Annotated in this window: 39 protein-coding genes, 1 tRNA gene and 1 pseudogene; 25 read left to right on the top strand and 16 right to left on the bottom strand. The window is 44.7% G+C overall.

Translation table 11 applies throughout. The annotated features are described in order from the left end of the window. Positions 1-597 precede the first annotated feature (597 nt). Positions 598-1,512 carry an alpha/beta fold hydrolase gene (locus QUA10_RS20220; protein WP_333084301.1) on the bottom strand — a complete coding sequence of 305 codons (915 nt, stop codon included), beginning with the start codon at positions 1,510-1,512 and terminating at the stop codon, positions 598-600. A gap of 279 nt (positions 1,513-1,791) precedes the next feature. Here QUA10_RS20220 and speB point away from each other — a divergent pair, with 279 nt between their 5' ends. From speB to QUA10_RS20170, 10 genes are all read left to right on the top strand, one after another. After that, positions 1,792-2,721, top strand: coding sequence for an agmatinase (gene speB / locus QUA10_RS20215; RefSeq protein ID WP_333084302.1), 930 nt, complete (start codon positions 1,792-1,794; stop codon positions 2,719-2,721). Positions 2,722-2,854: 133 nt separating this feature from the next. Continuing rightward, positions 2,855-3,412, top strand: a complete 558-nt coding sequence (locus tag QUA10_RS20210) for a thioredoxin family protein (protein ID WP_333068721.1) — start codon at positions 2,855-2,857, stop codon at positions 3,410-3,412. 179 nt (positions 3,413-3,591) lie between these two features. Then, the gene (gene modA / locus QUA10_RS20205) at positions 3,592-4,398 is read left to right on the top strand and encodes a molybdate ABC transporter substrate-binding protein (protein WP_333084303.1); all 807 of its coding nucleotides are present in this window, start codon (positions 3,592-3,594) and stop codon (positions 4,396-4,398) included. Positions 4,399-4,468: 70 nt separating this feature from the next. Further along, positions 4,469-6,286 (top strand): molybdate ABC transporter permease subunit, encoded by a 1,818-nt coding sequence (modB, locus tag QUA10_RS20200; RefSeq protein ID WP_333084304.1) that lies wholly within the window; start codon positions 4,469-4,471, stop codon positions 6,284-6,286. 90 nt (positions 6,287-6,376) lie between these two features. Further along, a complete protein-coding gene (gene msrB, locus QUA10_RS20195; RefSeq protein WP_333084305.1) occupies positions 6,377-6,775 on the top strand; it encodes a peptide-methionine (R)-S-oxide reductase MsrB in 399 nt (132 codons plus the stop codon). A 131-nt stretch (positions 6,776-6,906) separates the two neighbouring features. Continuing rightward, complete coding sequence (pyrH, locus tag QUA10_RS20190) at positions 6,907-7,635, top strand: UMP kinase (RefSeq protein ID WP_333076369.1); 729 nt, start codon at positions 6,907-6,909, stop codon at positions 7,633-7,635. Beyond that, entirely contained in the window at positions 7,622-8,170 is a 549-nt protein-coding gene (frr, locus tag QUA10_RS20185; RefSeq protein WP_333034638.1) for a ribosome recycling factor, read from the top strand. The genes pyrH and frr overlap by 14 nt, the downstream gene beginning before the upstream one ends. A gap of 87 nt (positions 8,171-8,257) precedes the next feature. After that, positions 8,258-8,647, top strand: a complete 390-nt coding sequence (locus tag QUA10_RS20180; RefSeq protein ID WP_333084306.1) for a hypothetical protein — start codon at positions 8,258-8,260, stop codon at positions 8,645-8,647. Between the two features lie 191 nt (positions 8,648-8,838). Continuing rightward, positions 8,839-9,291 carry an NADAR family protein gene (locus QUA10_RS20175; protein ID WP_333084307.1) on the top strand — a complete coding sequence of 151 codons (453 nt, stop codon included), beginning with the start codon at positions 8,839-8,841 and terminating at the stop codon, positions 9,289-9,291. Positions 9,292-9,665: 374 nt separating this feature from the next. Next, the gene (locus QUA10_RS20170; protein ID WP_333084308.1) at positions 9,666-12,671 is read left to right on the top strand and encodes a GAF domain-containing protein; all 3,006 of its coding nucleotides are present in this window, start codon (positions 9,666-9,668) and stop codon (positions 12,669-12,671) included. Positions 12,672-12,743: 72 nt separating this feature from the next. On the opposite strand, the gene QUA10_RS20165 is transcribed toward QUA10_RS20170, so the two are convergent. The 7 genes and pseudogenes from QUA10_RS20165 to QUA10_RS20135 form a co-directional block, all read right to left on the bottom strand. Beyond that, positions 12,744-13,352 (bottom strand): DUF4276 family protein, encoded by a 609-nt coding sequence (locus QUA10_RS20165; protein WP_333084309.1) that lies wholly within the window; start codon positions 13,350-13,352, stop codon positions 12,744-12,746. After that, a complete protein-coding gene (locus tag QUA10_RS20160) occupies positions 13,349-14,497 on the bottom strand; it encodes an AAA family ATPase (protein WP_333084310.1) in 1,149 nt (382 codons plus the stop codon). The genes QUA10_RS20165 and QUA10_RS20160 overlap by 4 nt, the downstream gene beginning before the upstream one ends. Before the next feature lie 183 nt (positions 14,498-14,680). Beyond that, complete coding sequence (locus QUA10_RS20155; RefSeq protein ID WP_333084311.1) at positions 14,681-15,457, bottom strand: pentapeptide repeat-containing protein; 777 nt, start codon at positions 15,455-15,457, stop codon at positions 14,681-14,683. A gap of 243 nt (positions 15,458-15,700) precedes the next feature. Then, positions 15,701-16,423: pseudogene (locus tag QUA10_RS20150) on the bottom strand (RNA-guided endonuclease TnpB family protein); the annotation flags it as partial. A 93-nt stretch (positions 16,424-16,516) separates the two neighbouring features. Beyond that, complete coding sequence (locus QUA10_RS20145; RefSeq protein ID WP_333084312.1) at positions 16,517-16,765, bottom strand: hypothetical protein; 249 nt, start codon at positions 16,763-16,765, stop codon at positions 16,517-16,519. 158 nt (positions 16,766-16,923) lie between these two features. Continuing rightward, the gene (locus QUA10_RS20140; protein WP_333084313.1) at positions 16,924-17,568 is read right to left on the bottom strand and encodes a pentapeptide repeat-containing protein; all 645 of its coding nucleotides are present in this window, start codon (positions 17,566-17,568) and stop codon (positions 16,924-16,926) included. Positions 17,569-17,604: 36 nt separating this feature from the next. Continuing rightward, entirely contained in the window at positions 17,605-17,739 is a 135-nt protein-coding gene (locus QUA10_RS20135) for a hypothetical protein (RefSeq protein ID WP_333086349.1), read from the bottom strand. A gap of 911 nt (positions 17,740-18,650) precedes the next feature. Between QUA10_RS20135 and QUA10_RS20130 the strand changes: the two genes are divergently transcribed. Beyond that, positions 18,651-19,088 carry a helix-turn-helix domain-containing protein gene (locus QUA10_RS20130; RefSeq protein WP_333084315.1) on the top strand — a complete coding sequence of 146 codons (438 nt, stop codon included), beginning with the start codon at positions 18,651-18,653 and terminating at the stop codon, positions 19,086-19,088. Between the two features lie 296 nt (positions 19,089-19,384). Here the strand turns inward: QUA10_RS20130 and QUA10_RS20125 are convergent, their stop codons facing one another. Then, a complete protein-coding gene (locus QUA10_RS20125; protein WP_333084317.1) occupies positions 19,385-19,741 on the bottom strand; it encodes a metal-sensitive transcriptional regulator in 357 nt (118 codons plus the stop codon). 179 nt (positions 19,742-19,920) lie between these two features. Here QUA10_RS20125 and QUA10_RS20120 point away from each other — a divergent pair, with 179 nt between their 5' ends. Together QUA10_RS20120 and QUA10_RS20115 are read left to right on the top strand one after the other, a co-directional pair. Beyond that, positions 19,921-21,162: an HhoA/HhoB/HtrA family serine endopeptidase gene (locus QUA10_RS20120; protein WP_333084319.1), complete on the top strand. Its 1,242-nt coding sequence runs from the start codon at positions 19,921-19,923 to the stop codon at positions 21,160-21,162. A 233-nt stretch (positions 21,163-21,395) separates the two neighbouring features. Then, positions 21,396-22,046 (top strand): RNA ligase family protein, encoded by a 651-nt coding sequence (locus QUA10_RS20115; RefSeq protein WP_333084321.1) that lies wholly within the window; start codon positions 21,396-21,398, stop codon positions 22,044-22,046. Between the two features lie 126 nt (positions 22,047-22,172). Here QUA10_RS20115 and QUA10_RS20110 read toward each other — a convergent pair whose 3' ends face one another. The 6 genes from QUA10_RS20110 to QUA10_RS20085 all read right to left on the bottom strand — a co-directional run bounded on the left by QUA10_RS20110 (position 22,173) and on the right by QUA10_RS20085 (position 34,223). Then, positions 22,173-27,431 (bottom strand): hypothetical protein, encoded by a 5,259-nt coding sequence (locus QUA10_RS20110; RefSeq protein WP_333084322.1) that lies wholly within the window; start codon positions 27,429-27,431, stop codon positions 22,173-22,175. A 207-nt stretch (positions 27,432-27,638) separates the two neighbouring features. Next, positions 27,639-28,001, bottom strand: a complete 363-nt coding sequence (locus QUA10_RS20105) for a type II toxin-antitoxin system PemK/MazF family toxin (protein ID WP_333084323.1) — start codon at positions 27,999-28,001, stop codon at positions 27,639-27,641. Then, positions 27,956-28,186 carry a ribbon-helix-helix domain-containing protein gene (locus QUA10_RS20100; protein WP_333084324.1) on the bottom strand — a complete coding sequence of 77 codons (231 nt, stop codon included), beginning with the start codon at positions 28,184-28,186 and terminating at the stop codon, positions 27,956-27,958. The genes QUA10_RS20105 and QUA10_RS20100 overlap by 46 nt, the downstream gene beginning before the upstream one ends. Before the next feature lie 107 nt (positions 28,187-28,293). Continuing rightward, positions 28,294-29,487, bottom strand: coding sequence for a glutathione S-transferase family protein (locus QUA10_RS20095; RefSeq protein ID WP_333084326.1), 1,194 nt, complete (start codon positions 29,485-29,487; stop codon positions 28,294-28,296). Positions 29,488-29,722: 235 nt separating this feature from the next. Then, positions 29,723-30,604 carry a tetratricopeptide repeat protein gene (locus QUA10_RS20090; protein WP_445243596.1) on the bottom strand — a complete coding sequence of 294 codons (882 nt, stop codon included), beginning with the start codon at positions 30,602-30,604 and terminating at the stop codon, positions 29,723-29,725. A gap of 352 nt (positions 30,605-30,956) precedes the next feature. Continuing rightward, positions 30,957-34,223: an ATP-binding protein gene (locus tag QUA10_RS20085; protein ID WP_333084330.1), complete on the bottom strand. Its 3,267-nt coding sequence runs from the start codon at positions 34,221-34,223 to the stop codon at positions 30,957-30,959. 396 nt (positions 34,224-34,619) lie between these two features. On the opposite strand from QUA10_RS20085, the gene QUA10_RS20080 reads away from it, so the two are divergent. The 8 genes from QUA10_RS20080 to QUA10_RS20045 all read left to right on the top strand — a co-directional run bounded on the left by QUA10_RS20080 (position 34,620) and on the right by QUA10_RS20045 (position 41,698). Continuing rightward, positions 34,620-35,552, top strand: a complete 933-nt coding sequence (locus QUA10_RS20080; protein WP_333084331.1) for a circadian clock protein KaiA — start codon at positions 34,620-34,622, stop codon at positions 35,550-35,552. A 188-nt stretch (positions 35,553-35,740) separates the two neighbouring features. Next, on the top strand, positions 35,741-36,055 hold the full coding sequence (gene kaiB, locus QUA10_RS20075) for a circadian clock protein KaiB (RefSeq protein ID WP_006632119.1): 315 nt from the start codon (positions 35,741-35,743) through the stop codon (positions 36,053-36,055). Positions 36,056-36,400: 345 nt separating this feature from the next. After that, entirely contained in the window at positions 36,401-37,963 is a 1,563-nt protein-coding gene (gene kaiC, locus QUA10_RS20070) for a circadian clock protein KaiC (protein ID WP_333068315.1), read from the top strand. Between the two features lie 190 nt (positions 37,964-38,153). After that, a complete protein-coding gene (locus tag QUA10_RS20065; RefSeq protein WP_333084332.1) occupies positions 38,154-38,438 on the top strand; it encodes a hypothetical protein in 285 nt (94 codons plus the stop codon). Then, positions 38,377-38,712 (top strand): EAL domain-containing protein, encoded by a 336-nt coding sequence (locus tag QUA10_RS20060; protein WP_333086350.1) that lies wholly within the window; start codon positions 38,377-38,379, stop codon positions 38,710-38,712. Before QUA10_RS20065 ends, QUA10_RS20060 begins: the two co-directional genes overlap by 62 nt. A gap of 312 nt (positions 38,713-39,024) precedes the next feature. After that, complete coding sequence (locus QUA10_RS20055) at positions 39,025-39,840, top strand: alpha/beta hydrolase (protein WP_333084333.1); 816 nt, start codon at positions 39,025-39,027, stop codon at positions 39,838-39,840. A 5-nt stretch (positions 39,841-39,845) separates the two neighbouring features. After that, positions 39,846-41,462, top strand: a complete 1,617-nt coding sequence (locus QUA10_RS20050) for a diguanylate cyclase domain-containing protein (RefSeq protein WP_333084334.1) — start codon at positions 39,846-39,848, stop codon at positions 41,460-41,462. Between the two features lie 71 nt (positions 41,463-41,533). Then, positions 41,534-41,698: a hypothetical protein gene (locus QUA10_RS20045; RefSeq protein WP_333084335.1), complete on the top strand. Its 165-nt coding sequence runs from the start codon at positions 41,534-41,536 to the stop codon at positions 41,696-41,698. A gap of 66 nt (positions 41,699-41,764) precedes the next feature. Here QUA10_RS20045 and QUA10_RS20040 read toward each other — a convergent pair. Then, positions 41,765-41,837: transfer RNA gene (locus tag QUA10_RS20040), tRNA-Arg, on the bottom strand. A 369-nt stretch (positions 41,838-42,206) separates the two neighbouring features. Between QUA10_RS20040 and QUA10_RS20035 the strand changes: the two genes are divergently transcribed. The 4 genes from QUA10_RS20035 to QUA10_RS20020 all read left to right on the top strand — a co-directional run bounded on the left by QUA10_RS20035 (position 42,207) and on the right by QUA10_RS20020 (position 49,626). After that, positions 42,207-45,074: an ATP-binding protein gene (locus QUA10_RS20035; RefSeq protein WP_333084336.1), complete on the top strand. Its 2,868-nt coding sequence runs from the start codon at positions 42,207-42,209 to the stop codon at positions 45,072-45,074. After that, complete coding sequence (locus QUA10_RS20030) at positions 45,067-46,503, top strand: response regulator (protein WP_333084337.1); 1,437 nt, start codon at positions 45,067-45,069, stop codon at positions 46,501-46,503. Before QUA10_RS20035 ends, QUA10_RS20030 begins: the two co-directional genes overlap by 8 nt. Positions 46,504-46,627: 124 nt before the next feature. Further along, the gene (locus QUA10_RS20025) at positions 46,628-47,023 is read left to right on the top strand and encodes a response regulator (RefSeq protein WP_333084338.1); all 396 of its coding nucleotides are present in this window, start codon (positions 46,628-46,630) and stop codon (positions 47,021-47,023) included. After that, on the top strand, positions 47,020-49,626 hold the full coding sequence (locus QUA10_RS20020; protein WP_333084339.1) for a PAS domain S-box protein: 2,607 nt from the start codon (positions 47,020-47,022) through the stop codon (positions 49,624-49,626). Before QUA10_RS20025 ends, QUA10_RS20020 begins: the two co-directional genes overlap by 4 nt. Positions 49,627-49,727 lie beyond the last annotated feature (101 nt).

Genomic DNA, 49,727 nt, shown 5'->3' with positions numbered 1-49,727 from the left:
CTCATCTTTTTTCACAGTTTTACTAGCTTTTTCATTTTCGCCCTTTTTTCATATATTTGCAAACGTGAGATGCACCCCTAGATTGTCTAAGTTTTCTACTGTCATGTCAGATGCTTTCTGCATGGGCTGCTGAATTCTGATTTGAGCGTTCATCGCGATCGCAAGTTTATGCTATTCTTGGTGATGATTGACTATGGTTGCCATCGCAATTAACGCATTTTCGTCATCAATCAGGTAACAGTGAGGTAATAAACTTGGTTTGTGACCATCGCAATTTTAACCTACATCAGATTTAACTCACGCCCTCACGTCTATTATCAGGAATGCTTAACTAGGTGATGCGAGCGTGACCGCAATAATTGAGTATTTTTACTCACTATTGTCTGGGATGATTCACTTTTACCCTCTCAATCCGCGTATGTGCCAGTTGGGGGTGCGGAATGTGGGGTGTAATATCACTTCCGGCTGCACTCCTTATAATACTGAGGACACGGCACTGCCGTGTCCTAATTTCTTCTTCCTACTTCTTCCTTCGTGTTCTTCGCGTCTGGGCGGTTCAATCAAACCAATTCTTCCCGCACCAAAGGAGCAAATGCACTAATTTTCTGCAATTACCGATCGCTCTTTAATCCAATCGAGTAAAATAGGATTGACCAATTCCGGCGCTTCATCCTGTGGGCAGTGTCCCACTCCCTCCAAAGGAATAAACTTTTCAACAGCCGGAAACTTTGCCAATTCTCGCCCCAATGCGATCGGCTCCCAAGGGTCATCTGTCCCCCACAAAATCAAAGCCGGACAGCTCAAACGCGGCAACAAATCCTCCGGTAGCGGGCCTTGAGAATAACTGATAAATGCTACAAATACTTCCACTGCGCCGCTGTCTTTGGCAGGTTCCAGCAGCATATTTACCAGTTCGTCGCTGACAGCTTCAGGACGGCGATATGCTTGCAAAAGCACTTTTTTTACTGTTTTTGGCGTTGCTAATTGTTTAAAAAATAGTTGACTTATCCACTTGATATTTAAAACTTTTTGTGCAATTGGCGCTCCAAAACTGCGATACCAAGGCAATTCGGCGCGTTTGCGATCGTGCAGCAACCGCAGGGAACAATTGAGTAAAATTAGGCCAGAAGCAATATCGGGAAAATCCACAGCGGCTTGCATAATTGCCACACAGCCGATCGAATTTCCCACCAAAAAAGCCGGCCCGCCCGCAACTTCCCGACAAAAATCAGCAATTAGCTGTCCCCAAGTTTCAAAAGTATAGTCAATCTCAAGTTTGGGCGCGGGTTTAGCAGAACCGCCAAAACCGATGAGGTCGATCGCATAACAGCGGCAATCAGCAGCCAGCGCCGGCAAATTCTTGCGCCAGTGACCCCAAGACGCACCAAAACCGTGGACAAACACCACCGCAGGCCCCTGGGAACCCGCAGCCTGGTAGCAAATGGGAAAGCCTTTCCACAGCCAAGTTTGAGGTGCAACAGCAGTTGACGAAGTGGGAGTAGAAGATGTCATGCGATTTTAGATTTTAGATTTTAGATGAATGCAAGGCTGCAAAGAACTCAAGTCATTACTACAAACCGTATCGCAATTCGAGGCAACCACGGGGAGATGGCTCCCACTGCATAAATCCTCAGCCTTCCTTCCCTCTCCCCTCTTCCCTCTTCCTTCTTCCCTCTTCCCTCTTCCTTCTTCCTTCTTCCTTCTTCCTTCTTCCTTCTGACTTTGCAGTTAGAGCCGATATTATGTCACGATTAAACCTGCTGACTTCTTTGCTGTATTAAAATTTCCCTTATGCCAACGATCATTTCCACTGCTGTCGTACCGTTTCTGGGGTCGGAAATCGTACCAGACTACGACACCGCCAAAGTAGTTATCTTACCAATTCCCTACGAAGCTACCACCACTTACCGCCGGGGGTGCGAAAACGGGCCCGCTAAACTTCTAGAAGCTTCTCATCAACTCGAGTGCTACGACGAAGAATTGGATTCCGAAGTTTGCTACGATGTCGGAATTTATACACAAGAGCCGATCGCCGATACCCGCAACAGGCAACCAGTTTCATCCTCAGAAATGCTGCGAGTCACCCAAGCTGCAGTGCATCAGCTAGTTACCGAAAATAAATTTGTCATCTCCCTCGGAGGCGAACACAGCATCACTGCCGGCGTTGTCGAAGGTTATCGCCAAGCATACCCGGATGAACCTTTCACAGTCGTGCAAATCGACGCCCACGGAGACTTGCGGCACGAATACGAAGGCTCGATCCACAACCACGCCTGCGTGATGCGGCGTATTGTCGATATGGGCTTACCGACACTGCAAATCGGGATTCGCGCTATCTGCAAGGAAGAAGCCGACTTGATTAAAGCAAAACAGCTAAACGTGATTCGAGCTAGGGAAATCGCTACTCAACCGGATTGGGCCGATCGGGCAATTGCCAGCATAACAACTAAGCGAGTATTTTTGACGATCGACTTAGACGGCATCGATCCGACTTTAATTCCAGGGGTGGGAACACCAGAACCGGGCGGGTTAAATTGGTATTCCCTCACCGCATTTTTGCGCCGCGTCTTCGAGTCCTACGAAGTAATCGGGTGTGACATTATGGAATTAGCACCTATTGTAGATTCTGTAGTCTCAGAATTTACCGCCGCCAAATTAGCATACAAACTTATTGGATACCAAGCTCTGGCTCAAGGTTGGCTAAAGCCAGGCGAGGAATAAATCGCGAAGTACGAATCACAATAGGCTGTTGGCAAGGCTAGAATTAAGCTAAAGCCAAACAACAGCCAATTTTATTCGTGCTGACAGTTTCATCTTTCATGCTGGCAAATACTCCTCTTCACCTCCTGAAAACATGAGTTTACTAATCGATACAACGGGTACTCCCATTAACGGCTACGCTCCCGATTTTGAACTGCCGGGAGTTGACGAAGAAGTTCATCATTTAGCTCGATATTTAGAAAAATTTCGGGCGATCGCGGTGATATTTATGTGCAATCATTGCCCTTACGTGCAGTTGTATCTCAATCGTATGAAAGAACTTCAAGCAGATTTTCAAGATCGAGATGTTACTTTAATCGGGATTAATGCTAATGATGCAAATCAATATCCCGACGACAGTTTTGAGAACATGAAAATTTTTGCCGCCAACAATCAACTCAACTTCCCGTACATCCGAGATGTTGCTCAAGATGTGGCTGAAAGTTTTGGGGCTTCTAAAACCCCGGAGGTTTTTTTGTTAGACCAAGACGGCAAACTGCGCTATAAAGGTTTAATTGACGACAACGCTGACGATCCGGCGGCGGTGCAGGTTTCTTATCTGCGGAGTGCGATCGACCAATTGCTCAACAGTCAACCCGTTGAGCCTTCAACTACAGAGGCGATAGGCTGTTCCGTCAAATGGCGAGCATAGGCAGATTTAAAATTAACGTTCCGGCAGTAATTATTAACTGGTTCCCTGGCTGTGCCTGGGAACCTATTTCCAGAGGCTTGGCCTCGTTAAAGACTGGAGGCAAATTGGAGGTACAGCCTCCGAATCTGGTTTACCAGGCTCTGCCTGGTAAGGAGTAAAAAGATTCAAAACAATTTTCTGTGAACTTACAAAGTAGACGTATTCCCAACTTAATTCTCGCAGTCGCCTTCATGCTAGCACTGCTGATTAGTTGGAACTTATTTAATAACTTTTCTTCAGTCGATACGCCGCAGCGCACCTCATTAAACGTATCCGCTGCTATCAGTCTATCGAAACCTTTAGAGGAAATCAAAGCTGTTTATCAAAGCAGTAATCCGAATTTTACTATTACTTATAATTTTGGTGGTTCCGGTGCTCTAGAACAGCAAATTCAGCAAGGCGCCCCGGTAGATGTATTTTTCAGCGCCGCTACAAAACAAATGAACGATTTGCAGCAATCTAACCTGCTAATTAACGACACGCGCCGCAATTTGCTGACAAATCGCCTAGTTTTGATTACTCCCAAAAACGGTGGTGCTTTGAGCGATTTCACACAGTTGACAGATGCCAGAATCAAGAAAATTGCGATCGGCGAACCGAAAAGCGTACCTGTGGGCCAATACGCTCAGGAAATGCTAACTAAGCTTGGATTGTGGCAGCAAATCCAGCCAAAATTAGTGCTAGGAAATAACGTCCGCCAAGTGCTGACATTCGTCGAAAGCGGTAACGTTGATGCTGGTATAGTTTACACGACTGACGCCACAGCCTCCGACAAAGTAACTGTGCGGGTAACGGCTTCTGAAAATTTACACTCGCCCATTGTTTATCCGCTGGCAGTTATTAAAAACAGCCGCAATCCCGCTGCGGCAAAAGCGTTTGTTGACTTTTTGGCGGGCGATCAAGCTAAAATAGTATTTCAGAAATACGGATTTGGCCTAGTTCGATAACTAACTAATTATGGATTTTTTACCGCTGATGAAAGCAGATAAGCGTTGATTAACGCGGATGTATTTATAGATGGAATTTGATATTTCTCCGCTCTGGATATCTCTAAAATCCTCCGCTATTGCGACATTTATCACCTTTTTCCTGGGAATGGCGGCCGCTCGGTGGATGCTTTCTACTCGCATCAGAGGTAAAGCTTTGATTGAAGGCATTTTAATTTCTCCCTTAGTTTTGCCACCGACAGTAGTGGGATTTTTGCTGCTGCTGCTGTTTGGGAGAAATGGGGCGATCGGGCAATTTTTGCTACAATTCGACTTAACTATAATTTTCACTTGGCAAGCCGCCGCCATTACTGCCACAGTTGTCTCATTTCCCCTCATGTACAAAACTGCTTTGGGAGCTTTTGAGCAAATTGATGCCAATCTTCTCAATGCTGCTCGCACTTTGGGAGCATCGGAGTGGCAAGTCTTTTGGCGGATTATGTTGCCGCTAGCATGGCCGGGAATTTTAGCAGGAACTATTCTCGCATTTGCTCGCGCTTTGGGTGAATTCGGCGCGACGTTGATGTTAGCGGGGAATATTCCCGGACAAACTCAAACTATCCCGATGGCAATTTATTTTGCTGTGGAAGCAGGGGATATGAGGCAAGCTGCTATTTGGGTTTTGATTATTCTGAGTATTTCTTTGAGCGTGCTAACTGCTGTTAATTTTTGGACTGATTTACAAAAGATATCGCCCAAACCGAATCCGAACCCAAGACTGCAATCAAATCTTCCTAAAGTCGCGTCTACTTTTACCACAAAATCCCCACAACAACCGAAAAGCGGACTTTGTTTAAGCATTTTTAAACCTCTTTCCAGCTTTGCCTTGGATGTCGGCTTCGATATCGGCCCGGAAGTGCTGGGAATTTTGGGCGCGTCGGGTTCCGGCAAAAGCATGACTCTGCGCTGCATCGCCGGTTTGGAAACTCCCAGGAGCGGTAAAATTGTAGTCAATGGCAGGGTTTTATTTGACTCGGCACAGGGTGTTAATGTAGCTTCTAAAGACCGCCGCATCGGTTTTTTGTTTCAAAACTATGCTTTATTTCCTCACCTGACTGTTGCTCAAAATATTGCGTTTGGCTTGCAGGATTTATCTGAAAGCGAACAAAAAATTCGGGTAAAAGAACAACTAATTTCGGTGCAAATGTCGGGACTGGAAAACCGCTACCCGCACGAACTTTCGGGGGGCCAACAGCAGCGGGTGGCTTTGGCGAGGGCGATCGCCCCTTCTCCCGAATTGCTGCTGTTAGACGAACCGTTTTCTGCTTTGGATACTCACTTACGCAGTCAACTTGAACGCGAGTTAATGCAGACTCTGGCTAATTATCGGGGCATTACTTTGTTTGTCAGCCACAATTTAGAGGAAGTTTACCGGGTGTGCAAAAATCTATTGGTGTTGGCAGAGGGAAAGCCGATCGCCTTTGATACAAAACAGAACATTTTCGATCGCCCTGGCAACTTCACTGTCGCCCAGTTGACGGGCTGCAAGAATTTCTCAGCAGCTAAACTGATCGCAGAAACTCTTGTGGAGGCGATCGACTGGGGCTGTACTCTGACTGTAGTCGAACCAATTCCCAAATCTCTAGTTTCTCTGGGAATTCGGGCTCATCAACTGATTTTTGTTAGCGGGTGCGATCGTGAAAATACTTTTGCTTGTTGGATCGCCTCGACTGTGGAAACTCCGCACCGGGTGACATTATATCTCAAATTGCACTCGCCTCCCAATGATTCCCAAGATTATCACTTGCAAGCCGAAGTTTTCAAGGAAAAGTGGAGGGCTATTAAGGACAATCCTTTTCCCTGGTATGTTCATTTCGAGCCAATTAGGTTAATATTAATGGAAGCCTGAGTTAACTAGCAATATACCGTTAACCGTCAACACTCAACAGTTAACAGTTAACACTCAACAGCTAAATACATCTTAACTAAACATCAAATCATGCCTGAAAAAGTTAAAAAAACCGACGCAGAATGGCAACAACAACTCACGCCAGAACAGTTTAAAGTCACCCGCAAAAAAGGAACGGAAAGAGCTTTTAGTGGCGAATATCACGACAACAAAAAACCAGGAACTTATAAGTGTATTTGCTGCGGCACTGAGCTATTTAAATCAGAAACCAAGTACGATTCCGGTACCGGTTGGCCGAGTTTCTACGCTCCAGTTAGCGAAGAAAATGTCAAGTGCGAGTCGGATAATACCTTGTTCATGCGCCGAACAGAGGTACTGTGCGCTGTTTGCGACGCTCATCTGGGTCACGTATTTAACGACGGCCCGAAACCTACCGGTCAGCGTTACTGCATGAATTCTGCTGCTCTTAATTTCGTCCCCAAGGATTAAATTTAGTCAACCGTTCTCAGTCAAGTGTTCTGGAACAGACTTTTGGGTCTGTTCCGGGCAATTGATGTTCAAAATGCACCCGTACTGCTATCTTATGGTGGAGGCAAAAAGAGTAAAAAAATAGTGGCGGCATGGGGATGGTATATCAGCGAGTTTTGCTGAAGCTCAGCGGTGAAGCGCTGATGGGCAGCTTGGGCTACGGCATCGATCCGATAGTCGTTCAGTCGATCGCCCAGGAAGTGGCCAAAGTCGTGTCCCAAGGCATTCAAATCGCGATTGTTGTCGGTGGTGGCAACATTTTTCGCGGGGTGAAAGCTGCTTCGGCAGGGATGGATCGGGCAACGGCTGATTATGTGGGCATGATTGCTACGGTGATGAATGCTATCACTTTGCAGGATGCCCTGGAACAAGCAGGAGTGCCAACGCGGGTGCAATCGGCGATCGCCATGCAAGAAGTAGCTGAACCCTACATCCGGCGGCGGGCAATTCGCCACCTCGAAAAAAAACGAGTAGTGATTTTTGGTGCCGGTTCTGGCAACCCTTTTTTTACTACTGATACTACAGCCGCTTTGCGGGCGGCTGAAATTGATGCAGAGGTGATTTTTAAAGCTACTAAGGTAGATGGGGTGTACGATTCCGACCCCCACCTCAACCCCAACGCGCGCAGGTATCAAACCCTCACCTATGCCCACGTCTTGAATCAAGATTTGCGGGTGATGGACAGTACGGCGATCGCCCTTTGCAAAGAAAATAATATTCCTATTATGGTATTTGACCTCTCGGTGTCGGGCAACATCTACCGAGCTGTAATGGGAGAATCTATTGGAACTCTTGTCGGAGGTTTTTGTGAAGTTAGCTGACGCAGAAGATCATATGCAAAAGGCGGTTGAGGCTACTCAACGGTCTTTTAATACTATTCGGACGGGACGGGCCAACGCCTCTCTCCTCGATCGAGTCATGGTAGACTACTACGGCTCTCCAACTCCGATCAAATCCCTTGCCAACATCGGCACCCCGGATGCGACTACGATCACTATTCAACCGTTCGATCGCACAGCGCTCAACTCGATCGAAAAAGCAATTTCCCTGTCCGATGTAGGACTCGTTCCCAACAACGACGGTTCAGTTATTCGCTTGAACATTCCGCCGCTGACGAGCGACAGACGCCAAGAATTTGTCAAAATGGCCGGGAAGTTTGCTGAAGAAGGTAAAGTTGCAATTCGCAATATCCGCCGTGATGCCGTTGACTCGATTCGCAAGCAGGAAAAAAGCAGCGATATCTCTAAAGATGAATCCCGCGACTTGCAAGATAAAATTCAAAAGCTGACGGACAAGTACATTGGCAAAATAGAAGAAGTTCTGGCAGCGAAAGAGAAAGATATCACGACTGTTTAGGGAATCGGAAATTTGGCAGGGGGAATAGGAATAGTTTTGAGATTGCCGAGATCCGGCCGCGAACAACGAGCAGACGCTTAATGATTTGTGAGTTGTGAGTTAAAAACTCAAGATTTAACACTCATTAACTTACCAATTCCTCCTGTCCCATTACCAATCACCCATTACCAGTTGTCCGGTGAAGGAATTCGTCCTGCCATTGTTAGCGGATTTAAGGCTGCTGAGGCGATCGATCGAGCTCTAGGAGGTGCCGAGGACGCTAAGGAGCCGTCCACTCAATCGATCGCCCAAGAATGGAACACTCATATGATTTGGGCCAGTCGCTTGGCTAGAGCATTCTATCAGTTTACAGGAGCTGCTTACAGAGCGGGGGTCAAATTGCCGATGACTACTCAGTTGATGAGCAAAATTTTGTGTGGCGAACTGCGTTATGCCGATATCGCTAACCGCCCTCTTAAAAAGCTGATGCCGTTTTAGAACGAAGGAAGTTCGGCAACCGATTTAACGCATGGATTTTGAGGGAAGAAAGAAGAGAGAATCTTCTTAAATCCCAATTCCTTATTCTCAATTCCTCATTTTCAAAAGCGGTAAGGTGCGCCCCTAAGCACCCTAGATAATTGGATTTCGCGTAAATCCTGTAAAATTTAAAATCTAAAATCTAAAATCAAATGATAATTTATTTTTATAAAGTAGAGGAGCCTTACGGCTGCTTTTCTAATTTTTCACTACACGACATTTCTCTGCACGGTCAATATTGGTTGACTGTGGAACATTACTATCAAGCCCAAAAATTTGTCAGCACAGATAAAAGATTAGTAGCGGCGATTCAAGCCGTAGCAACTCCTCAAGAAGCCGCTAAATTAGGTCGCGATCCCAAGCACCGGATTCGTGCTGATTGGGAAGCAGTGAAAATTCCCATTATGCGCGAAGCAGTTTTAACTAAGTTTCTCACTCATACAGACATTCAAGCTATTCTTCTTGCCACAGGGGATCGAGTGATTGTCGAGGATTCGCCAACGGATTACTACTGGGGGTGTGGCTGCGACAGAACCGGTCAAAATCATTTGGGTAAAATTCTGATGAGCGTGCGCCAAGAAATTAGTCAGGGCCAGGGGCGCTGAGAGAAAATCAAATTCTTTCGTTAATTATCATTATATGAAGTTCTACAACAAATGTCAAGTTATCCTAACAATGAAGAATTTTCATAATGAAAGTTTAAGATTGCGAGAAATTTATAAGAGCATTAAAATAATAATAATTATTATTTGCTTAACTCGCTCTGCCTGTTGAAGGCAAGGATTAAACTGGCGCCATCGCAGATTTTCCTTACGCCAGTGCGCCAGAGGCGATACACCGTCGTCTGTCTACGTTGCGCTAGCCATTAATTGTACAGATCGGTTGAGTCAAAAACTCAGGGTGAGGCATTTGAGTTGGCTCGCGACCACAGCACCTCAAAACTTCTTATTATCATTGTATTAAGTACAAAAGGAGATTTATGCACCTCAGAGAAAATACGCAAGAATTACATTATAAACTAGATAGAGAAGTTTTGATACGGCGGATAACAGAACGCATCCGCCAATCTCTAGAATTAGAAGATATTTTAACCAGTACAGTAGCAGAAGTGCGGTCTTTTTTGAAAACAGATCGCATTATGATTTACAGGTTTAGTGCTGACGGCAGCGGAGAAGTTGTTGCTGAGTCAATTAATAACAACCATCTCCCTTCCTTGAAAGGGCTGCACTTTCCAGCAGACGACATTCCCGCCAGCGCCAGGGAGATGTATGTCACTTTGCGCCAGCGGACAATAATAGATGTTAACTCAGGGACGATCGTTCTGAGTCCCCTCGATGCTGCAGACACCGGTCAACCTTTAGTAAAGGAAGAGATGCACTACCGAGCGCTCGACCCTTGCCACACAGCTTACCTGATGGCAATGGGAGTGCAATCTTCCTTAGTCGTGCCGATTTTGCACCGCAGGATAGCGTCGGAAAACAGCAAAACAGATATCTGCGAGGCGGCCACGTGTCTGACTCGATACGAGCCAGGAAATAATCAAAAAATTCACATCGAACTGTGGGGACTTTTAGTGTCTCACCACTCCGCGCCTCTCAATATTTCACCAGCAGATTTAGAAGTAGTTCAGCTCGTATCAGATCAATTGTCTAGCGCTATAGCCCACGCACTTCTCCTCGAGCAAACCCGCTCTCAAGCGGCCCGCGAAGCTACCGTGAGCCGCATAGCAGCCCTGTTATATGGTCACGTAAATATTCAACTGCAACAGGGTTTAGAAGCCACCGTCACCGCTTTGGGCGGCAGCGGTGGCCGACTCTATCTCAACCCGCCGAAAATCAACGGTGAAAATTTATCCCCTCCCAAGATTGAAGGAGGATTGCCAACTGCCCCGGCCCACAGTGATGCTACCTTTGAACTGTTCACCACAGGAGAACAACCGACACTTCCCAACTGGGAAAAAGTTAAGGCGCTGGAAGCTCATCCCCTCTGGCAGGAATGGCTAACCAAAGGATTTAAAAATACTGAAGAAATTCCCAAAATTTCAATTTTTACTAACTGTCAATTCCCAGTTTTGATAATTACCGACTTATACAAAGAACCTCTATTTAGAGTTTTAGTTCCCGCTTTCCAATCTACTAAAATTAGGGGTTTGCTGGTAATTCCCCTCCACTACAAACAACAAGTAGTTGGCTGTTTGACCATTTTTCGCAATGCAATTGATACCGAAAAAATGTGGGCGGGGCGCTTTGACACCAGCGCTGCACAAACCCTTCCCAGACAATCCTTTGAAGTCTGGCGAGAAATAAAAAAAGGTCAGTCGCCCGAGTGGAAGTACGAGGAAATTGAGCAAGCTTTAGCTATAGGCAGCCAATTTTGTTCGGCCATTGGGCAGTACGTTCTTTATAAAGAAGTGCAAACCCTGAATGCCAACTTGGAGCGCCAAGTTCAAGAACGCACCGCCCAATTGCAACAATCCTTGGACTTTGCCAAAGTATTGACGCGAGTTAGAGACCAGATTCGCAGCACCTTAGATTTAAAAATAATACTGCAAACTATTGTGCGAGAAGTCAGAGTTTTGTTGGATACCGATCGCACGGTAATCTACCAATTTGCGGCCGACAAACAGGGCGAGGTAGTTGTCGAAGCTGTTTGCGGCGAGTGGCGATCCATTTTAGGTATCACATCTCCACAAGAATGCTTTCCCGAAGGCTCAGACTGCTTTTATCGAGCCGGACGGGTGCGAGCAATTAATGATATTTATACTGAGGATTTAACACCCTGTCACCGCGAATTTTTGGAAGAGTTGCAGGTGAGAGGAAGTTTAATTGTGCCAATGAAAGGCAAAGATTCCAAATTGTGGGGGTTGCTGATTGCCCATGAGTGTTCGGGACCGAGAGTTTGGCACACAGCAGAACAGGAATTGGTGCAACATTTAGCGGCTCAAGCTGCGATCGCCATTCACCAAGCAGAACTTTATCAAGAAAGTCTCAATGCAGCAACTGCCGATCGATTAAAAGCCGAACAGCTAGCTAAAACCCTCACAGAACTGCACAATACCCAAGCCCAACTGATTCAAACCGAAAAAATGTCCAGTCTCGGACAACTTCTGGCCGGAGTCGCCCACGAAATCAATAACCCCGTTAACTTTATCTACGGCAATCTGTCCCACGCCAGCGAATACACAAAAGATTTACTCTGCTTGGTGGAACTCTACCGCCAGCACTACCCAAATCCGAACCCAGAAATTAGCGAGTGTTCCGAAGCCATCGACATCGAATTTCTTGCCGAAGATTTGCCAAAAATTTTGGGTTCCATGACAGTCGGAGTTGAGCGCATCCGCCAGTTAGTTGTATCTTTGCGTAATTTTTCCAGGAGCGATCAAGCCGAGAAAAAAGCCGTTGACATTCACGAGGGCATCGACAGTACCCTGTTGATTTTGCAGCACAGGATCAAAGCCAATTCTGATCACAACACCGTAGAAATTATTAAAGAATATGGCAAGTTGCCCTTAGTAGAATGCTATGCCAGCTCGCTCAATCAGGTATTTATGAATCTGATCGGTAATTCCCTTGACGCCCTAGAAATGGGAAAAAAAGAGCGAGTTATGGATCTTCCCTTTAAAGCGGCAAGTGCAGCGGCAACGCATTTAAGCTCCCAAATACTGCCTATCGAGTCAGGAGATATACAGGCAACCACCGAGTGTTTGATTCCTGATTTCCCATCCCCTTGCATTCGGATTCGCACGGAATTAATCAATGAAAAAACGGTAGGAATTTGCATTGCAGACAATGGTCACGGCATCCCAAAAGAGTTAATCTCTCATATATTTAATCCGTTTTTTACTACTAAACCCGTAGGTCGGGGCACGGGTTTAGGACTGTCTATCAGTTACCAAATTGTAGTTGAGAAACACCAAGGCGTACTTAAGTGTGTTTCTGTACCCGGTCATGGTACAGAGTTCTGGATCGAGATTCCCCTGAATTAGGTAGAACAACCTAAAAAACTCACCACCCAGAGTCCCGACTTCTTTAATAAGTCGGGACTCTAACATCGGGCATCAAGAAATTATTTTCTCTTCATCGCAGAGAGAGATAATTCGATTCACAAAAGCTTTTAGCTCTGGACAAGCTTGAATCGCAATCATCAAATCGTTTTTTTTCAAAATAGCCTTTCCATCAATCACTTTGTTATAGTCTCTTCTGCATTGTCCCGAGCTAAAAATCTCCTTAATCCGATCGGAAGGTGGGTTTTGGTGATTCACAGTTTCAGGCAAACCCCTAGGAACAGAACGGTTGTGTTTCGCCAGCTTCTGGATAGTTGTCCAGTAGGGAAGAAGCCATGCTTCAAAATCATGTAATGCTGTGTGAGGATAGAAGTTTGGGTTTTTATCTACCCATGTCATCATTTTCTCTTTAGCATCATTGGCATCATTAAAGTCCTGCTTTCCGGTATAAACGTCTGTAAGTGCAATTACAGCATCATAGCCATCATTATCGAGGAGATTTTCAACAATACGCTTGAGTTTTTTTTCCTTGGGAATTCCACCATTTTGTGGTTTAAAGTCGAGTCTGGGCATTTTTTGCTCTAAACGACTTTCCAGAAACTCACGAAGCTTCTTTCTAAATGCCATTTCAGTAGCACCTTCAACCAAAATAGCAATTTTCATGGACGGCCACCCATCACATTCATTTCCCAAAGCTGGTCAAGACTATAATCTTCTAACCATTTATCCAAATTAAAAGTGTCACCCCACCTCATTTTTGCCTCCCCTTCTTCCAAATCGCAGACCAAAACCTCGCTTGGATCGAGAAATCTGATGAGTCTATCTGAGTGTGTGGCAACTATCAGTTGAGTGTGTTTTGAAGCTTCTCTCATTAGATAAACTAAGTGTCTTAAGAGTTCCGGGTGTAGGCTAACTTCTGGTTCATCTAGCAACGTAATAGTTGTTAAAGTTTGACTTTGAAGGAGCGTAACCAACCAGAGAAAACGCAGCGTTCCCTCTGATAACTCATGGATATAGAAAGGCTGAGAAAAATTTTGATCTTTCCAAGTCATAGACATAGTTCCTGCGGCAACCGGAGGAAAGTTTAATCGTTCGAAATCTGGAAACGCAGCAGAAATGATATTTTCAACCATTTCAAAACGGTCGGGATCGGTTTCCCGAAGGTCATAAAGACAGGAAACCAGGTTTTCACCGCTGGCCCCAGGCAACTTTGCAGGGCGCATTGCTTGAGGTAGACGGATGGGACTTTTCTCTGAAACATCGAGTGCTCCATAATATGTGCAAGAAGCAAGGCTCTTTCTCAGGCTCTCAGGTTCGCGATACATTTTAGGAACTTGAGAAAGGGATGTTTCAAGAGGATTATGCTCCCAATTCGGTCTCACAAATCCTCTGCTTTCTTCTTGAGAATATTTAATATCCAAACCTTGTGATTCAATATACTTGAATGGTTCAGCTCTGTTGAGATTTCTCTGCTGTGTTAAAGATTCATCTCTAACTTCATAAGATAAACCTTTACGTGACAATGTTAAGCTGTACTTCAAAGGTTGTTCCTTTGGCACTTGCATTGAAATCTCAATTTCAAGTTCTTGTACTTTACCTCTTGTCAAAATTTCATTCAAGCCGCCTTTAAGTTGCAATAAATTCTGTAAATTTCCACTTGCTGAAGCGGCTAGTATTGAAAGAACATCTAAAAAAGAAGTTTTTCCTGCTCCGTTTGCACCAATCATGACGATGAGATTTCTCATCTCAAGCTCAATATTTTGAAGACGCCGAAAACCCCTTACTGATATATTTTCAAATCTATTCATACTACTAACCATCATTACTATCAATAGTTAAACTAGCCTAGACAGATATATCCAGACTAGGCTAAGTATACCTGCCTGACAGACATTAGGGGTTTAGTAAAGCCAGATGGGTGTATGAAACGCTCTACATCGCTTGGGTTGGCGCAGCATGAAAAGTCGTTGGAGCAGGCCGTTCACAAGTCTTTAAGGCAAGATCAACTTCACCAGCACAGAACCGATCGAACCGAGGAGACTCATAAAGTCGCCCCGGCTGGAAGTGCGGGGTTCCGTAGGCTTTTGACGTGCAACAATGGCTTCGCCTAACTGCTTTGACAACTCCTGACCTTGGGGATTTCCTTGAGCTGCAAAGAGTTTGTTTGCTATTGCAGCGTCTTGAGTCGCGCCGGCGAAGTCTCCCAAGTCAGCGCGAGACATACTGCGCGCAAAATAAACGGCGGCTAAATCCGATTTCAGATTCAGCGCTTGATTGTAATAATCAATGGCGTTTCTGTAGTTTCCTGCTTGAGCTTCCAGCACTCCCAACCGGTAGAAGTCTTCAGCGGTGCCGATATTGGTTGGCATTCCTCTAACTCCGAGCAGTTGCGCGTTAGTTAAATTGACGCCTTGCAAATTGGCGTCGCTGAGATAGGCACTTCTCAAGTCAGCACCGCTGAGGTTGGCACCGCTGAGGTTAGCCCCTGTCAGGTTGACGCCAAACAGGCTGGTGCCGCTGAGGTTGGCACCGCTGAGATCAGCCCCGGTGAGGTTGGCTCGACTGAGGTTCGCCAACCTCAAGTCAGCACCTTTGAGATTGGCTCCGGTTAAGTTGGCTAAAACCAAGCCTGCACTGCTGAGGTCGCAGTTGGGGCACTGTCGGGTGGCTAGTAATTGTTGCGTGTGTTGGATGTTCTCGGCGGGTGCAGGAGCGATCGGGGCGATCGAGCTCAGCAGCGTTACAGCAGCGAGGATTCTGAGTTTCATTTTAACCGTCCAAAATCCAAAATATTAAATCTAAAATAGCTTTTCTCGAAGCAATTGAAAATCACCATAACACAAGTTTACCCAACAAATCTTTTGACTTGCCGTATGTAGGAGTTCTGTGCGCCATCAGCACCCTACATTGAAGTTCTCGGCCTTACCTTAGTGTCAAATAAAGATTTCGCTGCCCATAAATTAGGGTATTGACCCTCTCCTGACTAAAGCCGAGGGGATTCTAAGAAGATGTTACGAAACGGGATAAATCCGCGCTTCTTCACAATTTCTCTCTAGTTTCAGAAGATTAATCCTTCTTGGGGCAGTCAATGACCCCCTAGACACTCCGGCAAAGCCATTGTGCTTACTTTTTCTTCCGATATTTGCTGAACCATTCAAGTCACTGTTAACCAGATGTTCCTCTTTTGTCCGATACAATCCTCGTCGCTTAATTCGTTTACCAGAGAACTGGTAATTCTTAGGATTGTCGGCATTGTAAACAGGTACTTCATCACCATCGATAGCACTTGCCTTGCTGGTATACGACTCTTCCTGTTCGGTGTAAACGAATCCGTATCGCTCACACAGCGCTCTCAACTTAGAACGCAAAGAATAAAACGGGATTTGTACAAAGTTCTGGTTGTTGCACTTTCCGATGTTGATTTCCTGTTTGATTCCAGGATTATAACCAACAATCAGTTGTGCAATCTGGTTATCAATGCAGTGGTTGACTATAAACCGTGCTGCCTTGTTCAGGTAATCTCTCACCTGATTATTGCGCCTTGTCACCAGCTTTACTTGCTGGTTGGTAATACCTTTAATTCCCTGCTTATCCTTGATGGATTGCAGACAAGCATTGCGTTTGTTGTACCACTGGTTAATCGATTTAATTGGTTTGCCATCCACAAGGAAGGATGCCCCATTGGTATCAACACAAGCAGCAACGTTGTCTACTCCCAAATCAATGCTAATCGAACTACGGGGATTGACTTATACGGGTTCTGGTTCTACTTCGTTGATAAATTCAACCTCGAAGTATCGACCGTTGTATTTGGGGTGAATGCGAATCTATTTGAGGGATTCGTAGTCAATGCGGTCGGGAAAGTTGAGCCAGACTTCCCCAAACTGTTTCTTGAACTGATTGGACATGGGTATCAGAAACTTGCCGTCTTTGATGAGCAGTCTCGGTACTTTTGTCTTGTCCTTACGGGTAGACCACCCGCAAGGGATTATCAGCAAGAAGTAGCCGTCTTTTGGCAAGTAGTGAGGAAGCTTAACTCGCTGTTGGTAGCTTCCCTCACTACTTGCACTAATCAATCCGTAGAAGCTTTTGAATGTTCGGTCTACTACCTTGAGTGTCTGTTGACGTTTTTCTCCCTGGTCTAAAGACGCAGGGTTTCCAACGAGGATTTTCTATGAAAACCTCATTACCCTTTAGCCGCTGTTCTCGGCAACCATAAAAATTAACAAATAAATTAGTCGTGAATCGTGCCGTCGGGCATCGTTGTACCCTTAAGATATACTCCGCTCAGGTTAACTTTTGTAAGGTTTGCTCCCAACAGGTTTGCTCCGCTTAAGTCTGACGCACTTAAAATCGCTTCAGTCAAGTCTGCCCTAATTAGACTCGCCCCCATTAAGTCAGCTCCGCTAAGGTCTACTTTGCTCAAGTTTGCGCCAATTAAATCGCATTCTGTGAGCACCGCCCTACGCAAGTTTACTCCGTAAAGATTTACTCCGTGCAAGTCTGCACGGCTGAGTGTTGCCCGAGATATGTTGGCTCCAATTAAAGTTGCTTGGATCAGGGAAGCTCCGCTCAAGTCTGCTTTGCTGAGATTTGCGCCCATCAACTCAGCTCGATTCAGGTTAGCTTCAAGTAAAAGTGCTTCTGTGAGGTCTGCTCCACCTAAGTCTGCTTTGCTCAAGTTAATCTTGCACAAATTGGCTTTGCCAAAGTTGACTCTGTTGAGTTTGGCTTTGCTGAGATTGGCTCCAATCAGGTCGGCTTCATACAGATTGGCTCCAATCAATTCTGCTTCGTAGAGGTAGACCTCGTGCAGGTAGACCCCGCTAAAATTTCTTTCTCCTATTGCGTATAGCTTGAGCAGTTCGTCAACGTTCATTGTGGCTTCTCTACACCTTTTAAATGAAGAATACTGTCAGCAAGCTGGTTGCACCGGATGTTCTGCTATTTTAGATTCTGAAATATTCACACCCTGGGTGAAACTTCCCTGAATCTGCAAGGTTTGAGTATAAATTAGAGGGTTTGGTGAGGGTGAAGGACAAAGCTGCATTCTCTTTTCCCTTTGGTTAAACATTAACCTTTAAAAATTTTAACCACAAGTTTGATCGCACTTCCCAAAGATTCTAGGTGGAAAGTCCGATTGATCGAACCCATAACTTTTTGTGCATAGTTGAGTTCACTGAACATACGTGTGATATAGATCACTGACCGATGTTAGTAGTATCACATAGGATACCCCCTTTCGATCACAGCAGGCAGGAAAAAATAGCCGATACTCATACTGTAATACTGAAAAATTGACAATACCACCCTTGTCGTGTTTTACTCAAATGGCGATAAAGTCAGTAGTTTCACAGATACTTGCCCGCTTGCTGTGAAAGTCGGTTGCAACGTCACTCGCCGCTACCCACTCCGGGTGATGAGAGTGTTGATGTATCAAGATTTCTCACACAGCGAAAGCCAGAAATGCACTTCTGGGAGTAGGGGAATGTCTGTATAAAAATGCGATCGCTGGTGTACAGACATTCCTCTGTTTGCTAGCACCTAATGGCTAAAAATCGCTTATACGTTCGCAATAAATACCAATAAATACCAGGAAAACCATGATAAATGTTTAACAATAAGAGAATAAATGGTATTCCTTAAGAGTCACCTATTGTCGGTAATGTTACAGTCGATCCGTTCACTGCTATCACTATTAGCAATGACGCTTTTCCATCAAATACAAAAATGATCCAGAAACCTGGTTTTTGACCCACAAAAATCATGGCAACCTTGCTCCAGGTTAAAATAATCCGGTTTCTGAGCGTCTGACTGCCTCCAGGAAGGAAAAAGTTTAATGAGAACGATCGCTTTTGTATTGCTTCAGGGCAAACAAAAGGTCAGCATTTAGGATGGGAGCAGCTTTCGCTCCCTTGTCAAACAAAGGTATTGTAGAACGCGAATCGTGAGGTAATTGATATGGCTGGAGTATGTAAACTTAGCATCACAGAGACAAGTGAAGAGCTAAAAAACCTGTTAACTGAACAAAAAACGGCAAGCGGCTTTCAAAAAATTCAAGCACTTTACCTGTTCAAAATTTGTCATGTTAAGACAGTTAAAGAATTGGCAATGACTATTGGGGTAAATCGAATTACAGTGCAGCGGTGGCTGAGAAAGTACCGATCTGATGGACTAGAAGGACTCCTCGAAACAAAGCACAGCGGCGGCCGCAAGCCGGCCATTCCTCCGCTGGCACGCGCTAGTTTGGCAATGCGCCTCAGCGACCCCCATAAAGGCTTTAAAAGCTATGGAGAAATTCAAGAGTGGTTGCAGCAGGAATATAGCATCGAGGCTTCCTATAAAGCCGTTTACGCAACAGTCAGATACCAGCTAAAAGCTAAGCTGACGAAAGTCTAGACTGTTCATACCACGTCGGATTAAGCACCTATTATCTAATTATTTGCCGTCAGCTTTTGAAGATTTTGAGGAGTTGCGTCATCACGACAAACCGGACTAATTCTTTTTTAACAAAACTCGCTCTCATAAACTGCGGAGCATATAAATTGTATGTTGTGGCAATGGGGTGAAGGGGAGAAGATTTGATGCTTTTCCCGGGTTTGTGAAAGATGCTTAAAAAATTGGTTAGAAAGCATAACTTGCAAGTTTTGTCTAATTTGCAAGTTTTGTTATATGGATGGAAAAATTGACAGCGGCTAAGGCAAAAACCGATCCAAAGCCGCTTTCAATTCTTCGATTTCCGTATCGATATTACCTTCTTTAGCGGCTCGGGCAATGCACTCGGTTAAGTGTTCGTCAAGAATGATTCTCGCTACGCGATCGAGCGCGCCTCGCACCGCAGCAACTTGCACCAGAACTTCGGGACAGGGACGGTTTTCTTGAACCATTGTTTTAATGCCGCGGACGTGCCCCTCAATCCGAGACAAGCGATTTACCAGCCGTCGCATCGATTCTTCATCGTGATGGTGAGGGTGGACTGATTGATCGTCGTGATGGTGGTGGTGGGAATTTGAGGGCAAGGATTTGTCAGTAGAAGTATCAGATATAATCATTGGGGTTACGAGGGAAATTTTTAAAAGTTAGAATTCAGAATATGTTGAGTTCGTGCGGGCTCGTGACTCATGTATTGTAACTGTCTAAATACATTTAGGATCTTCATAATGGCAGATTATTGAGTCCGCACGATCGCACACCTTTACCAGACTAACCCAGACTAACAAAGATTGACGCTATGCGACTATTTAAGTTTTTTCGGCCTGCACCTCGAATCGGTGCTCGTTGGTTCGCCCTAATTTTAGGAATGACTATCGCCCTGAGTGCGTTAGCAATCAATGCTGCACCCGCTGCCGCTGATGGCAGCAATCCGCCCAACTTACAGTTCCAGAGTTTCCCACCCACCGCCGCGAATCCCCAACTGTTAGCGCTGCGGAGTCCTGAACTCCCAGGGGATACCGGCAGTTTTGTGACCGCCGCTGTCGATCGAGTCGGGCCGGCAGTTGTTCGCATTGATACCGAACGCACTGTCAGCCGCAACATCGATCCCTTAATGGAAGACCCCTTCTTCCGCAGGTTTTTGGGAGAAGATTTACGGAGCATGACCCCCAGACAAGAACGCTTACGCGGTCAAGGTTCCGGCTTCATCATTGACAAAAGCGGGATTGTTTTAACCAATGCTCACGTAGTTGACAAAGCCGATCGAGTTACTGTCACCTTAAACGACGGCAGGACATTTCCAGGAAAAGTGCAAGGTACTGACGAAGTAACAGATTTGGCTGTTGTCAAAATTAATACCAAGGAAGTTAACTTGCCCGTGGCAACGCTAGGAGATTCCGACGCGGTGAAAGTAGGAGATTGGGCGATCGCCGTGGGCAACCCCCTGGGATTTGACAACACCGTCACCTTGGGCATTATCAGCACCCTCAAACGATCCAGTGCAGCCGTCGGCATTCCCGACAAGCGGCTCGATTTCATTCAAACCGACGCCGCCATCAATCCCGGCAATTCCGGCGGCCCGCTGTTAAACAGCAGAGGAGAAGTGATTGGCATCAACACGGCGATTCGAGCTGATGCAATGGGTATAGGCTTTGCGATTCCGATCGACAAAGCCAAGGCCATCTACGCGCAGTTAGCCAAGGGAGAACAAGTCAGCCATCCGTTTTTGGGAATTCAGATGATTGCTTTGACTCCTGAAATGGCCAGAGAGAATAATTCTGACCCCAATGCTCCTTTAATTGTGCCGGAAGTGAAAGGGGTGTTAGTGATGCGAGTTGTGCCAAATACCCCTGCTGAGAAAGCAGGCCTTCGCAAAGGGGATGTGATAGTTCAAATAGACGGTGAGGGAGTGACTGAGGCCGAACAGTTGCAAAGTTTGGTGGACAACAGCACAATCGGTCAAATTCTGAAACTGAAAGTGCGGCGCGGTTCCCAGATTAAAGAAGTAGCCGTTCAAACTGCTCAATTGCAAGATTTTTAGAAGTGAAGGGGAACGGGGGAAACTGTTAAACACCACATAAAGTTTGTAGTGAGGATTTTCGTCAAATCTTAATATTTTTAGGTAAGCTGTTGTGCATTTAAATTGTATGTTGAGGACGGGTTCTCCTGCCCACATCACCAGAGTCAAAAATTATTTTACCGTGCAATTTAAATACACAGCTTAATAGCGACTAAAATCCTCACTACAAACGAGTTTTATTATTGGTGATTGATATGACACGAGTTCAACTTGCCTATCCCAAAATTCCCGATAGTAAAAATTGCCCTCATGAACAATGTATAGCTTTTGAGAAGTACGATGGCACTAATTTGCATTGGGTTTGGGAAGTTGAACTTGGTTGGTATGCTTTTGGTACGCGCCGCAGTAGATTTGATTTGGATGAGATGGGAATTGCAGAATTTAATGCTGCACATCCAGGTTTAGAAGAAGCACCTGAAATATTTAAAAGAGATTTTGCTAGTCCCTTAGAGTCTATATTTCGAGAGAACGAACAGTATCAATGCGCTGAAATTACTGTGTTTACAGAGTTTTTTGGTGCTAACTCGTTTGCGGGAATGCACCAAAAGGACGATCGCAAACAACTGGTGCTTTTTGATGTGGAAACTGAGGGCGGTATGGTTGTTCCCGATCGGTTTATTCAGGATTTTGGTAAATTAAATATTGCGCGAGTGATTTATCGCGGCAAACTGACGGGCAAGTTTATGGACGATCTTCGCAAGGGGAAATACGGTGTGGATGAAGGTGTTGTGTGCAAGGGAGGCAGCAATGCTAATAATCTGTGGATGGTGAAGATTAAGACTGATGCGTATATGCAGAGATTGCAGCAAGCTTTTAAGGATGATTGGGAAAATTACTGGGAGTAATATCAAATCTGAAGACTAAGTTTTTCCATGAATCGATCGAGTAGTGCGATCGCTAAAACCTCGTCTTTTGCTTGAGTACAATTAACCTTGTCGTTTTCTTCAACCTAATCTGGATCAATACTTGGTTCAATCAGAGCCATGTGCTAAGGAATTAGCTATCTCATCCCCTAGTCTTCTTGCGCCTAGCGCGTCAATTTCCTGTAACTGCCCCAACAAAGTCATCAGGTTACTAGGTCGAGGTTGTCTATCTATTATCCAACTGCGATCTGAATCCCAGAGATCAGCAAGAAGTTGAACTAAAAGTTCACTTTCGTCATTTCTACTACGGGGTAAGAGTTCGGGGTTTTGGATTAGCATTTTGAAAAGTAAACAGCGGAAGAGTCTATAATTCGTTGATTTGCCAACACGGTACAATTTTGTTCTCAACCACCAATCAGGAAGTAATACTTCTTGAAAACGCTCTAAAAACTCCATAAGCCATTGATCTGCTTGAGTTGCATACTTAAGATTTTCGTGAGACCATTGCCACAGTATGTCAATTAATTTTTGCCAGACATCTCTGGTTTTACCGAGGAATCGTAGATTTGACTCCGGCTGGTTTCTAAGGTAAAAAAGATATTCTCCAACTGTACAGGCTATGTGATTTCTAAATGAGTGGTCAATTAGATCCGAAGAATTGCCCTCAACAATGCAGTAACTCAAAGTATCTACAACATGACCTAAAACAATGCAATCTACCAGGTCAACATTTTTGATAACCTGGAGAATTACATTAATTCGTGTAGCAACTTCGCTAGAAGTTGATTTTACTATCGTATCTATTATTTGAGATTGAGCTGAATAAAGTTGTGTTTCTACAGAATCATCTCCATCCTCTTCTTGCTCTGCTTTGTTCTCTACATAAACTGTTGCCCTTTCGTGAAACAAAGCAAAAAGCACTTGTTCGCGTAATAAACTGATTAAATCGAGCTCTATCTCGCTATCTGGCTTTGCTTCTAGCACCGGAATCAAAGCTGCTGCTAAAAAATCCCAATCCAAGTAATTGTGTAAGCAGCGAGGTTGTTGCAGAGGTTGGATAAGTATTTCTGGAATCCATTGAAAAACATCACTTATAGAAATTCCTGAAATTTTTTTCTCTTCAAAATCCTTTTGCAAACTAGACCATGCCTCTTCAATTTGAGGCTCTTCTCGTTTGCTTATTTCTTCAGCATAGGGTACTGCATAAGTCAGGAAAAGGAGGCGGGCTATTCTGGGTACAATATTGATGAGTTCTTGGGTGAGAGGGTGAACAAGCCCATATTCTTTTATCCATGAACTCATAAAAGCAGATGTATTGCAATTGCGGACACCAATAAGGCAACGGAAAGCAGATGCTCGAAGTAAGGTTTCAGATTTGCATCTTCGCAGTAATTTAGGGGCTGCATGAGCGAGAAAAGCTTCAGCATCCATATTATAATTCTGACAACGACTGCCGTCATCTAAACTTATCGGTAGATTAGAAAAATCACTAGCATAATCAGTGATGTAGTTCTCCAGTTCTGGGTTGAGATTATCAACAGGAAACTCTAGAGTAACAGCAATGGTTGCCCAAATTGTATCGATAAAAGCTTTCTTTCCCAAGCCTTCTTGTAGAGAAGAAAGCTGTTCTTCACTGGTTAGAAGAGTAACAAACTCCCTATGTAGTTCTGGTGTCTTTTGCAACTCACCATCTACAATTTTTCGGCACATCATTACGATTTGGAAATGCGGAAGATTCCAAATTGCAGATTCGGCTTGAGCATCAACTTCAGGATCTTCAGGTAGAGTACCGACGAAGCCAAAGCTTCTAGTTCCATGTTCATCCTTTTCCGACAGCCAGTTGTTGCCTTCAAACCAAGCTCGGATTTTTAATGCACCATAGCGACTGACCTCTGGAATAAAATTAATTTGGTGATTATCCCAGTCTGCCAAAATCTGAGATGTTGCATCCAAAGGAATGTTTCCCTTTAGCCACATTGGGAGTGCTATCTCTAAAAGGGAAATTTTTCGGTGAGATAACTGATGAAATTCAGCTAACTCTTGAGATTCCTCGTTTGACAGTCGGCTCCATGCCTTCCCAAAATCGAATGCAAAATCTTGTCCCCGATCAATTAATTCAAACTCTAACCATACCCAAAGTTGTAATGACGACTGTAGAGGTAGTAAGGAACCTTTCAAAAGATTGGGATCGCATTTAGCCAGCGAAATGAGTACCCCAAGCATTGCAACAGTGTCAGCACGCTCAAAAATAATTGATATAGAACGTTCGAGTGCTGCTTTAGTCGGACGACTGTAGAGCCATCCCTCCAGCGTCATTAAGAAACAAGCGACAATATTTGGTGACTTACTATACTTGCGATGCCAGTACAAAGCATGACGACCACCTTTGAAGTCTTTTCTGTTCTCGCCAATAAGCAAAGTTACACCATCAATATCAGTTTTTGGCATACCCTCCAGTTTGTTTTTTACCCAGCGATGCTCATGCCAGTAATCTGTGGCTACCTTACAAAGGGTTGCAATAACATCAATGGCAAGAACTTCATTAATTTGTAAGAGAGACAGGAGCGGAATAAACTTGAATGTACAGACATCAATCTCGTCCGCTCCTTTTGTTCCAAGATAATTGGTTAACCTATGAGAGTTATTATCGAATTCATAACGATAACCTGGCGGTGAAATAGTTAGAGCTAAAAGTAATTCAGCACCGAGTTGTGGATTGATACGAACTACACAATTGAGATATATACCTCCTTGCTTAAGCATGAACTTGCGAAAGTTATTATTAACTTTTCCTGATGGCCCTTTTGGATGTGGAGGCTCAAGCACACCTACACCATCTCTAGTGAAAGAAAAAGAGGTTTCAGTTGGTTCTAATCTATTTGCTGGTGTAATCTCTCGTCCTGCTAAAACTCTCAAAAACCAGGCTGAACGTTCTGGAATAATCTTGAGCGCAAACACTATACAGGCAAAAGCATTTGATGAAAAATCACCTAAATAGTATTCTTTTTTATGGACAGGGGAAGGTAACGCTCCTTTCTCTCTTAGCTCGATTATCTGGTTTAGGTCTTCCCAACTGTCTACTCGCGCTTCTGGTTCAGAAGCGGGTGGATCAGGATCGGGCAGCAATATTCTTTGCAGCAAGTTAAGGACAAACTCTGCAACCTCAACCCGGAAAGAAAATTTTTCTGCAAATATTCCCCAGTTCAGCCAAGCCTCAGCCGCTCTGAAAACTAAACAAGATTCCTCGATTACAGTCTCTGGATTTTGAGATAAGAGCCATCGCCACACAGGTTCCCACAAATGCGCTTTTGGAATTCCCGTTATCTGCTCCTGTATGACCAGCCTTGTGCCTGCAGACGTAGATTCAGAGATTCTTGCAAAGGCTGGATTTGGAAAAGTTGCGATCGCTAGAAGACGAGAGATGAGATGCTTGATGAAAAAAGGAAGGTGTTCGCCGGAACAGCCTTGGAGAACTGAACTTGGCTGTCTGCTCAAGATCGCGCCATCGAGAAGTAAGTCAATAAGCTGTAAATGATTACCTTCCTTTGCCTCTTGAAGCAATTCCTGCCATGTTTCAGTCTCTTCTGATTCCATCGCAAGATACAAAGCAAACCAGCGTACTGGCTGAGACCAAAGAGGATTTCTCAGCTTCGTTGCAAGCTTACTGACATCTAGTTCGCGACGTTTCCCCAGAAGGTAGCGAAACCTTGCACAATCTCCTACAAAACGGTGTGTGACAGCTACTTTTTCCTCTGCAACTCGAAGACAGTCTCGCCGCACCAAGGTATCTAGAACTTTGGAATCAATCTCAGAGTCATAGAGAGACAGATCAGGAGTAAATTTATTGGCTAATGAAATGGCTGTCCTAATTAGCGCACGACCTTCTTCACTGCCATCGCGTCCATTGTTTACATGAAAGCGCCAGAACCAAGCAAGCAAATCTAGGTCATTTTTGAAGGCTGAAGCATCGATATCATCTCGCTGAACGCTACTAATCAGCCAGTCAAGAAGCTTAAGGTTTAAGGCAGGCCCAAACTGATCAGCGCGTTGAACAAGACTAGCAACTTCGCCTGGTAAAGTATTAGATGACTGAAGATCGTTTATAGGTAGTTGTGGAAGCTTAACAACATTTATAGAAATTTCTGCGCCAAGTCGAGCATCAATTTTGTCACGAACTCGGCGTTCAGCATCTAGATGCGCCACAAGAACGAAACGCACATCCGTTGATGTCTCGCTAGCCAAAGCATTTTGAAGAAGGTTAAGTACACAATCAAAGCTTTGATCATCGACATCACTCAGGTCATCTATGATGATGATGGGCTTCTCAATTACCTGAGCTGTTAAGAGTTCATCAATACGTCTTGTATCTCGGCTAGATGTAGAGTCTGGGGTTTCTGTGAAGGAAATAATGTCAGATGGATGGAGAAACAAGCGCGTATAATCTTGAAAGCTTGTTTGCATACCCAGCTTACAAAGTGCTGATTTTCCAGATCCCGATGACCCGATGAGAAGGGTTATCCGCTTCGTGAGTACAGATGCTTGTAGCTGTGAGAGTAAATCTGTCTTAGGTAGAGACAGACTGCCACCGAGTGTATGTCGAATAGCATGAAGTCGATAGCGGGATTGGCTGAATAATCTTGCCTGTGTTGCTCGCAACGCTTCCAAGCTTTTATCATGTATAAGTTCCCGCCATATAAGAGCGCTTATACGCTCAGGAGATAAGCCTGAACCAAGTTGAAGAAGATAGCCTAACCATCGCCCAATAGTTGTCTCCGTATCTTCATCCCGTAAAAGATTTTCTAACTCAGCCTTTAAGTCTAATCTTGGGTCAGCAACAAACTCATAGCTGACACAAGTTTTGAATGTATCAAGCCTTTGTGCTTGATCTCGTGTTAATGTAGGGTTCCATTCTTTAATAACTTTATTAGGATTCCTATTATCCTCAAACTTTCCAGAGATTTTGAACCGTAAGTGTTCTACCAACTCTGGTGTAAGTTCAGAAGCAAGATTGAAAATTTTCCAAAGTTCTTCAAGCGCTTCACGAATCGCCTTGCCTGAAAGAGTTCGTTTAACTTGTGTGAGGGTAACAACTTTACCTGATTCAGTAATGTCTGAAATGGCTTCTGCGAGAATTTTATGGGCTGTATTCGGGTCTTGGCGCTCGGCTTCTGAAGCTTCTTTCCATTGACGTACAATTTTCAGCAGTGTCAACAGGAATTGGTGATCGAATCCGCTCAAAGCCAGTAAACCACCCTCTGCTTGCTTAGGATAAAATTCCTCCCAAGCACTTCGTAGCTCATCTAACTGAGAGAGCAGATTTATTTCGGAGGATGTTACAGTCGGGCTTGTTGTTTCACTATTGACCATGCCTAATCCTAACTTTTCCTATAAAAGTTTGTTGCCCCTTTGGACTTAAAGGGCGGTTATCGCCGCCCCGTAGAAAAAATCCCCAACCTAAATCCTATGTATCTGCGTAGGGTCAGCCTGAAGTCGAAATGTAGAAATTTTTGTCAACCATCCAGAAATCCTGCGTCACTCGATGCTATGTTTGTTACTCCCAGCTTTTGGATTGCCCTACTCTTCAAGTTCTAAATATCGAGCCAAAATCTGTTGAATTTCTGGTATTTGTTGCAACTCTAATTGCCCAAGACAGCGGACAAGTCTGCGTTTATCAAACGTCATCGGATCGACGCACACGATAAAACTCTCGGTACTCAGACCATTGAGAGTCGAAGGAATTACTGGCAAAACAATGGGCCGTAAATGCTCGTTTGGAACAGCAGAAGTGATGGGCAGAACTGTAACTTTACTGCGTTGATTAAAAGCAGTTCCTGAAATAATTACCGCCGGTCGAGTCTTGCGGATTTCTGTACCGACTGAGGGATCGAAATTCACGAGCCAGATGCTTCCCAGTCGGTAATCGCTGCTTGCTGCCATGCTTCATCCTCATCGGTTAATTCATCGCTCAGTTCATCCAGTAATAAACAGGCTTTTACCATTGCCTGCTGTTCTTGTTGCTTGCGCCATGCTTGCAATAAAAGCTCAACTAGCCGACTGCGATTTTCTACACGCTCGTCAATGTAACGCACTAGCTCATCTGGCAAAGAGATAGATACTTTCATATTATTTATGCTACTTTTAATACTACCAATGGTAGCACATCGATCGAGCAGATAGCAAGCTGATGAAGTAGAGCAGCAGCAACGCCGATTCCGTCTGATTCCGCCCCCTACACAAAATTAGCCGGATCTTGATCTCGCCGATGCTTCAGCAGAATCGGAGAACCTTGGTCATCACCCACCAAAGCCGCCGTTTCCTCCAACGCTTCCCTCAGCCGCTTGGCGGCATAGATCGACATATCGCGGGGCACATTCACCCGATCGCGCAAATACCGCAAAGCCGCATCAGAACCAGCAGGCGGCGTACAAACTTCGCCAGTCATCATCAAAGTTAAAGCACAACGCAAAGCCTCATCGAATAAGTTGTCATCAGCAGGATTGACTCGAACGATGTTGCGGTGGTGCTTGATAACGCGGTGAAGTGCTTCAGCGCGGGAGGTTTCCGGTTCTGGATACATCACATCCGGCAGTCCAGCCCAAGGCCCATTATCCACGCGGGCTTTATTGAGAAGCATCTGAGGTTCGCCGTTTTCATAACACCCGCCCATCTGAGGCGGTAAATCGTGGACGTGCGTGTGAAAATCGCTCTGAGTGCCGCGATAGGTAGGGCGGGTTTCCATCGCTGCAAACCAGTCAGCAAAGCGCGGGTTTTCTTCGCGCATCGAGTAGCCTTTGTAGTAGTAAAGACTGGCATTCATCCGTTCGACGTAGGGCGTAAAGATGACATCCGCAGTGCCAAATTCATCTAGGAAATAAGGCCCCGGAGTGCTAGCCAAGGCTGCTTCTACCTGGGCGACGACGCTGATAAATTGGTTGCGGTTGTGTTGTTCTACTTTGGCTGAACTTGCTGGGTAGCACAGCCAAGAGCACCAGGCTCTAAACAGCAGTCGCTCTAGCCGCCGCAGGGGAATGACTGCGGGGTTTTCCATGCCCAAACCCAAAGGGCCATAGACTCGTTCCAGGGCGATTAAGATATCATCGCTTTCGGTGATTATGCGGCCGTCTAGTTCGAGCGCCGGTAGCATTCCCGATGGCACTTTGCGTTTGTACCAACTTTCCTTTTCCCCATAGCAGAACATAGTAACTTTCTCAATGCGGTAGGGGATTTGTTTTTCTTCCAGCCACAGCCAGATTTTTTGGCAGTAGGGACACCAAGCATGGTTATCGCGGTAGAGGGTGACTCGCACATCGGATTCGGTTTTGCCAAACAGGCGCAAGCGGGATTGAGCGTTGGTTGGCCCGTTGACGCGATCGACTTCAAAGTCTGTGAGGGCTTCTAGTTGTGTCCAGCTTAGGGGGGTCATGCGATTTTAGATTTTAGATTTTAGATTTTAGATTGGAGAATTGAAGGCAGCAACTGCTTCGTGGGAATAATAGAACTTACGCACCAACTCTATCTGTAGGGTGCGCTGTGCGCGCACCTTACCTCTACCCATAACGTATTCAACTATTTTTTGGTCTTAGTTCTGAATAAGATAGTTGGTTCTCAGTTAAAAAAGGCTTTGAGGACTGAAGTCCTCACTACAAACTTAACTACAATTAAGGCGACAGTTGGGGAGGGGGTGGGGCGTCTTGAATTTTAGCCAGTGCTGCTTTCATTTCGGGAGTGGCTAGCAACTTTTGGGTATCTGCGATTAAACGATCGCCCCAGAGGTTTTCTTTGAGATATTCTACAGTAGCATAGCGTTTGTCCAGTTTCAGAGCTGCTTCTCCCATCGCTAAGCCTTTTTCTTTGTCACCTTTGGTGTAAAATGCTACTGCTAGAGCTAGCATTGCTTCTGCTGCTTTGTCGTCGATCGCGATCGCTTCTTGCCAGCGTTTGATGGCGCTATCAACATCTCCCATTTCGTATTTGACTAATCCGATATTGTTAATAGCCGGCCACAGGTTTTTTTCTAAAGCAAAGGCTTTTTCATATTGGGCGATCGCCTGATCAAACCGCTTTAGCTTATAAAAAGCATTGCCTAAATCAAATAATGCACCTGGAGTGTCTGGTTTTAGTTTCAACCCTGCTTGCAAATATTCGACTGCTTTCTCGTAGTTCGCTTTCCGAAAGTGAGCTTCTCCCAAGACAAATTTAATTGATGGATTTTCTGGTGACAGAGATTGAGCTTGCCCCAAAGCTTCAATGCCTTTGTCAAACTGCTCGACTTGCAGGTACAAGCTGCCTAACAAAGTCCAAGTTTGAGCATTTTTAGGGGCTAACTGTGTGGCGAGTTCGGCTCTAGGTACCGCTAGTTGGTACTGCTGCAGTCTGGCTAGCTGGACGGCTTCTTCTGCAAGGCTCAAGGCCGTTTGTTCGAGTTGGGCAGAGTCAATTTGCAGGGTGTAAGGCAGGAGTGCCTGACAGGCAGCAGGCTCGGGCATTGCCCCCAAACCGAGTGCGAGTAGCAGAGATATTAAAGGAATGCGATTAGGCACTGTACAGCCCCAGAAAAAAATATAAGGGTTTCTCGATCGCCTATAATAACTCATATTTTTGAGTTTTGATATTGCTTATTGACTCGCCACACTTCTGGGTTTTCATTTAAATACTTCTCAAATTATATTTACACTCAGGGTAGTCGTTTTTATTCACTGTTTTATAGAGGACCGATCACCTCATTACAAATAGGCAAAATTATGAGTTATTATAAACTTTACTGAGTTAACAAATAACGCTTTGCGGTTGACAGTTAAAGAGTTGCCAAATTCGTTTTTTCCTCATAAATAATAGTTGATTTTTACTGGTTGAGAAATGAGTTAATTTCTCACTACAAACCTGGTAAATTATTCATTTTTGGGAACTTGAGTGAGTTAATAAAGTCTGTTGAATTTTGTCTAACAATTGTGCTGCTGATAAGGAAGAAGGCAAAATTTTAGCAGATACTTCTTGCAGTAGAAAGTCGATCGCCTCGGATTCCGAATTTACAGCAGACCGATAATCCCAGACTAAAATAGGCAGTTTTACTGCCATTTGGCGCAAGTTCGATAGCGCCTGCAACATAGCGGGGGATTCTGAGGGGGCATCTCGCAAACACAGCAAAACTAAGTCAACGCTTTGATATTGCAACTGCTGCAAAACTTCTGTCCAGCAGGGAGCGATCGACCCTCGAAATCCTGCGGTGTGGACGTAGTGAATCAAAGCTTGAAAGTTAGGAGTAGAAAACTGGCAATTGGGGAGGGGAATCTCGGCATTTGTCGATCGCTCGCAATGTTCCAATTCTTCCGTCGGGTTTCCCCCAGAAGAGGAGTGCAAATCGGGTAAAGTCGAAATGTCGGCAAATAAAATGCTGGGCTTCCAACTCATGCCCGCAGCAACTTGAATCACTTGCCACAAAGCACTTGGCATTAACCCGGTTGGTGAAGTTTCACTGTCGTCGGGACTGCTAGTGGCTAAACAGGGAAATACCGACAATCCTTTGACTTGATTGGCCAGTTGGGTAGTTCGAGGGTCTAAAGTCACCAAGGGGAGAGAACCCAAATTTCGAGACCGACTTAACTGTTCGATAAAAGCTAAGGGGTTTTGCAGTTGACTTGTACCGTCTAAAACGATCGCGTCGGGCCGCCAAATTCTGGCTACCAGTTCTGCTTGGCCGAGGTCGTCTGCTTCTAAAACCCGGCAGTAGTTGGGGTTAAGCAGTAAAGCGGAACCTTGAGAGGAACCGTTTTGCGGGCTGAGCCACAACACGGTTAAAGAACTCTTCACTTTGCCTGTACTGGCCTTACTGTGACCGATCAAGTCTGCCAGCAGCCGCCGCAAAGCGGGTTCTTCCACCGGCAAGCTCAAAAAGCCTTCGGCTCTGTTGACACTGGCCCGTTCTTTTTCGCCTCTGGTGGCCGTGATGATCGCCGGAATTGATCGGGTATCCGGGTCACTCTTGAGCAGCGTCAGCACGTCCCAACCCGACAGCAGTGGCAGCAGCGGGTTGAGGAAAATCGCTTCGGGACTGAACCTGCGAGCTTTTTCCAGCGCTTCGGTGCCGGAACGGGCGACTATTACTTGGTAGCCCAAACCTGAGATGACGTTGGTTAAATCTTCGATATATTTGGGAACTGCTTCGACTATTAATACTAAACGAGAGCGAGAATTGGCAGTCAGAGTCGGATATTGGGGTTGTAATAATTCTTCCTCAGCGGCTCCCAATGCCGGGACTTCTTCACTGCTGTTTCCCGGAGGATTTGGTGGCAGCAGCAGGGTAAATTGAGAGCCTTGGTTTTCTGAGGAAATAAACGAAACGTCCCCGCCGTGGAGCCGAGCTAGGCGTTGAGTCAGTACCAGTCCCAGTCCGGTTCCTTGAAAGCGGCGGGTGAGGGGGCTTTCTAGCTGTTGGAATTTCTGAAAGATCAGATGCTGTTTGTCGGCGGGGATGCCGATGCCAGTGTCCCAAACTTTGAATGCGATCCAGCCTTCCCAGACATTTACTTTCAATCCAATTTTTCCGCCGAGTTCGGTGAATTTTAGGGCGTTGGAAAGGAGGTTGACGAGCATTTGCCGCAGTCGCAGTTCGTCGGCAATTAATTGGCTCAGTCCCGGTTCTATTTCGAGTGTAAATTCTATTTGGGCAGAGGGTTCTGCGTTTGCTGTGCCGTCAGTTTTGCTTGGTTCGGGTGGTTTTTTTTCTTCTTGCTGTTGCAGTTGTTTTGCTTGTTCAAAGGCTCTTTGGCAGGTTGATTCTATTTCGACTGCTTCGGGAATTAGTTCTAGCTGCCCGGTTTCCATCCGGGTCAAGTCTAATATATCGTTAACTATTGTCATCAAATGCCGCCCGCTTTTATGGATTAGTTTGGCGTAGCGTGTTTGGCGATCGTTGAGTTCTCCGATCAATTTATCTTTGAGGAGGCTGGACAAACCGAGGACGGCGGTGAGCGGGGTTTTTAGTTCGTGGCTGATGCAGGATAAAAATTCGTCTTTGAGTCGGTTGAGGTGGATTAAATCTGCGTTTTTCGCTGCTAGTTCTTTGGCGACTAAATGTTCTTCGGTGACATCTTGTCCCATGACTAAAATTAGCTTGTCTGAGAGCGGCTGTTTGACAAATTGCCAGATCCGTTCTTGACCTTTTTGTACGGGGCACTCGCAAATGTAGGTGTCTGGTTTGCCGGCCATGGGACACCAAGCTGGAGCGGTTAATGTTGAGGGAGAGGCAGCAGCGTACAGGGGCAGCGGACAACTGGTGGCTGCGGTTGAATCACGCGCGGCGAAGCTATCCCGCAGGGAATCGCCCGATATACTTGCTCCTACTAGGCTCCTGCAGTCTGTGGTGATGCCCTCTAGCTGCACGCTCTTGTATTCGCTTGTTAAATGGCTTGGTTTACGGGGCGAGTGTTTACCCAAATTTGCTGCTGGTTCTGGAACTGGATCGGGGCCTGCTCCCAGCAAAATCCGCCACGCTGCGTTTTGGCTGACTATTTGTGCGGTGGGGGTTTGCAATCTCAGGGGCAGGGGCAGTTTTTCCAGTAGTTCGACTAGGGAGTTCAGGTTTTCCGAAGGTTTCAATCCTGCTTCTAGAAAGCGCACTTGAGCGTCTAGTACCGTGGCGATGGCTTCGGAAATTGGTTTTTTTAATTCGATTTCTTGGACTGCTGTTCGCTGCTCTGTGAGGCTGCAGAGCGAGCTGCTGTTGAGTGCGGCGAATTGCAGCAGGCTCAGGTTGTCTAGCATTCCTAAGAATTGACCACTGGCATCTGTGAGGGCGATCGGGCTGTTTGAGGAAATGCCGGCGGTTTGGCGGTTTGGCCGGGTTGGGGTGTTCTGTTCCTCTGTTTGCAGGTACTGCCAGAATTCCCTGACGCTCATAGTGGCGGGTAATGCCCTGACTGGTTCGATCGCGATCGGGCTTTCGGACAAAGGTTGCTGCCCGTCGTTTGTGCGATCGGCTCCCCAAGCCCAAAGGCTGCGGAGGTACACTAATCCCAGCGGTTGTAGCTGTTCGTTGACTACTGCAACTCGATCGCAGTTGCAGGATCTGAAAATTGACTGCAGCGATTCTAGCGCACCCGTTTGGAGGCACAGCGGCACTGGCTCGATAAAATTTTTGAGACTGGGGGTGGTGAGTGGCATAACAAACCTGAGAGTCTGCTCGCGAGAGCAGTAATATTTTTGATGCTCAATGTAGCTGCGAATTTCTGTATCTTATTAGTTTTATATCAGTTCGCTATCAGGCTGGGTATCTGCACCGAGACCGGGGAGTTCTATGCCTACGCCTGATTTGAGGCGACTAGCAATTATTTTAAGGCTTAAGCTTAATTGCAGAAATCACGCTCAGGGTGCTTGACACAAAAACCACTGAGTACACTTTGATTCTTCCTCTGGTAGAAGCGCATCACTTATTTTGCGGTTAAGATTGGTTAAAATAAATATTGAGATGATTGTTAAAATGTTAAGTTTTTTGTAAAGGAGATATCAACTCTGAGCGATCCAGCACTTTCATGCAACTTAGGTGGTGCACCTACAGCTTTGCTTCCTCAACTGTCTATCGGTATTTTTGTCCGATCTGAGGAAATCGCAGCCTCTGCGATCGAGCTTTTGAGAGGCGAACGGTATGCTTTAACGCACATGAATTCGGCAGTGGAGCTTTTGGGGTTCCTTAAGCACAATTATCACCTTGATTGTTTGGTTTTGGAGGTGGATGGGGATCTGCGAGCGCTTCTGGGCAAGCTGCAAGAACGATCGATCTTTTTGCCTGCTGTGATTTTTTCGCCTCACCCACAAGATTGCAGGCCCGAAGCAGCATATTCAAATGGTTTTGAGGCCGCAGGCAGTACCGCCAACAAGAGTCAAGACGAAAGCTGTGCTTTTTTTTATCACCCTGGTGAGGTGCAACTGGCAATCGCTCGATCAAGCGAAATAGCTGACGGTATCGATCGGGCTATCGCACAATTTCTGAAGCTTTCAACTCCGGTTCCTGTCAATTACCAATCCGTAACGGTCGATGCGACAGCCCAATTGACTGCTCAAAGTTTGCTCAGCCGACAGCAGCGGCGGCTGGCGGAAAAATTACGGGAGCGATTAGGATACTTAGGTGTGTATTATAAAAGAAATTCCCAGATTTTTTTGAGAAATCTGTCGGCAACCGAGAAGCAAAAGTTTTTGGAGCAACTCAAATCAAGTTATCGCGACATCGTTTTGAATTATTTTTCTCAAGATGCTGCGGTCAACAATCAAATAGATGAATTTGTGAATTTGGCTTTTTTTGCTGACGTTCCCGTGACTCAAATTGTAGAAATTCACATGGAATTGATGGACGAGTTTGCTAAACAGCTAAAAATAGAAGGGCGCAGCGAGGAAATATTGCTCGATTACCGCTTGACCCTGATTGACGCGATCGCTCATATGTGCGAGATGTATCGGCGATCGATTCCGAAAGAAACCTCTCAAGGTAGAATGTAGAAGGGATTCGGCATAATTTAAGAAAGAAAAGGTAGAAGGTAGAATCTAACAAAAAAGAAAGGAGCCGACCAACGGCCGCGCGAGGGCGAGGCGGAAATTATTATAAAATAACAAAGAACAGCGGATTTAAGACAAATAACAACTACAACTAACATCTGACAACTAATACTCAACATTTAAAAAAGTTCATGAGTCCTCTGAAGAAAACCTACGTTCTGAAGCTGTACGTTGCGGGGAATACTCCCAACTCAGTGCGAGCTTTGAAAACCCTAAAGGACATCCTAGAACAAGAATTTCAAGGCGTCTACGCGCTGAAAGTCATAGATGTTCTCAAAAATCCTCAGCTAGCAGAAGAGGACAAAATATTGGCAACCCCGACGCTGGCAAAAATCCTGCCGCCGCCGGTGCGAAAAATTATTGGCGATTTGTCCGATCGTGAGAAAGTTCTGATAGGATTAGATTTGCTCTATGAAGAACTTCGCGAAGAAGACCTCAATTCATAAGATAATCAAGTGAGAGTCTGTCGATTTTAGATTTGAGACTTCGGTTTGGCGTAAAACGTTCGGCGAGCGCTCATTCGAAGCATCGACTCGCGCTTAGTCGAACGATTTTAGGTTTTAGATTTACTCAACAGATGAACCTGGGAGGTTGAACAAAAGTCTAAAATTTTCATCTTTCCACGACAGAAGTACGTGGCACGGTATCGGTTTTTGAGCGGGGTTATTAGTCACCAGTCAGCAGTCATTAGTTATTGAGCAAGAGCCAAAACTAAAAGCTGGGTACAAAGACTCATGATCGGCGGTTAATGAGTGACAACTAAAGAATACTGAGAGTTGACAAAAATCGACATGAATGAAATTAGTCAAACGGTTAAACGAGAAGGATTGGTAACGGCAGGAGTTGAAAAAATTCGCACGATGATTGAGGGTTTCGATGACATCAGTCACGGCGGAATGCCGCTCGGCAGAACCACCCTAGTCAGCGGCACATCAGGCACGGGAAAAACTTTATTTGCCGTACAATTTCTCTATAATGGAATTACCCATTTTGACGAAGCTGGAGTGTTCGTAACTTTTGAAGAATCTCCGACAGATATTATTAAAAATGCTTGCAGTTTCGGTTGGGATCTGGCACAGTTAATCGAGGAAGGCAAGCTATTTATTTTGGACGCTTCCCCCGATCCAGAAGGTCAAGATATCGTAGGAAATTTTGATTTATCAGCCTTAATCGAGCGAATTCAGTACGCCATTCGCAAGTACAAAGCCAAGCGGGTTTCAATAGATTCTGTTACCGCCGTATTTCAGCAGTACGACGCTGCATCGGTGGTGCGCCGAGAAATTTTTCGCTTAGTGGCGCGCCTCAAACAAGTCGGAGCAACTACAGTTATGACGACGGAACGGGTGGAAGAATACGGCCCGGTGGCTCGCTTTGGAGTGGAAGAGTTTGTGTCGGATAATGTGGTGATTGTTCGCAACGTATTGGAAGGAGAACGCCGCCGCCGCACCATCGAAATTTTGAAGTTGCGCGGTACAACTCACATGAAGGGCGAATATCCTTTTACTATGACTAATGACGGAATTAATATTTTCCCATTGGGGGCGATGCGATTAACTCAAAAGTCTTCCAACGTGCGGGTTTCTTCAGGCGATAAAACTCTCGACGAGATGTGCGGTGGCGGTTTCTTCAAAGACTCGATTATTTTGGCTACGGGTGCAACGGGAACCGGCAAAACGCTGTTGGTGAGCAAGTTCTTGCAGAATGCTTGTATGAACGGCAATCGGGCGCTGCTGTTTGCCTATGAAGAGTCGCGGGCTCAGTTGTTCCGCAATGCTTATTCTTGGGGCATTGATTTTGAGGAAATGGAACAGAAAGGAATGCTGAAGCTGCTGTGTACTTACCCGGAATCTGCCGGTTTGGAAGACCACTTGCAGACTATTAAATCAGAAATTGCTGAGTTCAAACCTTCTCGAATTGCTATAGACTCGCTGTCGGCCTTAGCTAGGGGTGTCAGCAATAATGCTTTTAGGCAATTTGTGATCGGAGTGACAGGTTTTGCGAAGCAGGAAGAAATAACCGGCTTTTTTACGAATACAAGCGACCAGTTTATGGGTTCTAATTCGATTACCGACTCCCATATTTCTACGATTACTGACACGATTATTATGCTGCAGTATGTAGAGATTCGAGGAGAAATGTCGCGGGCAATTAATGTGTTTAAGATGCGTGGTTCGTGGCATGACAAAGGAATTCGGGAATACACAATTACTGAAAGAGGCCCACAAATTAAAGATTCATTCCGTGGTTACGAACGGATTATCAGCGGTTCTCCGACTCGGATTACTATTAATGAGAAGAGTGAGCTATCGCGGATTCTCCAGGGTGTGCAAGGTCAAGACGATGAGGATATTTGAGGGTTAGCAGTAATTCATCGTTGTTAAAAGTAGGTTGGGTTGAGCTAGAAAACCCAACTTTTTTAATTTGAGGAGTGTGTGAATATTTATAGCAACCACGACAATGTTTTACAGCTTCTTAATTGCGGAAATAGGAGCTTTTATTGTCTCTAGAACCCAATATCTATAGTTTTTACACAGCAACAATACCTTGGGTCAAATTCCATACCCTGGCGATCGCAAATCTCTTGAATTGTGCTTGGAAAGCAAATACTTGCTGTATGATCAACCTCAGCTCGATTGGCAAACAGGTAGCCTTGCTGGTGTTAAAGTTATACTAGGAGTGTATTCTCCTGAACTAGGTTGGATTCATCGCCATCGATGTATTCCCATTGCCGAAAAAACTGGATTGATTTTTCCCGAAGAGCAAATGGATTTTAGAGCAAGCTTGCTGGCAATATCAGCAGTGGCTAGCAGCAGGACTAATTCTGCATAATATCGCGGTGAATCTGTCGGCACGTCAACTCAGCCAACCGACTTTAATCACTAAGAGCGATCGCATCCTTGAGCGCACCCAGATGAAGCCGAAATATCTAGGGCTAGAGATTACCGAAACGACAATGATGCTGAATTTTGACATTACATACAATGTTTTGAGCCAATTATCAAAGCGTGGTATTGGGATTTTTGTGGATGATTGTGGGCCTGACTATGCTGCTTTTAACAATCTGAAAAATTTTCTGATGAAGTCGCTCAAAATTGATCCCTAACTTGTCCGCGATTTAGCCAGCGTTGGGAGCGATCGCTCGCGGAATTGCCCAACCCATAGTTGTAATCAGACATGGCTTAAATCTGAGCACTATTGCCGAAGGAATTGAAACCCCAGCGAAATGGGAATAGTTACAAGCAAGCGCCTAGGAAATTGGGCTGCGTTATATGTTGAGGAAGTCTGCTATTGCTGAGTTTGCAACTCAATTAATCCGAGATCCTGAATTGTTGTCTACCACTATGTGGAATCAGCAATCCTCCCTCATCAAAGCGCGCAAAAGTCTTATAATTAATTTAATGCTCGTGTCGCTCAAATGACTAAAAAATTTTTCTTACGGAATAATATAAAAGTGTTTGGACAAGGCACCCAGACGATGATGTTTGCTCATGGATTTGGGTGCGATCAAAATATGTGGCGTTTCGTAACACCGGCTTTCGAGAACGACTACAAAATCATCCTATTTGATTATGTAGGTTCGGGACAGTCTGATATTAGTGCCTACAGTTATGAACGGTACAGCGACCTCAATGGCTATGTTCAGGATGTCCTCGATATTTGTAAAGAATTGGCGTTGACGGATGTGATTTTTGTCGGTCATTCGGTCAGCAGTATGATCGGCCTGCTGTCCTCAATTCAAGCTCCTAATTACTTTAATCGCCTGATTTTCGTAGGGCCTTCACCCTGCTACATCAATGATTTACCAAATTATTACGGAGGGTTTGAGCGCAAAGATATTGAGGATCTCCTCGATATCATGGAGAAAAATTACATTGGTTGGGCAAGCTTTCTGGCCCCAATGGTGATGCAGAATCAGGACCGTCCTGAGTTAAGTGAGGAACTTGAGACAAGTTTTTGCTCCACTGATCCGGTGGTTGCAAGTCGCTTTGCCGAGGTGACTTTTTACTCTGACAATCGCAGTGATTTACCCAAGGTATCAGTACCTTCACTGATATTGCAATGCACTGATGACGTGATTGCTCCCACCGAGGTAGGGCATTACCTTCAGCGCCACCTGCCTAAAAGTACGCTACGGCTGATGAAAGCTACGGGACATTGCCCGCATCTGAGTCATCCACAAGAGACGATCGACATGATTAAGGAGTATTTGAGTGCACCTCATACTACCTGATTTGTATGGCAAACATGACCTACCAGATAGACGAGCTACTCAACACGTCACCCTGTGGATTCCTCTCGTTTGCTGACGATGGTACGATCCTAATGGTCAACGCCACATTACTGCAATTACTCGGATACGAAACCGATGAACTGCGGGAACGCAAAATGAACTCCATTCTGCCAATGGCCAGCCGGATTTTTTTTCAAACCCATTTCTTCCCCCTGTTGAAACTCGACGGTAAAGTAGAAGAAATTTACTTCTCATTAAGGTCAAAGCAGGGTAGTGATATACCTATGCTGATCAACGCTGTGCGTCGGGAGAAGGGGGGAAGCTTCGTCAACAATTGCATCTTGATCTGTATCCGCCAGCGTATCCTATACGAAGGTGAAATTATTAAAGCAAAAAAAGCAGCAGAGGCAGCTATTCTCGCCCAAAAGCAAGCGGAAATTGCTCTGCGGCAACAGTACGACAAAGCGATATTACTTCAAGAGATTACTCAACACATCCGTCAATCTCTTGATTTGTCTACAATTTTTGAGATTGCTTCGCAGGAGATTCGCCTGTTTCTTGATGCCGAGCGTGTTGGCATATTTAAGTTCGATCCTGACAGTAAATTTGGATATGGTGAGTTTGTTTCAGAATCCGTAGGCGAAGGATGTAAATTGGTAAGCCGAAATCAATTTAACGACCCGTGTGGTGGTGAACAAGGTCCTGATTCATATAAAGAATGGAGAATGCAGGTAGTTGAAGATATCAATAAGATTGACCTTCAACACTGTTGCCGCGCTCTTTGGAAACAATTTCCGGTTCGGGCTAATTTAGTTGCGCCGTTGCTCAATGGACAAGATTTGTGGGGGTTGTTATGTATTCATCAATGTTCTGCTCCTCGGCAATGGGAAGAATTTGAAGTTGACCTTGTTAAACAAATTGCTAATCAGTTAGCGATCGCCATTAAGCAAGCGGATATTTTTCAGAAGTTGCAGAAGGAATTGGCAGAAAGGCAGCAGGCCCAAGCGCGCATGAGAGAAATTAATCAACAACTGGCACTCTCTAACGAAGAACTAGCCCGCGCTACTCACCTCTTAGAACAAGTGGTAAATATTGATGGGTTGACTCAAATTGCTAATCGCCGCTGTTTTAATGACCGCTTAGAGCATGAATGGCAGCGGCTATACCGGGAACAAAAACCTATTTCTCTTTTGTTGTTTGATGTGGATTATTTCAAACGTTATAATGATTGCTACGGTCATCAAATGGGGGATGATTGTCTGTTCAAACTTGCTCAGACTGTGCAAGAGGTGGTGTACCGTCCAGCGGATTTGGTGGCGCGTTACGGCGGAGAAGAATTTGCCATCATTTTGCCTAATACCGATCTTGAAGGAGCGAGTTCGGTGGCCCAACGGATTCACGCTGCTATTCAAGCTTTACATATTCCTCACAAAACCTCTGATGTGAGCGATGTAGTTACTATTAGTATGGGTATCGCCAACTTGATTCCGATTTCGGAACTATCATCGGTTGACTTAATTGCGATCGCCGATCGTTCACTGTACCGTGCTAAGGAACAGGGGCGGAATCAGTCCGCGATCGGCGACTACAGGGGCGATTCGATTTTTGACACTGGCGCTTAAATCACAATAATTGAGACCGAGGGCAAAAATTTGTCCCCGGTCTCTCAAAATCAGTCATTTTATAAATTTAAATGAGCACGGAGCGATTGGAAAACTCGGCTCCGACCGTCGCAGAATTTCCAGAGCCAGCCGACTTGCTAAACCAGTTGAAGACCAGACGCAAAAAGTCCGGCGCAAACTTGGCAGATATGGAGGTGGTTTTGGAGATACTAGGAACCGACAGGAGCGAAATTTGAGCGGAAAATAGGACGATCGGTAATATGATTAACCTGAAACCCTTACTCCGCAAAAGACATAGAAAGTGAGCACGGAGGGATTTGAACCCCCGACCCTCAGGACCGGAACCTGATGCTCTATCCACTGAGCTACGTGCCCTCGACTTTCTACATCATAACACGTCTTGCCGAAAATAGCGAGTGCCGATCGCAAATTTCCTGGCCGGCCTCCAAACCGCTTGACCCATGCGGGTTAAACTCGCCCGCGCGATCGAATTATCAGGCTGTTCTCGAAGCCAGCGACTGCAACTTTTAGCTAAATGGTAACAATAATACGACAATGGGTAAAATAATAGACTTTAATCGAGTAAACATTAGGTTCACATTCGATCGGGGTCGAGAATCTACCACAGCTAAAATAGCCCGCATCTATTCCCCCTAGCTAAGCGGCAGTAAATAAATGGTGCTGCTGTTAAGACAGGTTTTGCAAAGACGGTTGTAGACTAAGTTCACCAAACCCCTCAATCTTATGGTTTCTAAAATTTTAGACCAATTACCGCTGCGAACTGTTCTCATAGTTCCATTTGTATTGCAAATCGTGGGAACCGTGGGACTCGTAGGATATCTGTCTTTTAGAAACGGACAAAAAGCAGTTAATAATCTTGCCAGTCAGTTAATGAGTGAGGTCAGTTTGCGTGTCGAGCAAAACCTGCAAGTTTACCTAACAACTCCCCATCAAATCAATCAAACCAAGCTGGATGCTGTCAAGCTCGGCTTGTTAAAGATGGAAAACTTATCAGCTTGGGAGAAATATCTTTGGCGGCAAGTACAATTATATCCATATATCAATTTTACCTCTGTTTGCAACAATAAGGGAAATTATAGAGCCGGTCAACAACTGTCTAACGGCTCCCGAATGATTAATGTGATAGAACCATCTACTGGGTTAAATTTTAATTCTTACAAGACGAACGAGCGAGGCGATCGCACTACAGTTACCACCCTTGCCAAAAACTATGATACTCGGCAACATCCTGCGTACAAAAAAGCCGTTAAAACCGGAAAACCTACTTGGAGTTCGGTTTTTGTTTCCTTACTAGAACCAACATTACTTATCAGCGCTATCCAACCCGTATACAGCGACGAAAATCAGCTCGAAGGAGTCTTATTTACTGCCTTGCGTCTCGACCATTTCGGAAGATTTCTCAACAGTCTCAAAGTGGGCAAATCAGGTCAAACATTTATTATAGATCGCCAGGGTACTTTGTTAGCAACTTCCACAACAGAAAAACCGTTTCGCACTAAAGGTAAGAAAAGACAATTGTTTAAAGTAGAAGAAAGCAGCAACCCTTTTACTCAAGCGACAGCTAAATATTTGACTGCAAATTTTAAAAAATTAGACGAAATTAAAAAATCCGAGTTATTGAGCTTTGAAATAGATGACAAGCGACAATTTTTAAAAGTCTTGCCCTTCCAAGACGGCAAAGGTTTAGACTGGGTGATTGTCGTAGTTGTTCCCGAAGCAGATTTCACCAAAGAAATCGATGCCAATACCCGCACAGCGGTTTTGCTTTGTTTCGCAGCTTTAGGAGTAGCTGTGGTGATTGGCATTCTGACTTCTCAGTGGGTCACAAATCCTATTTTGAGCTTAAATACAGCAGCCAAAAATATTGCTAAAGGTGAATGGGACAAAACAGTAAAAAGCGAACGCTCCGACGAATTGGGGGAATTAGCCAAGTCATTTAACAGCATGGCTCAACAACTGCAACAATCTTTTGAAACTTTAGAACAGCGAGTGCAAGAGCGGACGGTAGAATTGGCTGTAGCTAAAGACAAAGCGGAAGTAGCAAATCAAGCTAAAAGCACCTTTCTTGCTAACATGAGCCACGAATTGCGATCGCCTCTCAATGCAATTCTCGGCTTTTCCCAACTGATCACTCGCAGCCAAACTCTATCCCCAGAGCATCAAGAAAATATTAGCATAATTAGCAGCAGCGGAGAACACCTCCTTACCCTGATTAATAACGTGCTGGATTTATCTAAAATTGAATCGGGGCGTACCACCCTCAATCCCCAAAAATTCGACCTCTATCGCCTGCTAAACGACTTAGAAGATATGTTTCAACTCAAAGCAGATGACAAGCACTTGCAGTTGGTTTTTGACCGCAATCCCGATGTGCCACAATACATAGAAACTGATGATTTAAAGTTGCGGCAAATCTTAATTAATCTGCTCAATAACTCTCTTAAGTTTACCGATGAGGGCGGTGTAGCGGTCAGAGTTGGCAAGCAGTCATTCGGCAAAAATCAGCAGACAGAAGGGGGAAACTTTGAGCAGTCGGAAGTATCAAAAAATACAGAAATTTCCGCCATTACTGGTGTTAAAATATCTCAAGTCAGTCCGTCCAACAACCAGATCATTGCAACCCCAAATGACGATGCAGCTTCTACCTGTTCCTTCTTCCTTCATTTTGAAGTCGAGGATACTGGTCCCGGTATTGCTATCAATGAATTAGACGATCTTTTTGAACCTTTCGTGCAAACCAAGACAGGCAAAGATTCGCAAGAAGGTACTGGCTTGGGATTGCCCATCAGTCGCAAATTTGTGGAATTAATGGGCGGCGAAATGAGCGTTTGTTCTGCTGTTGGTAAGGGAACTAATTTTAAGTTCGACATTCAAGTTATTGCGGTCGCTGCGGCTGATATTGAAAGCCAAAAATCGAGCCGGAATGTTATAGCCCTGGTTCCCAACCAACACACCTATCGAATTTTGATCGTAGACGATAAACAGCTCAACCGCCAACTGTTAATTAAAATCCTCTCTCCTCTAGGTTTTGAACTAAAAGAAGCTACTAACGGTCAAGAAGCTATTGAGATTTGGGATAGTTGGGGACCGCATCTAATTTGGATGGACATGAGAATGCCTGTGATGGACGGCTACGAAGCTACGCAATACATTAAAGGTACTATTAAAGGTCAAGCTACTGCGATTATTGCGCTGACAGCGAGCGTTTTGGAGGAAGAACGAGCAGTTATTTTGTCGGCGGGCTGCGATGCTTTTATGAGGAAGCCTTTCCGGGAAGCCGATATTTTTGATGCGATGCACAAACATATCGGAGTGCGCTATATTTATGAAGAGCCGGGTCCAACTAATTTATCGGCAATCAAAGAAGGCGATCGCGTAATGAGTGTGGCTGATTTCGTAAAATTGCCTGATTCACTGGTAGCTGATTTAAAGCTAGCAATACTGAATGCAGATATGGATTTAATTGATACATTGATAGAGCAAATTCGATTAAAGGATGCAGTAACGGCAGGTGCGATCGCAAATTGTATAGAAAATTTTGAGTACGACACAGTTTTAAAGTTAATATCTCAAGCAATATCACATGAATAACGACATTATTAGCACCGATCGCGGTAATATTTTAGTAGTTGACGACACCCCAGCTAATTTGCGACTACTAGCCGGAATTTTGAACAGCAAGGGCTATAAAGTGCGCCCAGTACCTAGCGGCGAGTTAGCGCTTTCGGCGGCAAAAGGTATGCCTCCCGATTTGATTTTGCTGGATATTATGATGCCCGACATGAATGGGTACGAAGTTTGCGAAAAGATCAAAGCTGATGAACGAACTTGCGACATCCCGGTGATTTTTATTAGCGCGATTAATGACGTACTTGATAAGGTCAAAGCCTTTGCTGTGGGCGGGGTAGATTATATTACCAAGCCCTTTCAGGTGGAAGAGGTTCTAGTGAGGGTAGAAACCCATTTAGCAATATGCCAGTTGCGAAAAAAACTTCAACAGAAAAACAATGAACTTACACTTACTTTAGACCAACTGCAAGCTACTCAGAATCAATTAGTGCAATCGGAAAAAATGGCGGCATTAGGGCAACTGATTGCGGGCATTGCTCACGAAATTAATACGCCGTTGGGGGCGATTCGGTCGTCTATTGGAAATATTACCAGCTTTTTGGATAACAATCTAGAAAGGTTGCCAGTTTTTTTTAAAGAACTGTCAGCAGAACGCCAGCAAGATTTCTTGCGTTTGATGTACAGTTCTAGTCAACAAAATTACTCTTTATCTACTAGAGAAAAACGGGTATTGAAAAAAGACGTGAAGCAGCAACTAGAGTCGGAAGGCATTGACAATTATGACAGCCTTGCTAGCATTTTAGTCAATATCGGATTGCAAGGAAATCTGCAAGAATTCTTGTCGTTGCTCAAAGATCCTGACAGCGAAAATATTATCAGAACAGCCTACGACTTTGCTAGCATTCACAGAAGCGCCCGAACCATCGCTACCGCTACTGAACGCGCTGCAAAAGTCGTCTTTGCCCTGAAAAATTATGCGCGTTACGATGTAAATGGGGAAAAAATACAAGTGAATATTACGGATGGACTTGAAACTGTATTAACTCTTTATCAAAACCAAATCAAGCAGGGTGTGGAAGTTGTCAGAAACTATCAAGATCAGTTGCCTGTGGTACTGTGTTATCCCGACGAACTCAATCAAGTTTGGACAAATTTAATTCACAATGCCTTACAAGCGATGGACAATCAAGGAACTTTAACAATTGACGCGGTACAACAAGATACCAGCGTCTTGGTAAAAATTAGTGACAGCGGTAAAGGGATGCAACCAGAGATTATTCCGAAAATTTTTGATCCTTTTTTTACTACCAAACCTGCGGGAGAAGGCAGCGGGTTGGGGCTGGATATTGTCAAAAAAATAATGGAAAAACATCAGGGTAAAATTGATGTGGAGTCGATGCCCGGTAAAACAGCATTTACCGTGTCTTTGCCGATTAATTTAACTGAGTAGGTAAAGCGCCGGAGACTGAAGTCGGGGGCGAAAATTTGCAGTCTACCCGCGCAGAATGTAAAATTTGGAAAACGGTGTGCTGCCCATGGGGTGCACCCTGCCACACTAAAGAAGGAAACTAGCGATGTCTAAATCAGCAATTTTGTGTGTGGACGATGAAGTAGGAGTGTTGGAAAGTCTGGAAATTGAACTGCAACAGGCATTTAACGGTAAATATCTTTGCGAATTTGCTGAAAGTGCTGCCGAAGCCCTGGAAATTATTGAAGAGCTATGTGAAGCTGAGGTTAACATTTTAGTAATTGTCTCTGATTGGTTGATGCCCGGAATGAAAGGAGATGAGTTGCTGATTAAAATTCATCAAAAATATCCGCAAATTGTGACAGTGATGCTGACAGGACAAGCAGACCAAGAAGCAATAGAGCGCACCAAAACTCAAGCAAACCTTCATGCTTTCATAGAAAAACCTTGGCAAAATCAAGAATTAATTGAAGCGATTAAGTCTGGTCTAGCAAATTTATGAAAAAACCAGTGATTATTTGTGTCGATGATGAGCAGACTATACTCGATAGTCTGGAAATAGACCTGCTAAAAGCCTTTGAAGATAAATATTTAATTGAAACGGCTCAAAGTGGGGAAGAAGCTTTAGAGCTACTGTCAGAACTTTTAGCAGAACAGTATGAAGTTCCTTTGGTTATTTCGGATCATATTATGCCTAGTATGAAAGGAGACGAACTATTAAGGAGCGTTCATGCTCTCTCGCCGAACTGTCTCAAGATCATGCTGACGGGGCAGGCAGATTTGGATGCGGTAGCCAATGCTATTAACTATGCTAAATTGTACCGGTATATACCTAAACCTTGGCAATGTGATGACTTAAAATTAACTGTTACTGAGGCAATATATAAATATTTTCAAGAGAAACAATTAGCTGAAAAACAAAGAGAACTTCAGGAAATGAATCAGGAGTTGGTAAAATTAAACCGCAAGCAGGCCATGCTGATTGCCAAACTCCATGAAAACGAAAGTCGCTTGACGCAATATCTAGAAGCTATGCCATTGGGCGTGTGTGTACTTGATGCAAACGGGCAATCTTTCTACGCTAACCAGAAAGCGCGGGATGTATTTGGCAAAGGCACTGTGCCGCATATTAATTCAGAGCAAAAAGCAGCAATTTATCAATTCTATAAAACAGGGACTAATCAGAGATGCCCCGTGGAAGAATTGCCAATTATGCGGGCACTTAGGGGCGAAAATGTGCGGACTGAGGGTGTAGAAATTCGTACAGCTAATAAGATTACTCCTGTAGAGAGTTGGGCAACACCAATTTATGATTCTACAGGCGACATTTCCTATGCAATTATTGCTTTTAGTGACATAACTGAACGCAAGGAAGCTGAAGCGGCGTTAATTCAAGCTGAAGAGAAGTATCGCGGGATATTTGAAAATGCTCTAGAAGGTATTTTTCAGACGACTCCGGACGGACATTTTATCAGTGCGAATCCTGCTCTGGCGGAAATTTACGGCTACGATTCCGCATCAGAATTGATAGAAAGTATTAATGATATTCAGCAGCAATTGTACGTGGAACCGAACCGCCGTCAAGAGTTTCTGGCGCTGATGAAACAGCACGGTACTCTGTGTGAGTTTGAGTCTCAGGTTTACTGTCGAGATGGCAGCATTATCTGGATTTCTGAGTATGCGCGCACCGTTTATGATGCTAACGGTGAAGTGCTTTACTATCAGGGTTTTGCTAAGGATATTAGTTTGCAAAGACAGGTAGAAGTAGAACGAATCCGGTTTACTAATGATTTAGAAAAAGCTTTGGCAGCCGAAGAAAAGTTAAACGAGGCACTGTCAGAAAACGAAAGTCGATTGACTCAATTCCTGGAAGCGATGCCAGTGGGAATATTTGTTGTCGATGGTAAGGGGAAACCTTTTTACATGAATTCTTGGGGGGAAAGGATACTAGCCCAAGGTTTAATTTTTGATGGGGGTACTGACCAATTTCCTGAAGCTTATCATTTTTACGACGCTGCAACTAATCAATTGTATCCGAGGGATAGCCAACCGATTGTTCGGGCGTTGCGGGGAGAATTTGTGCGTATGGACGATCTAGAAGTTCATGGGTCGGATCGGATTGTGCCGATCGAGGTTTGGGCGACTCCAATCTACGACGAACGGAAAAACATAGTTTACGCGATCGCCGCTTTTCAAGACATCACGGAACGTCTAGAGGTAGAAACCGAACGCCGCCAATTCACAGACGAGTTACAAAAAGCTTTAGCAGCAGAAGAAAATTTAACAGATGCTTACGGGCGGTTTGTGCCGCACGAATTTCTCCACTTTCTGGGATATGAAAGTATTCTGGAAGTCAAATTAGGCGATCAGGTACAGAAAGAAATGTCGGTGCTGTTTTCAGATATCCGCGATTTCACATCTCTTTCAGAAAGGATGAATCCCGAAGAGAATTTTCAATTTATCAATGGTTATTTGTCACGAATGGAACCGGCAATTACTAATAATTTTGGTTTTATTGATAAATACATGGGCGATGCGATTATGGCGCTGTTTGATGGCAGTGCGGATGATGCTGTGAAAGCTGGAATTGCAATGCTAGAAGAGCTTAATGAGTATAATATTAGTCGCAATCGACCCGATCGCCCGCCGCTGCAAATTGGCATAGGAATCAATACGGGTTCTTTGATGTTAGGCACCGTTGGCGGCCAAAGTCGGATGGATAGCACGGTGATTAGCGATGCGGTAAACTTAGCCTCTCGTGTGGAAAACTTGACAAAAGAGTATGGAGTTTCCATGTTAATTACTCACCATACTTTTATACAGTTGAACGATATTTATGATTTTAGGTTGATCGATCGCGTAGCAGTTAAAGGCAAATCGCGAATGGTAACAGTTTATGAAGTATTTGCGGCCGATCCGCCAGAGTTACGACAGAAAAAATTAGAGACAAAGACAATCTTTGAGCAAGCTTTGGTACTCTACAATAGTGACAAGTGTGTCGAAGCTAAAAGATGGTTTTCGGCATGCTTGGAAATCAACCCTAATGATAAGGTAGCTCAAATTTATCTGCAGCGGTGTCTGAAAGGAGCGATCGCTCCTGCATAATACCATTTGAGAGTTTAGATTTGAGGGTAGTCCTAAACAAGTAATGATAAATTGTAGTGATGGATAAAATACCAAATCGCACCGATGTGATTATTTAATGA

Origin of the sequence: Microcoleus sp. Pol8_D6, assembly GCF_036700965.1 — a bacterium.
Lineage (GTDB): Bacteria > Cyanobacteriota > Cyanobacteriia > Cyanobacteriales > Microcoleaceae > Microcoleus.
This window is presented reverse-complemented; position numbering and strand designations above follow the sequence as displayed.

Bases quoted from the DNA above. Each gene is read 5' to 3' on its own strand.
- QUA10_RS20220 (WP_333084301.1), bottom strand. From the start codon at position 1,512: ATGACATCTTCTACTCCCACTTCGTCAACTGCTGTTGCACCTCAAACT.
- speB (WP_333084302.1), top strand. From the start codon at position 1,792: ATGCCAACGATCATTTCCACTGCTGTCGTACCGTTTCTGGGGTCGGAA.
- QUA10_RS20210 (WP_333068721.1), top strand. From the start codon at position 2,855: ATGAGTTTACTAATCGATACAACGGGTACTCCCATTAACGGCTACGCT.
- modB (WP_333084304.1), top strand. From the start codon at position 4,469: ATGGAATTTGATATTTCTCCGCTCTGGATATCTCTAAAATCCTCCGCT.
- msrB (WP_333084305.1), top strand. From the start codon at position 6,377: ATGCCTGAAAAAGTTAAAAAAACCGACGCAGAATGGCAACAACAACTC.
- pyrH (WP_333076369.1), top strand. From the start codon at position 6,907: ATGGGGATGGTATATCAGCGAGTTTTGCTGAAGCTCAGCGGTGAAGCG.
- QUA10_RS20175 (WP_333084307.1), top strand. From the start codon at position 8,839: ATGATAATTTATTTTTATAAAGTAGAGGAGCCTTACGGCTGCTTTTCT.
- QUA10_RS20170 (WP_333084308.1), top strand. From the start codon at position 9,666: ATGCACCTCAGAGAAAATACGCAAGAATTACATTATAAACTAGATAGA.
- QUA10_RS20165 (WP_333084309.1), bottom strand. From the start codon at position 13,352: ATGAAAATTGCTATTTTGGTTGAAGGTGCTACTGAAATGGCATTTAGA.
- QUA10_RS20160 (WP_333084310.1), bottom strand. From the start codon at position 14,497: ATGAATAGATTTGAAAATATATCAGTAAGGGGTTTTCGGCGTCTTCAA.
- QUA10_RS20155 (WP_333084311.1), bottom strand. From the start codon at position 15,457: ATGAAACTCAGAATCCTCGCTGCTGTAACGCTGCTGAGCTCGATCGCC.
- QUA10_RS20140 (WP_333084313.1), bottom strand. From the start codon at position 17,568: ATGAACGTTGACGAACTGCTCAAGCTATACGCAATAGGAGAAAGAAAT.
- QUA10_RS20135 (WP_333086349.1), bottom strand. From the start codon at position 17,739: ATGCAGCTTTGTCCTTCACCCTCACCAAACCCTCTAATTTATACTCAA.
- QUA10_RS20130 (WP_333084315.1), top strand. From the start codon at position 18,651: ATGGCTGGAGTATGTAAACTTAGCATCACAGAGACAAGTGAAGAGCTA.
- QUA10_RS20125 (WP_333084317.1), bottom strand. From the start codon at position 19,741: ATGATTATATCTGATACTTCTACTGACAAATCCTTGCCCTCAAATTCC.
- QUA10_RS20120 (WP_333084319.1), top strand. From the start codon at position 19,921: ATGCGACTATTTAAGTTTTTTCGGCCTGCACCTCGAATCGGTGCTCGT.
- QUA10_RS20115 (WP_333084321.1), top strand. From the start codon at position 21,396: ATGACACGAGTTCAACTTGCCTATCCCAAAATTCCCGATAGTAAAAAT.
- QUA10_RS20110 (WP_333084322.1), bottom strand. From the start codon at position 27,431: ATGGTCAATAGTGAAACAACAAGCCCGACTGTAACATCCTCCGAAATA.
- QUA10_RS20105 (WP_333084323.1), bottom strand. From the start codon at position 28,001: ATGGCAGCAAGCAGCGATTACCGACTGGGAAGCATCTGGCTCGTGAAT.
- QUA10_RS20100 (WP_333084324.1), bottom strand. From the start codon at position 28,186: ATGAAAGTATCTATCTCTTTGCCAGATGAGCTAGTGCGTTACATTGAC.
- QUA10_RS20095 (WP_333084326.1), bottom strand. From the start codon at position 29,487: ATGACCCCCCTAAGCTGGACACAACTAGAAGCCCTCACAGACTTTGAA.
- QUA10_RS20085 (WP_333084330.1), bottom strand. From the start codon at position 34,223: ATGCCACTCACCACCCCCAGTCTCAAAAATTTTATCGAGCCAGTGCCG.
- kaiB (WP_006632119.1), top strand. From the start codon at position 35,741: ATGAGTCCTCTGAAGAAAACCTACGTTCTGAAGCTGTACGTTGCGGGG.
- kaiC (WP_333068315.1), top strand. From the start codon at position 36,401: ATGAATGAAATTAGTCAAACGGTTAAACGAGAAGGATTGGTAACGGCA.
- QUA10_RS20055 (WP_333084333.1), top strand. From the start codon at position 39,025: ATGACTAAAAAATTTTTCTTACGGAATAATATAAAAGTGTTTGGACAA.
- QUA10_RS20050 (WP_333084334.1), top strand. From the start codon at position 39,846: ATGGCAAACATGACCTACCAGATAGACGAGCTACTCAACACGTCACCC.
- QUA10_RS20045 (WP_333084335.1), top strand. From the start codon at position 41,534: ATGAGCACGGAGCGATTGGAAAACTCGGCTCCGACCGTCGCAGAATTT.
- QUA10_RS20035 (WP_333084336.1), top strand. From the start codon at position 42,207: ATGGTTTCTAAAATTTTAGACCAATTACCGCTGCGAACTGTTCTCATA.
- QUA10_RS20030 (WP_333084337.1), top strand. From the start codon at position 45,067: ATGAATAACGACATTATTAGCACCGATCGCGGTAATATTTTAGTAGTT.
- QUA10_RS20025 (WP_333084338.1), top strand. From the start codon at position 46,628: ATGTCTAAATCAGCAATTTTGTGTGTGGACGATGAAGTAGGAGTGTTG.
- QUA10_RS20020 (WP_333084339.1), top strand. From the start codon at position 47,020: ATGAAAAAACCAGTGATTATTTGTGTCGATGATGAGCAGACTATACTC.